Raw genomic sequence first — 52,214 nt, 5'->3', positions numbered from 1 at the left:
GCCGCAAATCGATCGCTGGGTGATTCGCCGCGTGCTCACCCACATGGCGAACCCCGGAAGCGGGTTCAAGGGCCGCTACTCCGTCAACCTGTCCGGGCAGTCGCTATGCGACATCGAGATGCTCGACTTCATTACCAAGATCTTCCGCCACACACGCGTCGACCCCTCCCGGATCTGCTTCGAGATCACCGAGACCGCGGCCATTGCCAACCTGGACCAGGCCAGCCGCTTTATGAAGGAGCTGCGAGGGCTGGGCTGCCGGTTCGCGCTGGATGATTTCGGCGTAGGCATGTCCTCGTTTGGCTACCTGCGCGATCTCAAGGTCGACTACATCAAGATTGACGGGAGCTTCGTTCGCGATATGGCCGAGGACCCGATTCACCATGCAATGGTGGAGAGCATCCACCATATCGGGCATGTGATGGGCCTGGAGACGGTTGCCGAGTTCGTCTCCGACCCGCGCCTTCTGGTGTCACTGCGCGAGATCGGCATCGACTACGGACAGGGCTTTGGCCTGCATCGACCGGAACCGCTGGAACCGTCCCCGATGGAGGCCAAGCCGCCGGTCTGGGAACGCCCGGCCGCACTGTATGCCTCTTGAGGTCGATTTGAACGACCAACCCTCACGGCGGCACGCTGAGGATGTGCCGCCCTAGCGCTTACTGCGCACGGCACTCCAAGGACTGGAACCCAACGAGAAAGGATGCTCTCTGCTATGGCTCAACCCTGCTTTTTTGTCATCGACACCAACGTGCTGATGCACGACCCGACTGCCCTGTTTCGCTTCCACGAGCATGATCTGTTCATCCCGATGGCCGTACTGGAGGAGTTGGATCGCCACAAGAAGGGGCAAAATGAGGTGGCCCGCAATGCGCGCCAGGCCAGTCGCTTCCTCGATGATCTAATCCAGGCCGCCGGCCACCAGAACCTGCTCAATGGTATTGCGCTGTCCATGGGGGAGTCGGCCCTGTGCGACGAGCAACGCCCTACGGGGCACCTGTACTTCCAGTCGCGTGGCGACGAGTCGAATGTTCCAGACGGACTCGGAGTGGATGTCGCGGACAACACCATCCTGGGTTGTGCGATGGCGCTGTGTGAACGGAACCCTGAGCGCAAGGTGGCCCTGGTCACCAAGGACATCAACCTTCGAATCAAGGCCGCGGCGGCCGGGATCGAGGCGCAGGACTACCGGAACGATCACGCCGTGGACGACCTGGACCTCCTGCCGCGCGGGTCGGATGCCCTGGCGGCGGATTTCTGGGAGTCGCTGGAGTCCACGGTGGAGTCCTGGACGCACAACGGCAAGGACTATTACCGCGTGCATGGGGAGATTACCCGTGAGTTTTGCCCCAACCAGTTCGTGTATCTCGAAGGCGATCTGCCGCTAGACGCGATGGTGCTCGAGGTCGACCGCGACGCCCCCAGCGCCGTCCTCGAGGCCCTAAACCTGAATGCCATGGGGTCTTGGGGCGTGAAGCCACGAAATCGGGAGCAGGCTTATGCCTTGCGTCTCCTCATGGACCCCGAGATCGATTTCGTTTCCCTGGTCGGGGGTGCCGGCACCGGTAAGACCCTTCTGGCACTGGCGGCCGGACTCTCCCAGGTCCTCGATCGCAAGACCTATCGCGAGGTGCTGATGACCCGTGCGACGATCCCGGTAGGCGAGGACATCGGCTTCCTGCCTGGCACTGAAGAAGAAAAGATGATGCCCTGGATGGGGGCACTGATGGACAACCTGGAAGCGTTGGTAGACATCGATGACTCCAGCGGCGACTGGAGCCGTCAGGCAACCCACGACCTGATCGAGAAGCGCGTCAAGGTCCGCTCGATGAACTTCATGCGCGGCCGGACCTTCTTCAACCGCTACATCATTCTCGACGAGGCCCAGAATCTCACGGTCAAGCAGATGAAAACCCTGATCACCCGCGCCGGGCCCGACACGAAGATCGTGGCCCTCGGCAATCTGGACCAAATCGACACCCCTTATCTGACCGAGACCTCCTCCGGCCTGACCTACGTCGTTGATCGCTTCCGCGAGTTCGACCATGGCGGGCATCTGGCGCTGATCCAGGGCGAGCGTTCGCGATTGTCGGCTTTCGCGTCGGAACACCTCTAGCCCGCCACCCCACAAAAAACCCCCGACCCGCTTTCGCGGGGCCGGGGGGGGTGGGTTTGGCGGTCAGGCTGCCGATTCGTTGCAGTCGATCTTCTCGATGGCGTCCTCATCGCCCAGGTAATACTGATTGGGCATGTTGTCGTCATCAAGATCGAAGGAAACATTCTGAAGCGTCTGACTATCGGACATCATCTCACGGGCCTCTTCGGTTGAGTTCGCGTACACGCGAATCACGGCCGAGCAGGAGGCATCGTGCGTCACGATAGCCTCGTACAGACTGGCTCCGTCCTCCGGCTCGTTCAGCACCACTGGTTTCTTCGGGGGCTGAACGGGTGTTGCCGTCAGACCCCCATCGAAGTCGATGGAGCCACCCTTGCGCATGAACTCCAGGACATGATCGATGCCAATGACATCGATGTCGTCCCGGGTGATGCGCGTGACATGCCCGCCGAACTCATGCGGGCCGTGGCTTCTCGCACCAGTAGGCCGCCTTGATCTCGATGGCGTCGAGGCGGTCGGGCCCGGTGTTCTCGGGCTTTTCCAGGAGCGATTGCAGCACGTCGTGCCAATCGACCCCGACTTCATTGAAATCGATCTCCAGGGTTTGTGGATCGCCCGGATGAAGTTCATCGATCTTTTGTATCCGCCGCACCTCTTCCAGCAGGCGCTCCACCCACTTCGGGGCCTTCTCCGGTTCCGGATAGCAGTCCTGGAACAGGCCGATGATCTCCGGCAGCCTCTCAGGTTCGATGAACCAGAAGTCTACCGAGTAATCCTCCATGCACAGATAGTGCGACCCGTCGTGTGTCTTCTCGATGGTTGCACCCATCTCGCGGAGCACTCGATGATCCAGGTCGTTCAGAAGGCGATCCGGGATCGTCTGGAGGATGGTGGACGTTTCGTAGTTGTTCGCCATTGTGTTTCTCCTTGCTCTGGTCAAAAGCCGGCGGGATGGCCGGCGTAGGGTAGACCCGCCCCCCGGATGGGGGACGGGTGAAGGTCGGGTGCCTGGCTAGGCGACCGACGAAGGCGTTGCATCGCGTTCCCGCAGGACCGGCCACACCACCCGATCGAACTCAGCCGCTAGGGCCTCCAACGAAGCGGCGTTGTTGTCCAGCTCCACATCCACGAGGGCATCCTCAATGCCCGCCTCGGACGCATGAGAACGGATTTGCTCGCGGTCTTCACGATGAAGACGCACGACCAGGCCGCCCCGGTTGCGAACGAACTCGGCTTCGTTGTCGAAACGAACGTCCGAGATCACCACACCGGGCTTTCCTGCGGCAAAGGCCGCTTCGATCGCTCGATCGGCCAGGATCAGCCACAGGTTCGGATGAACCATGTGGCGTCCCCATTCCGTCCCGAGCGTTTGCTGCAACTCGCGCGAGCTTTTGCCAATCTCCGGGATCACCCGTTCCTTGTCCTCGTAATGATCGACGTCCGGGAAAAGGGCCCCGACCGCCGCCTTCACGGGGTCGGCAAAGGCGATCCGTTCGAACCCGCGCGCCACCAGGATCGACGCTGTGGCGTCTTTCCCGGAACGAGCCGGTCCGCTGATACCAATCAAAGGTATGGATGGTTCCATGGTGCTCTCCTAAAGGGCTCCTGTCGGAGCGTTGGGTGTGTCACGTTCGAGGTTCCGAACGCGCTTCTTCGGCACCGGGTGAGGATGCCTGCATGAAGACGGTGGGAGGGCGACCGGCGGGATCGCATGGCGCCTCAAGGGGCTGATTCCGCTGCTGGGTCCAGGCCCAGGTACTCGCGCCAGTAGACCTTCCCCGATTCGGTATAGAACCCCCACTTCTGCGTGCGGGGGCCGAACACGAACAGGCTGACCGGCGTGACGCCGGGCTCGAGCTCCAGGCGATGCCGGGTACCAGCGCGGCGCACCACGACGGTGCCCGGCCCGCGCCATACGCGGCGGTAGTGAACGGCATCCTCAGACGGGTGCTGGTCCTGACGCTTCGGGAAGATCTCCCAGTAGCCGCCCTCCAGGATGAGGCTTGCGGATGAACACGGGTGATCGTGCAGGTGCCGATCGTGATCGGAACTGAGAATGCGGTGGATCCGGACGCAGACCAGGCGGCCGACCCAGCGGTCCAGGATGCTGCCCACCCAGGCTCGTTGTATGACCGGCCGCGGATCCCGGGCGGTTCCGCCCAGCAGCCAGTAGCGCTCCATGTAGCCTTTGAGGTGGAAGTAGGGGGTGCGCTCGGCGCGACGGATCAGGTAGTTCTTGATGCGCTGAAGCATGATCGCTGACTCCTTTCAGCTGCTAGGGGATTCCTTTTCCCCATGAAAACGCACGCCCCGGCCTCGTTCAAATTCTTCCCGGCATGACGGGCGCCGGATTACACGGCCGATTCCGATTCGCGCGATTCCAGGGCCATGCGTCGGGTCTGGCGCCGGTTGGCGATAAAGAGGGCCGCAAAGAAGCTCACGAAGACATAAACGAGTGCCGGCACCCAGGGCCACTTGCTGAGATCCGTCGGCCCCTCCAGCCCATGCAGAACCGCCAGGTTCATTTTTCCAATGGCGGTCACCGTGAAGACTGTTACCCCCAGCGGAAGCCGGACCCAGGGGGTAATGACCCGGGACTGCCCCAGTGGCAGGACCGCCATCAGAGATACCAGCAACCAGGCGCGCAGAATGAATTCGCCGAAGTCGCCCGGCGCCATCAGCGCCCAGGGGGCGATCATGGCCACCAGCACGCCCAGAAACAGGCTGTACTCACTCAAACGCATGGATCGGGGGTTGTACAGCAGGGAGCGTCCGGGCGGCGCTTGCATAGCTTCTCCTTGGCCCTGGCATGCTCCCTATGCCCTTTGGCGGTTCGTGCAGTTTGGACATCGCGGATCTACAGCGTAGCGCATCCCCCCGGCGCGATGCCCGAAGGCCCATGGGAGGAGCGCAGACCCGCGCCGATTCGGCAGGGGTCCAGAAGAAGGGTAAGGCGGGCGTGCGCACAAGGCGCACATCCCGCTGTGGGTTTTAGTCGAACGCTGGGCAGTTGTGGCTGCCGTCGAATGACGACACCCGCCCCATCCAGGCCTGAGCCACGTTGTCGATGACCTGACGTCCTGCATCGGGCATGTAGTCACGCGCGACCCATTGACAGGCCTCGTCGTGGCTCCTCGGCTGTCGTGCATCGACGCGGACGATCGTGCGAGCGATCTCATCGGCTTCCGACATGACCGACCTCTCAAAGAGCCGCCTGGAACTGGGCCTCGAGATCACGCAGCAGAATATCCTGCGACTCGAATTCCAGGTCCATGTGCTTGGGGCGGGCACTGAAGCGGATACTGTCCTCTGTCACCCAGAGAAGATCCATCTCTGTCGTGTCATCCCAGTCCCACTCCGGCGAGAAGTCGAAGCGTTGCAGTGCGTTCAGCCCATGTTGCCGGCAGACCTGCGCCAACGTCTTCACTTCCTCCAGCATGCCCTCGCTGATCTCGACACGCCCGGTCAGGGGCATGTCGATCTCGTGCTTGGACTCGGGGTACAGCTCAATCGTAATGCTCTTCATGGTGCTTCTCCATTCAAAAGGCCCTTTGCCGCACCAAAGTGCAGCGCGGGGCGTTGGGGTCGAGGTTGGTTCGGATTACGCCGCCAGTGCGGCGGGTTCCGGTTCTTCCTGCGCACGGGGGAGCATGTCCGCAAGCCCGTCGCGGGCCCAGGCATCTCCGATGAATCCGCCACAGGTGTGCTGTTGATCCTCCAGGACATGCCAGACACCTTCGACCGGGTCGTACTCGAGGATATCGATGATGCTGACGAACACATTGCCGTTCATCGCATCCTCGATTTCATCAACGATGATCGAGGCGAGGGTTTCAGCGGCCTCGATAAAACCGCGTTCACGCGCGGAGGGCAGGACGCAGAAGGCGCCCGAACCGGACCTCCAGGCCTGATCCATCCACTCGCGGATCGTGGATTCAGCCTTTCTCAGATCACTGAACTGGATATAGCGGCCGACGCCCAGGGCCTCGGCAAACGCCGGGTCGAGCTCGACGTCGGCCGTACCCCAGGTCCTGTCGTGACGAAACCGTGTGAAGGCGTACAGGTCCGCGTCTTTGCGGCACATCTCTACCTGGTCGGATTCCAGCAGGCAGACACCCCCCAACCGTTCCCCGAAATCGGGCCACGTTCCGGTGACCGACAGCGATATCGGACCGGCCGAGGAGTGGTACGCATGTTTAAACGGAACGGCATACTTGTCACCGAATCCGCCTTCCGTCACGAGATCCGCCCACCACTGATCCACCGCGCCTTCGACCACGTTGACTTCATCGAGGTCTTCAGGGGCGTCGTTGAGCAGGGTTTTCGCCTGCTCTTTCGCAAGATCGGCGGTGTTGCAGTGACGCTTCACACAGTCCAGATCCGCCAGGCTTTCATCCCGGTTGCGAATACCCCGCCGAATGCGCGACCGGATCCATCCATCGGATATCGTCACGCTCGACGGGGCGTTCCGAATGGCCCAGTCCCGCAGGTCCGGGTCATTCATCTCCTGGGACAGCAACATATCCTGATCCACTGCCTTGAGACGTTGCACCTGGTCTTCGTCCTGAAGAAACACGGGGTCCAGCGTGCGTTTTGCTAGGTCCTGAACCCAGGACTCGAGCAAGGCCCGTCCGTGGCGGTTGGTTTGATCCAGCATCTCGGAGAACACAGGTTCATCGAGCACGCCGTTGTGGACGGTGGTCCCCAGTGCTGCGTGCAATCTTTCCAGTTCGGCGGTCGATGCGTTTTCTGCAATGACGACGTTCGCCATATTGTCGTCTTCCAACATTTGGAAGATCGCGGGATCATCGTCCCGGACGAGTTGACCGACTGCGATCCGGTTTTCCGACAACCGGCGAATCACAGGCCCGTCATAACCCATCGGGCCACAATCCGGGTCGCACAACTCCAGGCCTTCGACCTCATTGAGGTCGATATCCACTGAATCAGACTTCATCAGCTTTTTCATGGTGTATCTCCTGTAAGAACCGCCGGTGGCGGTGGTGGGTGTTTCACGCCCGAGGTTCCAAGCGTGCTTCTTCGGCACCGGGTGAGGGTGCCTGCATGAAGACGGGAGTGGATCGCGCATCGACCAGAAACGGGCGCGCGGCTCCGGAAATAGGGGCCCGCCAAAGGCGGGCGATACAGATTGGGAAGAGGCCAGCTATGCAGTGCATCGGCTGGCGTGGATTTACGACTTCAGAACAGGGATCGTCGCTCGACACCATCCGGTACGCCCAGCCAGGCGCCCAACGGGGCCCGGGCGGACCGAAGTTCACTTCGGACTCGTCGGTCCGTCAGGTTGGCGGCGGCCAGTTCGAACCAGATGGCTCGGGTCAGCTTTCGAGGGCTGCCGACCTCGATGAGGATGTCAGCGACGCGCTCGCGCCCCGGGCGGGTCAGCATGATGTAACCGCGGCTGTCATCGTGACCGCCCTTGACCGGCCAGGCGGGCCAGGTCCAAAGGGCGCCCTGGTCCCGAAGTTGGGGTTCCAGGGCTTCACAGACCCAGTCCGAGAAACGGCGGTACTCACCGCCTTCGCAGGGCTCGATACCGAACCGCATCACGTTTTCGAGAACGGCGGATCGGATCCCTTCGTGCCGGGGCACGAAAATCAGGTGCCCCCGACCCGAATCCCCGCGATCATGGGCGTCCAGGCAGTCCTGAAGGGCGTAGCGGCCGACTCCGGCCACCGAGACGGCGTTATCCTGATGCCAGACCAGTGACACGGCCCCGGCCAGGGCCCAGTCCGTTTGCCAGTCCTTCTCCATCAGCTCGTCAATCGCTTCCCGATCCCGCTTGGGGTCGAGCAGGCGACCGACGGCCTCCGGCGACTCCCCCGTCAGGCGGGAGTGCGGTAAGTGCTCCATGGTGGTTCTCCTGAAAAGAACGGGGCAGGGGTTGCCCCGGTGTGGGTACTAAAACAGTGCCCGCGAAGGACACGCCTGACGATCGCGTTCGATCCACTGGGCCTCCATCGGCACCACCGTTTCAGTGGATTCCGAGGCGTCCTGGGTGTCTGAATGGAACACGGAGGCCTCGATGGCAAACGCGCGAACGAGACGCCACAGACGCTGATCCTGCCCCGACTGAGGCTCCAGATTGCTGAAGTTTTCCTTCATGTACTCGAGGGCGTCCATCACATGGCTGGGCGTTGGAGCCCGGATCGGCCCCGTCACTCCGGACGGATCCACCGCGGGCGATACCATCCAGGCATCCTGATCGGGGAACCGGCTGATCTGCCCGTAGTGCAGCAGCGACCGGATCCGTTCCAATTGATGCGCCTGTTCCGGATCCACGAGCCAGATAAGCCCGTCGAAGTCTTCGTCCCCGTCGACAATCGGCGTGATCTTTTCGACGTCGAGCGGATTCTTGGCCGCGTGGAGAATCTGCCCTTTCGACACTTCTTCTCGCGTGACCAAGGTGGGCCGATGAACAAAAGCGAGAGTGGGTATCGCATCGAGTGATCGATGAATGCGGGAGTCCCACGTATTCGGGGGCATATCCACATCGAGCAGGACCCCATAAGGGCCTTTCGTGTAGTGCATGGTGCTTCTCCTGAAAGAACCGCCGATGGCGGTGTTGGGTGTTTCACGCCCGAGGTTCCGAGCGTGCTTCTTCGGCACCGGGTGAGGGTGCCTGCATGAAGACGGGAGCGGATCGTGGCGTCACGATCCAGCGGTGCATACCGGAACCCACGCGCCATGGATTCGGGTATGCACCCCCGAAGGGATGCATGAAAGGTCGCCTGTGTCCGAACGGACCAGGGCGGGGTGGGTTTTGGGTTTAGCCGTGCAAGGCCATTTCAGTGACCGGTTCGGCGACCGGATGATTCCAGGCCATCATCTGGTGACGACGCTGAAGATCCTCCAGGGCCATTTCCAGGGTAGCGGCCGGCTTGCCCGCGGCCAGGCGTTCGGGGGTCACCTCGATGGTGTCCTCCTCGGCCATGTCCGCCAGCCATTCCAGCGCTTCCTCCCGCGTGCCAAACACGGGGCTGGTCACCGATACCGGACTGCGACCCCATACACTGATCAGCGTGTTGCGCACTTCGGGGATCAGCTCGGCGAAATATCCGGCCGCACCGGCGGCGTCATAGGCTGCCTGAACGGCCCCGATGGCGAATGCCCAGACCATGCGCTCGTACTGCCAGTCCGAGTCGGACCGCAGCTTCCAGACCGCATGGATCGGGCTGACCCCGTTGGCGTCGAAGGCTTCCAGGATCGCTTCCGCCCCGATGGCGTGGATTTCCAGCTCACCGGATGCATTCATACGAAGGCTGGCGACCGGCATCTCTTCGGCCGGCTCCTGGAACTTCTCGGCCATCCGCAAGGCGGATTCCAGTTGCAGCAGGGCTTCACGCTCCTGCTTCAGATCGAAGGGAATAATGCGGCCGAAGCCGCCGAAGATCGATTCATGTGCAATGGCGGTGTTTTGCATGGTTCTCTCCTAGAAATGCCTGCATCCGTGCGCCCCCATTGGAGCACGCGGATACAGGGTTGGGTAAACGCCCGTTTTCGGGCATGTGTCGAGGCCGGCTTACAGCGCGACCTTGCGGGGAGGGCTGTTCAGGCGATCCCGGAACACCTCCCGCAAAAGGGCGCGTTCCGCCAGCACCTGAACCTGACGGGTCTGCATCCGGGTCTGCTGAGGCGAGAGCCCGGAATCCCGGTACATCCGACCCAGCCAGTCCTCGGCATCGGAGCGACTGACGAAGGCTTTCGTGAACGGCAGTCGTACGCCGCCCGACTGGGCCTTGCGACGGACATCCGGCCAGATTTCGGCAATCACGCCGCCGCTTTTTTCATGGATGTGGACCGTTCCCATTCCATACGCGGTGGCGAGCTCGTCACGACGGGTCAACCCTTCCTGGGAATGAACCCAGATGGCTTCCCATGGGTCATCCAGCAGGAAGCAGCGACCGCCATGATCCAATCCTTCGGTGGATCCGCATTCCGGATCTTCGAGGATCTCGGTGTCGAACAAGAACACGACCTCAAGGTCGTCGAGATTCGATTCCTGCTCCGCCAGCTGGCGCCAGTACGCCAGGGTTTTGCGGTCATAAGGGCTGGCGCTGTCCATTGGGATCAGCGTCCCGTAGGGGTGGCGAAAGTTTTCCATTGGTGATCTCCAAACGCACACCCCCGGCCCGGGGTGTGTCGTGGTATCAACACACCCCGGAGCCGCGGGGTTTTCAGCTACCCTCAAGCCACACAGGCCCGGGCGTAATCGAAGGCCGCCTTGCGACGGCGGCGACTGACCCGGCCAACCTCGTTCTGGCTGTTCAGGTCGAAGACGATGATCTGGTAGTCATGGACGCGCTTGATGACGCGGATCCAGACCCCTTCATCCTCATCCCGGATTTCGAGCACTGAGCGCCGCTCTCCGGTGGAATCGTTCATCTTCAGTTCCATGGGTGATCTCCTTCGGCGCATACCCCCCGTTCGGGCATGCGGTGGGTCTTGCAAGCCCGGAACGGCGGGTATGGGAAGGCGCCTCGCTTACGAGGCCAGCGCCATGTCGTACAGAAGGCGACGGGTGTAGTTGCGATCCATCATGAGGAAATCGTCGACGTCGTAGGCATCGCTTTCGAATCGCGCTTCAGGCGTGTTCGAGGGGGCGATGAAACGCACGCAACGTTCGTGATAGCGCATTACCAGCAACGATCCCTCCATCGTTCCCACGATCCATTCCGCGGGCCGGTTCGGCTCGAGGAAGTGATGCACGGTGAACGAAAACAAGACCTGATACGGAATCTCGACGAGAGGTGTATCGGTACCCCCGTAGGAGGGAGCGATCATGGGGATGCGAAGCAGGCGGTTTTCCTGGGGCGGCGCCCCATAGGGAATGGCCCGCAGAGGGGCTGGATATTTCAGCATGGTGACCTCCAAAAAAAGGGGTCACCGCCCGCTCGGGGTACGGTAGACCCCGGGTGGGTGTTATTCCTGTCCAGAAGAAACAGGGTGGCCGTGGCGGCCGGAAGGAGATCGAAACCTCCCAATTATCAACCGAAGCCGATCGCCGTTACCCTGGCGCGGGGTCTAATGAGCCTTGATCGTATCGTGCAGCCTTTTCAGGCGGCAAAGGTCGTTTTTCGCGCGACACTGGATGTGCGCTGGGCGCACGGTGATTCTCGGGCGCGAAACACCCCCGCTAGTGAGCGCAATTTCGCTGATTCTGGTGCAGCATGCCCGGGTGAGCCCGAATGCAGGAGCGAACCCCTTCCCACCAGACACTGGAAAGCTGGCGGATAACATCCGAGGCCATCGATTTGCGAAACTCCGCACTCTCCGCCCGCTCCGGATCGATCTCCTCCATGGCGGACAGGTCCACGAATTCCACCTGGCGGCTGCTGATGCGCAGGACGATCGGGGCACCTGCATCACCCTCGGTGTTCTCTTCGATCCGCCAAGGTACGCGGAGCACGATGCCGCCGTGCTGGTCGCTGACGCCCTCGATTAGGCTCGCGCCTTCGCAATAGAACACACCTACTTCTGGATCAATTCCGAGCTCGCGCTGTTCCCAGCGCCGGCATTCCCACTCAAGCGCTGCAAAGGGTCCTTCCAGGGGTTCGCTGGGGAATGGGGAGGGGGCATCCGGTGCTTTCTGTTTCAATGGTTTCTCCTGTTAGCCGGGCGGGATGCCCCACCCCAGGTCTGGGTGGCCGTTCACTGAACCCTAGAACTCACCATCGGATCGCCCCGCGTCGATGTCCGAGGCCTCGGCCTCGAGCGCCTCTTCAAGCGTGGCTCCCATCATGTTCGCGTAGCCTTCGAAATCCTCGAGCTCGGAGTCGCTCATGCTGTCCTTGAGCTCCTGCGCTTCCGGAGAAAGATTGCTTTCTTCCCCGGCGCATGCGCCCAGCAGAAGGGTCAGGGTCACTGTGGATAGAAGGGTCGTCATCTTCTTCATCGCTTTTTACCTCGGTCGTTGGTTGGCGGCTTTCTTTTGTAGCCGGCATTCAAGGTACCCTTCGGCGCCAGGCTGTCGATTTCTTCTCGGAGGGCGACGCTAGAACTGATCCGACAGATTGCCGAAGCGTTGCTCCATCTCGGCGTAGTCCTCTGCCATTTGCTCCAGCGCTTCCTCGCGGGTTAGCCCGCGACGATCGGCCGAGCGTTCCAGAAGCTCGAGTTGGCGCTCCGTCAAGGAGCCCTCGACCTCCTGCGCCTCTGGCGACAGGCTGGGCCCGCAGGCGGACAGCGTCAGGGTGATTGCGGTCGCGGCGACGACCTTCCAGGTGCTTCGTTGCATGATCTGAAAATCCTTTTCCGTTTCCATCCTGCCCTGGATGATTCGGGCATTGCGCCCGGCATGCTTGCTCGGAGTTCATGGTGGCCGGGCCGGTGAGCGCTGTCAAAGCGTCGTTTGCACCCATAAAAAACGCCGGCCTGATCGTCCTGATCGGTGCCGGCGTCGGTACGGGGTCGCTGATGTCCATGAGCAACCGCTGCATTGTGCGTTGTCACCTGCAACGCGCGGCGCCGTGAGGTGGCGTTTCCCCTTGGCCCTGCCGAGGAGATGGGCGCGATGGCCCGGCGGCAGTCCTTGGTGCAGGGGTTTTCGGGGCCATATCCCTCGGGCACTCGCCTGCAAATCCCACCCCTGTTCCAGTTGGCCGGGGCCGCCGGTGTTTCGCCTCAGCCGCCACAGGCGACCGGTGTTGGTTTCGATGGGTCCAGATTGCCAGAACGTTTCGGCTTGTCGATTTCTTGGCAAATGGATTTGACGGGTTGCCGTCCGCGCCTCAGAACAGCGCCCGCCGCGGGGCATCACCCCGGTTTTTCAGCCATTCGCGCTCGATCGATTTTTGCGCCTTTCGCTCCGCCGCCGCTTCCGCCGCGGCTTCGGCGGCCGCCTGGGACGGGGGGCGGTCGATTACCTTGCCCGTCTCCAGGTTGATCCAGAACCCCGGGACCCGGCGGTAGCCTTTGCGCTCCTTCTCCCACGCCCTGTCATCCGCGCTGGCGGCGCTCATCACCGTCGCCTTGCGGCCCGTCAGACGCTTCCGTTCGTCCCAGGTGCCGTAGAAGGCGATGAACTGCTCCGGGTGATCGACATCCCGCGTGATCGCCCAGGCCTTCTCTTTTTTGGCACCATCCGCAATGTACAGGTCAATCTCGGCCCAGCTGTTGTTCGCCATCGCTTAGATCCTCTTGAATGTCGGTTCGATCCTATTGAAGCGGATCCCGCGCTTTTGTCGATTTCTCGCGCGGGTGCGCGCCGGGAAAATCGACAGCCGGGTCGAGGCGTGGATAGTGGGGCCATCACCCCATTCAAAGGCGTTTCCATGCCCCAGATCGTTCGCATCGTGGTCGCATTCGAGATCCCCGAGTCCACCTTCGACCGGTTGCGTGATGCCCTCGAGGACTCGATGTTCATCCTCGACTATCCGGAGCTGTACAACGCCTCCATCACCGTGGAGCGAGGCCCCGATACGGAGGTCCTTGGCCTGGGATCGCTCTCGCTGGATGGTCGACGGCTGGCCGAGTGGGTCGAGGCACGCGTACAGGACCCCATCTGACCTCGCGGCCGGCAGCGGCCGGTGGAACGACCGCTCGATGGACGGCATCATGCGCGTTGCAAACGAACACCAGGGAGGGTGAGTGGATGTCGCAATGGATTGCGCAGGCGCGCTGGAACGACCCGGATCAGGGTTCCGATCAATGGCGGGATGTGGGGCCTGAGCGGGATTGCGCCCTCCGGGCCCAGCAGGACGGTCAGCGGGCGATTACCCACCAGGATGCCAGTCAGCTTCACCTGGAGCTACGCGTGGTGCGGCGCCGCGACCAGCAGGATCTCCCGTGCTTCGTGGCCTTTCCGCCGCATCGTCATCTTCTTGTCTGGAATGTCTTGGGGGAGCGTAAAGCCGCTTCCCGGGACGACAGCCCGGCGCTCGATCTTCAGGCACGCTGAAACCAGCGGTCTGAACCTCCCTTCAAGGCTCGATGCAGGCCTCCCCTCTCGCCTTTATCTCCTCCAGACGCCCAGCCCCGATCCCGCGAATCTCTTTCAGGTCTCGCACGGCATTCCACGGCCGCCCGTCCTTGATCGCCTCCGCTCGTGCCTCGCCAATATGGGGCAGGGCGGTGAGTTCGCTCACCGAGGCGCGATTGAGATCGATGCAGCCCGCTTCTTGATCGGCGATCTCCGCGACCACCGCGTCGTGCAGCGTGTTTCCTTCGAACAGTACATACACCGGGGCATGGTCGGAGACCCGGTCGCGGGCCTTTTCGTGATCCCAGTACACCCCGGTTACCTCACTCAGAACGACGGGGAAGGGCAGGATGCCGGCATCCCCCAGGGGTAGCGTGTGATCCTTCGGCACCCAGAGATTGTCGTACAGATTCGCGTAGCGACGGTCATGCGTGGATAGGGTGGTGGCGCCCTCGGTCACCAGGGGTTCGGCCACCGCCCGCATCGAGGCCCAACCGTCGTGGTGCGGCGGCAGATTGAAGTCGCCGAACAGGATGCGTTCGCCGGCGTACTCCGGCATCACGTCCGCCAGCCAGTCCCAGTACCGCCGCAGTGCCTCGATCTCCTCGACACGATCCGCCACACGGTCGCCGTAGGTGATGTGAACCGTGGCGGCAAGGAAATGCTGATCCGTGCCCCGGGACCGAAACACCGCGGAGAACGGCTCACGGGCAAACCGGTCGGCCTCGTCGATGTAGGTGAGCGCTCCACCGACATACTCCACTGCGGCCTCCCGCCACAGGAACGCGTACTTTTCCCGATAGGTGTTGCGGCCCAGCGCGTCGGAGTACAACACGGACCACTCGGCACCGGTCGCGTCTTCCAGGGTGTCACGCAGGCGGTAAATCCCCTCGGCGTTCATCACCTCCTGGATCGCCAGAAAGTCGAACTGCGCCGCGATGCGTGCGACGGCCGGGTAGTCCTTCCCGACGTTCCAGCCGAGGTGCTGGATGTTCCAGCTTGCCAGGCGCAGGTCTGCTAGCGCGGCGGACGGAAGTAGGACTATCAGCAGGATCGCGAAGGCACCGCGTCGCAGAAGGTGCATCATCGGCTCGCTCCGTCGTCACCCCAGTTCCAGTGCGACACGGCTGTCGCCACCATCGCCAGGCCGACAAGGGCGATAAGCATTGTGGTGTAAAGCCCGCCGGCCGTGGCGAAAAAGGCGATCCAGCCAGCGGTTTCGACAGATCCCATGATCTGAACACCCACCCAAAGCGCCACGGCAGCGAATCCCACGGCGGCGGCTAATGCCAGTATCGCCGCCAGTGCCTGCTTCAGGGTGAGCATGACGCTGTGAATCAATGACACCCCACATCCTCCCGGGTCGCGTAGCAGGTCCGTGCGTAACAGGGCCCGGGACCGGTGGAGTAACCACAGGAATGCTGGGTGGCATTCTCGGAGAAGGGGGTCCCGCTTGCTGAGCACGGATTTTGGCAGGTCGGCGAGCTTTCGCAGTAATTCGCACTGTACGAGCGCCAGCCGTTCTTGAGTGACCATCCCGACGGGCATGAGGCGCGGTTGAAGCGGCACATCACCTGGCCGTCATCGCTCTCAAAGACCTCGCCGCCTGCCTCCTCGCACTCGACATTCGTCCGCTCCCCGCGATCCCCCAACTTGAAGGTATCTCGGGTTTCCACGACGTCGTTCGTGTTGAGGATGATTCGATACTCCTCCGAGGCGACGGCGTGACCCGAAGCCAGCAAGAGCATCATTACCGTGGCGGCTATGACTGATACCCAATACAGGCGCGAATGTTTCATGGTGCCATCCTCCTTGATGGCGTTGTGTTAGTCCGCAACCGGTGACACGGGCATCAATACCTCCCGCCCCGAGGCGGGATGCTCGATCCGGATTCCGGTTACCTCGCTGCGATCTCTCGGGTATTCGTGAAACCCGGCGCGCAGCCCGTTCATGGTTTCGCCGGGGCCGAGCAGCCCAGTGAGGGCACGGTGGAGCAGCGAAGCGGGCACCGCGAGCCGGACATCCCACTGCGGCTGTGCGCTGGGCGGCAATGCCCACCCACGCACATAACGGCCGGCGGCGATGGCGACACGGGTATTGGCCGGCCAGGGCGTGAGTTCACGAAAGAATCGATCGGGCGCGGGCGTACGTTCCAGCGCGTCCCGGCGCTCAAAGATCCACATCATGGCCCTATCGAAGCTCCATTCCTCGTTACTTGGATCCAGCGGCGTATGCGTGGACTCCCGGTACCACCCGCAAGCGGCGGTCGTGGCCTCCATGTGCAGTGTCAATCCGTCCGTGGACATTGCCATCCCCTGCACGACATGCACGACGCCCTGGTTTGGTCCCTGTGCCGGCGCAGCGGCCGTCAGCCAGTCGTCCCAGGTGATCGTCGGATGCGCGTCATAGCGGGTCTCCATGCGGACTCCTTTCCATGTTCTTGGGGTGTGAGTGTCAGGATCGCACAGCTCCATGACCAGCTCGGTGTCCGGTGGATATCAAGTACGCACCAGCGGCGCTCCGGCCAGGGCCTTATTCAGCATGTCCTCGATGTCCCGCAAGGGATCGGTTCCCAGCGGCCCCCATTCCATCAGGTTGACGTCGTCGTACGCCCCCTCGATACGGGCCTTGATCATCTTCAGGGCGCGGCGGAGGGGGTCCGGTTCCGGCAGGGAATCCATATACTCTTTCGTCGTCTCTTTGACCTCCTCGACGTATCCTTCGCCGAACCATTGATCCTCCACGGTGGCGAATAGCATCAGCTCGCCTTCTTGATCAATCAGCTTCTCCTTGGCTTCCTCCGCCGTGTCTGCGTACACCGCTGCATAGAAGTCGGCGCGGGTGTCCCAGAATACATAACCGGCGTACAGCGGCTGATCGGGGTGCTCGGGGTTGTTGATGATCTTTTCCACGGTTTCTCCTGCCCCGCTGCGGACGGGTTACGTTGGGTGGACTTGCAGTATGCCGACTGCCGAATGTCTGTCGATTTGTTGGGCCGAACCTACTGACCCCGGAGGATGTGGTATGCCGCAAGAATCGCATCGCGGCCCAGTTCGGCGATTGCGCGCGAGTCCCCGGGTGACTCCGGGGGGCGGTAGCGCCGATTCCATGCCAGGCCACTCGTATGCGGCATTGGGACCACAGGCACCTGGCGATAGTGCGGGAGATGACGGATAAAGCCGGCGTCCGGGTTCAACCCCGATAGCAGTTGGTGGACCTGACCAAGGTAGGCGGTGCCCTTCCGGATCCTTGCATTCGCGAGCTTCCGCCCGGCGGACTCCCCGACGGCCAGAATGACGCGGGGCGCCATCCCATCAATCGCTGCGTCCAGCCAGCCGGCGCAGGCGCTCACTTCATCGGTCCGGGGTTTCCGGTTATCCGGTGGGCGGCAACGTACGATGTTCGCCCGCGCCCACTGCTGGCGGCCGAGCCCTGCGACCGCACGGATCTCGCGCTCAAGGGTTTGGCCGGCTGTTCCGACAAAACCCACACCATAGTCATCCTCGATGGCGCCGGGGCCTTCCCCGACCGCGAGGATCGAGTGCCGAGCCCCGTCCGGATTCACCACCTGCTCGGCTGTTTCGTGCAGACGGCATCGCTGGCAGTCGAACGTGATCATGCCTGGGCCTCTTCGCGGGCCACCGCCGACATCAGCTTCTTCTTGAGGTTTTGATCGCGCTGGCGGGCCGCGGCTTCAATCGCCGCATAGGCGCGCTGTTCCCCCATCTGCTCGATGAGCCACTGCACCTGACCGGACGGTCCGCGGTTGTTGATGTCGGCTGCTTCGCGCGAGAAGGACGCCAGGGCACCTTCGGCGTCGTCCCCTTCGTCCATCTCGTTGAGATGCTGGACTGCGGCGCGGTCCTGTAGGTCATGCACCAGGTCATCGAGGAGGTCTTCGCCGTGCTGGCGGGACTGCATATCGGCCAGTGCCGCGATGGTTCCGGGGGTTGGTGCCGGGTCGCTCATGGGTGGGGGCTCCGTTTCGGCTCTGGGCCGTTTCCATTGATCGAGGTACCACGCTACCAGACCCCTGTGACCCGTCGATTTCTGAATCATCGGGCTTGTGGTTTGAACGACCCTTGGAGCCCCCTGTAGTCTCCGATGCGCGTTATCAGTTTTATCGATCTCTTCAAGGATGAATGACATGAACCGCCCTCGGGCGCGCTTTTTCGGAGGAAGGCTTCGGTCTTTCTCGAAACCTTCGGTCAACCGAAACCGAGCTGCCATTGCGTTACAGCTCTCCCTGGTGGCCTTGATGGGGGCTTCGCACTCCCTGTCTGCTGAAAACGCGGGCCACCGCGTTGTGATTTCCGCCGCCTCACAGCAGGTGGCCTCGTCCTCTAATCCCTCTCTTCCTTCTGGTTGCGATGAACCTGGGGACACCTGCGATGACGGCAGTTTCTTTGCAGGAACGCACTCGGACGGGCGGGCGATCTATGTCGCGTCTACCATGACCTTCGGAGCATGGGGGACGGAAGGCGTAATCTCGAGCTTTCCGAGGCTTCCTTCAGTGGCAAACGGGGATGGCGAGCTTCGGCACAAGATAATGGGTATGAGCTGGCGCACCCAAAAAACGCCGGTTCATTTCTGCGAAGACATGGACGAACATGGGCATACCGACTGGTTTCTACCTTCCTCTTCGGAGATCGATAGCTTTGAAATTTCGGCCGCCGAATTCCGAGAGCTCATGGATACTGTTACGCACATGCGAGCCTGGATCTCCGAACCAATGGAGACGACATACGGCCGCATTTGGAGCACCGCGAATAATGGCGAGGTAGATTCACACCGTAAAGGCTCTAATGCCCGGACCTTCTGTGTGCGCCACGCCGAGCCGTACGGGGCACATGATGATCGACTGGACCCCGAAAACGCCTCTGTTGGAGACCGTGGTGTTTTCCGAGGTCTCGAGAAATATCGAGAACTGATGTACGCCGGATCAGTCGATGGCCGCCGGATCTTCTACGCGGCTCGGGGTGGTCCTGTTCTCCACTACCACCTTAGCAGGAGTGGCGCGAGCTTCCCGAGTACGTCAAACACAAGCGCTATACCCGGCATTCACATTACGGGCAATGAATGCAGACTTAAGTTTGGCGGCGGGTGGCACCACCCCAACCTTCCCGAGCTTCAGCTTCTGTGGGAAAACCGTGACCAGCTTCCGGTTGATTTTGGTGCCTCTTCGGTTTCTCACTACTGGAGCACCACAGAGGTTCCGGGCGGTCATCGATTCGATGGTGAGGACGCCCTATACGCGTTGGATCTGGAGGATGGGAGCGTTCTGGAAAGCCGGATCGATCCTCCGAATGATTGGGGTGAGCGGCATCGGATCCGCTGCGCCTTCAGCCCGGACCGGTAAGGGTTTTCGGTCTTTATCGCCCCTGTCCGCATGTACACTGTCGTGCGGCCAGGGCTTTTCAGATGGATCTATTTCGGCCGCCATCATTATACCCCCCGATGAACGGAACCCTGGATCACCGGGACTTCATGGGATCCAGTACACCTCGGGCCCTTCCGGGCGCAGCAGCGCGGCCCGGATGCGCAGCCCGATCTCTGCGGCATACTCATGGCTCACACCGTCGATTATCGATGAGGGCCCCAGGGTGATATGAGGCGGTAACGGGAATGGGTGAGGGCACTGAAACACTCGCATCAGGTCGTTACGGATGAGCGAACCGCGGCCGCCGGAGATGCGATCCAAGTCGCCGTCATTCAAGGCGAGCGCCAGTAGCCGTTTCTTCTGGAAGGCATCCACGACGTAGGCGCCAATACAGATGCAGCGTTCGCCGACACCTTCCATCCAGCCCCAAAAGATCGGTGTAAAGTTCAGGCTCGGCGCATAACCGAAGCAGGGTGGATCGCGTTCTTCATCGTCGGTCTGGTTCAGCACTGCGACTTCGTCTTCAACGATCTCCAACGCTGCTCCTTTATGCGCACATAGCCCGATGTCTGCGTCGAACACGGACAGCCTCGCGGCGGGTAATCTCGATCGCGCCATGCAGCACCGCCAGTTCCCGACGGGCGAGGGCGACATCGTAGTGGCTTCGCCAGGTGCCAGGGGATTGGTGCCAGCGTCGGTGGAGCCCGATACGCTCCGCCATCGCATGAAGCTCTTCCTCGGTGTCGGCCAGCATGTGGCAAACCACCATCCGACCGAATGGGATCTGTGCGTCATCGACGTACACGGCCATCCTTGACCTCCTTCGCATCCTTGCTTGAGGGGCCCGGCCCCAATCACCGGGTTCTGTCCCGACTGTAACGCCACTGCGCCCCCGATGGGGAGGGGGTGGGTCGGATTAAATCGACAGATTGCGGCCCCCGTGCGATCTTTCCCCAACAAAACCCTCTGACGCGCGATCTCGGGCACCCGGATTGGGCTTTTACGGACCTGGAGCAAGGACAGCAGAATGGCTTACCACTACGGCGGGCGTGCTCTATCGAGTGAACAGCGCCGGGCCCTCGAACATATCGAGGACTTCAAGCGGCTGCGCCGGCGTATCGGCCCGCCGTTTGTGGACGAGGTTCTGGATACGCTGTTCCGGCTCTCCGAGGAACAGCTGGATGCGCTGTTCGACAATTATCGACGCGCGTTTGGATCGAGCGCGCACGACTACGCCATCGAGACGCTTCCCCGCTGGCGCTCCGGCCGAGTGAAGATGTCCGGGAAGACGGCAACGCGCTTTCTCAACCTGGTACCCCGACAACTTCCCGAAGTGGATCAGCTCGAACTCCTCCTGGAGCTGTGCGAATACCATACGGGGAAGCGGCGTGAATCGGTGGAGATCGACCGCGACAACCCCGAGGCAGCGCGTCGCCCGATGCATGCCGCCATCGTCCGCATCGCCAACGCGTCTGCGGTCCAGAACCTGCCTGAGCATGTGACGCATACCGTGAACTGGCTGAAGAGCCGGGAGGGCCGGGTGCTCCGAGCCATGCTGGCGGACATCGAGCGTCAGGATCATCAGACCGAGCAGGAGAGGGTGGAAGAGCGCTGGGCCGCGATTGCGGCATACATCCAGGAGCGAACGGCACGAGGCTCCTCCGACACCTTCAGCTTCCCGTCAGGCTCTCTACGGGTGTTCACCCGTCGTATGCCCGCGTTCTTGGTGTTTTCGACGGCGGTCTACCAGACCCTCAATCACTCAGACGTCATGGCTCTTCGTGCGTGGCGGGACGGGCCTTTGCGCGCCCAGTGGTATGGTGCCCCTCTGGTCGGGCTTTATCGTCTCCTGAGTCCGCTCGGTGCGGCGCTCGTGCATGTCACGCCTTTTCTGCGGCCGCTCGTTCGCAGGATCCTTGGCGGGATGGCCCGCAAAGCCAAACGCGCCTGCGGATAAACCGCGCCCCACGGAGCAGGTGCGGGCACGCGCCCCGATGCGTTTGGTTAGCAACTTCCAGCTTTCTTGTTCATACCCACCAGTACCTGCAACGCCTCCCGGATCTGGTCGAGATCGAGGTCTTTGAAATAGGCATCGGCCTTGTCGTTGCCTTCGGGTGTGAGATCGAATAACACCCCGACCGAGGCCACCTCATAGCCCGGTGGCTGGGCGTAGATCAGCACACGGGGCTGACCTTTCCCGGTCTGGTTGCGAATGGCGATCACCTGACCCCATTCCTCCAGTTCGAACTCGCGGGCGAAACGCTTCACGCCCGGGTTTCCTGTCCAGTGGGGTATTCGTCCGCATGCTCGGGGTCGCCGTACAAGACCCAGCCGATCACGGCATCCCAATCGCGTACCGTCTTGCGGCCGGATCCGTCTGCGTCGAGGCGCAGGGTGGCCTTGCCGCCGCGCTGGCGGTCCATGACACGGTAGAAGGTCCCTTTAGGGCTTTCCCATACCTGGCCGACGTGGAAGGAGTTCACGCGTTTATCTGGAATCATCCCGGTTCCTTTTTAATGGGTTCGCGGTCAGTATCCGCCGCGCCCACTTTCTGTCGATTTTTCGTGGGTGGGGCTTAGGCGGCTCCACGCAGAGTCGGGGGGTGCCTTTCAGACGATCAATCGTCATCACCGTCTTCCTCCGGTGGATGCGTCAGCCCCCGAGCCACGACTTCGTGAGCGGCCGTCGCATAATCATCGCCTGTCTCGATAAGACGGCGCCCCAGAGCGCAACCCTCCGGGGTTGGGTCACCCATTCCGTGCGCGGCGATGTGATCGTGGAGGGTGTTCTGGCTGAATACTTGATCCATGTGGAGCTCCTGCCGGCTCCGGGCCGGTATCCGTGAGTTGGGGGCCAGTCTATCGGGGCGGCGGGATCTGTCGATTTTTCGGGCCTGTCTGAGCAGGTGTAGCCGGTGACTCCGTTTGTTAGACCCCATCTCCGGGTTCCTGCACCAGGCGCCAATAGTGGCACTGCTCCTTGCGCATCCCCGGGTGCGCATGCACGCAGTCCTCCGGCTTTCCCTCATCGAGGACGCAGCCGTCAGGCTGCTCCCCCGGGGTGAGGTCGCAGTGGCATCCGTGTGGCGCAGCGGGTAGCGTGTTCGCGTCGAACATCGACCGGATGGCATCGGCGGCGTCGTACATGCCCAGCCGATTCGCGACAGCGAGCAGGTCGCGCAACTGTTCGGAGCGGGAATCCTGGCGCTGAGGCAGGGTGGGTATTCTTTTTAGAATGTCGGGTTGCATGCGGGCTTTCCTCCTTGGCTACGGGCCAGGTTCCGTGGGGTGATGCGCAAAAGGCCTAATGAGCCCTTTTGCGGGTACTGTGGAGTCCGATCATCTGGTTGGCGGCAAGGGCGGCGGTCATCGCGCATTCGCTTGGCAGCACCCGCATCAGGCGCGTCAGCCGATCGCGATACCCAGCGTCACGCTCCAGGACCTCAAGGCAGTTGGTCGCGATGTGCTGCGCCTCGTCCTCTTCCATCGGCCAGCTACCTTTGAGCAAGCTGGTGATCCGCTCCAGTTGGTCTTGATCCATATTCACGCCTCGCTGTGCCTCACTGGACGCGTTCGTACCGCAGCTGATCCGGATCCCAGATCGCATCGCGTGCGAGCCGGTTCAGGTCTTCCACGGCGTCGGGATGGTCGCGGCCACAGCGCACGTCGCCTTGCCCCTCGATGGGCCGGACGTACCACCCGAACGCGCGACATTCCAGGGTGCCTTGCCAGTATCCCGTCCATCGGACCCGAGGGGTTCCGTCATCCAGGCACTGGCAGGATCGGAATACGTTTCCGCAGGCCGGGCACGGATCGAGGCTGCACCCCGGCTGATGCAGTTGCCCGGGGTGCGCCTGACAGTCCGGGCAGGGGATTCTCACGAGGGTTGGGCCTCGAACCCGATTTCCAGGGCTTTCCGGGCTTCCTCGTGCGACTCGAGACTCATGTACTCGAGGCCGCCGAGTTCCTCCGGTGGCGCGGGCTGATGCCACCAGCGGGGTTTTCCGTTGATCTCCAACCTGGAGGATCGATAGATCAACCCGTCCCGGCGGACCCCGCCAATACGGCGACCGTTGCGCAGGAACAGCAGCAGACCGCCGCGCGTCTTGCGGAAGAATCCGAACGATTCCGGAACATCCTTCAGGGCGTTCTTCCCCTGAACGAATCGCTTTTCGTTGAGGGTGAACGAGCAGAGGGTCTGCATGAAGCCTCCTGTCCGGCTTTGGGCCGGCTCCAGGTTGTCAGGAGATGTCATCGTATCGAATCGGTTCTTCTTGTCGATTTTCTTTTCAGGTCAGCTACTACCCCTCAACGCTCTCGCATACCTCGGCCTGCTGGGCGTAGTCATCGTTGAACGCATCGGCGTTGTGGTCCTGGCACAGGGCGCCGCCCTGGATCGGCACGAAGCCCGCGCGCTCATGGATTCCGGCGTCGATGCGGACCCGACCGCCGAATGAGCTCTGGAAGACCACATCGTCTTCGATGTTCGACAGCGGCGACAGATCGGCCAGGCGGGGGTTGTCGTACAGATGGAAGCGGTTGCCAGTGCGACGCAGCCCGCTCAGGGCCGAAATATCCGTCAGGTCGTTCCCGTACAGGTAAATTCTGCCCGTCGCCTCCAGGTTCTCCAGGCCGTCCAGCGTCTGGAGGTCGTTTCGGTCCAGGAAGACCGCACCGCCCACCGTGTGCAGGCTGCCCAGTCCCCGCAGGTCGGTCAGGTCGTTGCCCCGCAGGTTCAGTGTCCCGCCCACTTCACGCAGCCCCGAAAGCCCATCCACGTCGGTCAGATCATTAAAACTGAGGTTCAGTTCACCCCCCACCGTCTCGATGGTCTCCAACCCGGCCGTGCTCACCAGGTCGTTGCTGTTGAACAGCAGGTCACCCGCGGGGTTCGGCTCGGGGAAGTGGTCATTGAAGTCTTCGCAGCCCGGACCCATCGGCAGGCAGGTGGCCGATTCACTATTGAAAGCCACATCATTCGTGGCGTAGTCGCCGACCGTCGAAAAGCCTTCGGAGTGGGCGTAGGAGTTCCAGGTGGCCGAGGCCTCCATCGTATCATCCGCGCACACCTCGGCCTGCTGGGCGTAGCTATCGTTGAACGCATCGGCGTTGTGGTCCTGGCACAGGGCGCCGCCCTGGATCGGCACGAAGCCCGCGCGCTCATGGATTCCGGCGTCGATGCGGACCCGACCGCCGAATGAGCTCTGGAAGACCACATCGTCTTCGATGTTCGACAGCGGCGACAGATCGGCCAGGCGGGGGTTGTCGTACAGATGGAAGCGGTTGCCAGTGCGACGCAGCCCGCTCAGGGCCGAAATATCCGTCAGGTCGTTCCCGTACAGGTAAATTCTGCCCGTCGCCTCCAGGTTCTCCAGGCCGTCCAGCGTCTGGAGGTCGTTTCGGTCCAGGAAGACCGCACCGCCCACCGTGTGCAGGCTGCCCAGTCCCCGCAGGTCGGTCAGGTCGTTGCCCCGCAGGTTCAGTGTCCCGCCCACTTCACGCAGCCCCGAAAGCCCATCCACGTCGGTCAGATCATTAAAACTGAGGTTCAGTTCACCCCCCACCGTCTCGATGGTCTCCAACCCGGCCGTGCTCACCAGGTCGTTGCTGTTGAACAGCAGGTCACCCGCGGGGTTCGGCTCGGGGAAGTGGTCATTGAAGTCTTCGCAGCCCGGACCCATCGGCAGGCAGGTGGCCGATTCACTATTGAAAGCCACATCATTCGTGGCGTAGTCGCCGACCGTCGAAAAGCCTTCGGAGTGGGCGTAGGAGTTCCAGGTGGCCGAGGCCTCCATCGTATCATCCGCGCACACCTCGGCCTGCTGGGCGTAGCTATCGTTGAACGCATCGGCGTTGTGGTCCTGGCACAGGGCGCCGCCCTGGATCGGCACGAAGCCCGCGCGCTCATGGATGCCGGCGTCGATGCGGACCTGACCGCCGAATGAGCCCTGGAAGGCCACATCGTCTTCGATGTTCGACAGCGGCGACAGGTCAGCCAGGCGGGGGTTGTCGTACAGATGGAAGATGCCACCCGCGCGACGGAGCCCGCTCAGGGCCGAGATATCCGTCAGGTCGTTCCCGTACAGGTAAATGCTGCCCGTCTCCTCCAGGTTCTCCAGACCGTCCAGCGTCTGGAGGTCGTTTCGGTCCAGGAAGACCGCACCGCCCACCGTGTGCAGGCTGCCCAGTCCCCGCAGGTCGGTCAGGTCGTTGCCCCGCAGGTTCAGTGTCCCGCCCACTTCACGCAGCCCCGAAAGCCCATCCACGTCGGTCAGATCATTAAAACTGAGGTTCAGTTCACCCCCCACCGTCTCGATGGTCTCCAACCCGGCCGTGCTCACCAGGTCGTTGCTGTTGAACAGCAGGTCACCCGCGGGGTTCGGCTCGGGGAAGTGGTCATTGAAGTCTTCGCAGCCCGGACCCATCGGCAGGCAGGTGGCCGATTCACTATTGAAAGCCACATCATTCGTGGCGTAGTCGCCGACCGTCGAAAAGCCTTCGGAGTGGGCGTAGGAGTTCCAGGTGGCCGAGGCCTCCATCGTATCATCCGCGCACACCTCGGCCTGCTGGGCGTAGCTATCGTTGAACGCATCGGCGTTGTGGTCCTGGCACAGGGCGCCGCCCTGGATCGGCACGAAGCCCGCGCGCTCATGGATGCCGGCGTCGATGCGGACCTGACCGCCGAATGAGCCCTGGAAGGCCACATCGTCTTCGATGTTCGACAGCGGCGACAGGTCAGCCAGGCGGGGGTTGTCGTACAGATGGAAGATGCCACCCGCGCGACGGAGCCCGCTCAGGGCCGAGATATCCGTCAGGTCGTTCCCGTACAGGTAAATGCTGCCCGTCTCCTCCAGGTTCTCCAGACCGTCCAGCGTCTGGAGGTCGTTTCGGTCCAGGAAGACCGCACCGCCCACCGTGTGCAGGCTGCCCAGTCCCCGCAGGTCGGTCAGGTCGTTGCCCCGCAGGTTCAGTGTCCCGCCCACTTCACGCAGCCCCGAAAGCCCATCCACGTCGGTCAGATCATTAAAACTGAGGTTCAGTTCACCCCCCACCGTCTCGATGGTCTCCAACCCGGCCGTGCTCACCAGGTCGTTGCTGTTGAACAGCAGGTCACCCGCGGGGTTCGGCTCGGGGAAGTGGTCATTGAAGTCTTCGCAGCCCGGACCCATCGGCAGGCAGGTGGCCGATTCACTATTGAAAGCCACATCATTCGTGGCGTAGTCGCCGACCGTCGAAAAGCCTTCGGAGTGGGCGTAGGAGTTCCAGGTGGCCGAGGCCTCCATCGTATCATCCGCGCACACCTCGGCCTGCTGGGCGTAGCTATCGTTGAACGCATCGGCGTTGTGGTCCTGGCACAGGGCGCCGCCCTGGATCGGCACGAAGCCCGCGCGCTCATGGATGCCGGCGTCGATGCGGACCTGACCGCCGAATGAGCCCTGGAAGGCCACATCGTCTTCGATGTTCGACAGCGGCGACAGGTCAGCCAGGCGGGGGTTGTCGTACAGATGGAAGATGCCACCCGCGCGACGGAGCCCGCTCAGGGCCGAGATATCCGTCAGGTCGTTCCCGTACAGGTAAATGCTGCCCGTCTCCTCCAGGTTCTCCAGACCGTCCAGCGTCTGGAGGTCGTTTCGGTCCAGGAAGACCGCACCGCCCACCGTGTGCAGGCTGCCCAGTCCCCGCAGGTCGGTCAGGTCGTTGCCCCGCAGGTTCAGTGTCCCGCCCACTTCACGCAGCCCCGAAAGCCCATCCACGTCGGTCAGATCATTAAAACTGAGGTTCAGTTCACCCCCCACCGTCTCGATGGTCTCCAGCCCGGTCGTACTCACCAGGTCGTTGCTGTTGAACCGCAGGTCACCCGCGGGGTTCGGCTCGGGGAAGTAGTCATTGAAGTCTTCGCAGCCCGGACCCATCGGCAGGCAGGTGGCCGATTCACTATTGAAAGCCACATCATCCGTGGCGTAGTCGCCGACCGTCGAAAAGCCTTCGGAGTGGGCGTAGGAGTTCCAGACCTCCGGATCCCCCGGGGTCGGGGTCATTCCGGCGGTATCCACCTTGTCGCTGGTGTCGGGTAGCACCACCCGGATACCGGATTCCCCGGCCGATACAGAGGTGAGGTAGGCGCTCGCCAGCACCACGCCGATCGCCAACGCGAGCGGTTTTTTCAGCAGCTGGGGGGATTGGGCCTTCTGATGCATGCGGACGCTCCTTGTCCTTCGTATTCCTCGGATTCCTGTATTACGCGGCCACCCGAGCGCGCCTGTCAAAGGTCGTTTTGCGTGGATGTAGTGGGCGCCGCGTTACCGGCCTGAGCAAGCCAAGCCCTGTATCTATACCCAAAACGCGGCGAGCGGGCAGGGCAGGGGCGGCGGTGTTTCCGCAATCCCGCGGACGTTGTAGTCCGGATCCCGTGTGTCCCGCACCAGGGGGCCACCGGAATAGGGCGCCCCATTTCGGTCGGCATAGGCCGCCACCCGTGGTGCGGTGGATTTCGATGCCCCCCGTTTCACCACGATGGCATATTCGCCGCTGGCAAGCCGGACCCGGGTGCCGGGCGGATATACCCCCAGCAGCTTGATCAGGGCAGCCAGGACCTCACGGTCATACGGGCACTGCGCCGTTTCGTTGTGGTCCGCAAACATCTCGCGCAGCGCTTCCTGTGAACTCATCTGCGGCCTGTACTGCCGAGGCGAAATGCTCGCGCTGTAACGATCCGCCACCGCCACCAGGCGTGCGCCCGGATGGATGGCCGTCTCTCCGATGCCGCGTGGATACCCGCTCCCATCGCAGCGTTCGTGATGTTCTCGCACGACGCGAAGCCAGGCGGAATCTACCACGCCGGCATCTTCCAGCATCTGCGCCGAGGTCTCGGGATGGGACTGGATCTCGCGGCGTTGCTCGGCGGTGACCGGATCGGACTGTAGCAGGAGGACGTTTTGCAGATCCGCCATGCCGATATTGCCGGTAAGGGCGGCCGCCGCGCTGGCCTTCAGCGTCGACGGCTCGAACCCCATAGAACGCCCAAGCAGCAGCACGAGTCCCGCCACATTCAAGGCATGGGTGTGCCCGTAGGGTGCTTCCCGTTCCTGGTGGATATAACCGATCAAGGCATCGGGGCACGCTGCGCTCAGATCCGTCAGTTCCGGCACGACCCGGTGCGTCATGGTCTCGGGGTTTCCGTCGCCGGCGACCAGCTGATCGAGTACGCGACCCACCTGCCACTGGAGATCCTCCAGCCGCTCAATCGGCCGTCCTCTCGCCTGACGGACATTCTTTCGATCCCGGTTCGCCGTGGCTTCCCGTGCGGGATCGGGGTCCTGAAACATCCCGAGCTCCAGGAGCCGGTCCAGCTGGGCTTCGCGCGTCAGCACGTACCCGGCTCGCATGACCAGATGACCGCGGTGGTCATAGACGGAAAAGGGGAGGGGCTTGCCGACCTGAACGGCCGACCGATCAACTCGAACCCGTCCCTGGTTCGCTGTGGTCATCTTCACAATCCTTGTGAATCGTGTTCTGTTCGTTCATGGCCGGGCGTGGGGCGCGATACCTTGCGGTCGCGCCTCATGTCCGATCTATCAGCACGGCGGAGACTCACCCCACCGAGGCCTGTCGTCCACACCGACGCCAAAGACCGTTGGCACCTCCTCGATGTGCTCCACATCCCAGCACGAGAGATTCTGGTCGAATGCGTCGGTATTCTCAAACATGCGCGCGAAGTCCGAATCATCGCGCGCGCTCGAGACATCCCACCCGCCAATATCTTGATTGAATGCGTTGTTGCGCTGGAACATATGATTGAAGGCTTCGACGTTCGAAGTGTCCCATCCGCCGATGTCCTGATTGAACACGCTACCGGAGTAACGGAACATCGAGGACAGCACCCGGACATTGGACATATCCCAGCCACCAATATCCTGATTGAATGCTTCTGCGCTATCAAACATCCGTTCCATGGTGATGACACTGGTCACGTTCCAGCTCCCGATGTCCTGATTGAACATCGTAGTACCCCGGAACATGTGGCTCATACTCTCAACGCGGGAGGTGTCCCAGTAGCCAATATCCAGATCCATGTCAGAATCACGGAATAGACTGGACATATTGACAACCTGACCGGTGAAGACATCCCGGCCGTCCTGCTCGAACGTAAAGGTCTCCGTCAGGTTCTCCGGCGCATAGGCATCGCCTGGGGCGACATTGAAGGAGTCGTCTCCCCTGATCCCGATCGCGTTACTGGCGGCTTCGCGCAGCATGTGGTCATCCACGATAAGCATGCCCTCACAACCCGACCATTCCCCGACCTGGCCGATATTGTCGGGGTCGTAGCAATCCTCTGCGGCGGCTTCCGGAGCCCCATTCGCCCCCGACCCTGCGCTGGTGTAGCCGGCGGTTTCGGGTAGCACGATCCTGAATTCCCCAGCGGATACCTTCCCTATACCCACCATAAGGAACGCTGCGGTGACGGTGACCGCCAGCGGGTTAGTTATGACGCGGTGCTTCGGCGCGGAGTGGAACGTTTGGGCCTGACTTTCCTGGTGATCGAGTTTTATACGGACGTCCTCTGTCCATTGATTGTCTCGCCAATCTGCACACCATGGGCCATTTGGTCAAAGTCGTTTTTCAGCTCGTCCGTTTCTTCTGTTCCCGGTTCTATAACGGCGCGAGGCATTAAGCGTGGCATGCTGTCTATCCGCTTCTGCGGACCCGGCCACGTCAGATCTCGAGTGACAACAGCCTTTCTGTGAGTGACCATTCCAGTGGGGCGTTTTCTGCTCCACTGGGGTGCAGCCGTTCTTGCAGCACACCCAAGAGCGCGGTTCATACGAGTCAGTGTTCGATCCGCTCTTGAGGTGTAGTGCCGGAGGGCACCCCGAAATCGCCGAGGGACTCGCGATCCACGGCGTTTCGCTGAAACGGCCAGTCGTACACCGTCTGACCGCTGGAGGTCTCATGCCCGTGCAAAATCCAGGTGCCCGCGAGCAGCAGCAGGGCCGGTAGCAGGAAATGCGCCTTCCACTGATCCCGCTCCAGCTCCCGGCGCCACCACAGAAGGACCGTGACCACCACCAGGACGCCGCCGATAAGCAGTGCTATCGACCCAATCGAAATGGTGTCCGAGTAACTCAATCGACTCCCCTCTAACGCTCCATGTCTTCGCACAACTCGGGACGGAGTTCCCACAGCATCTTCTCCGCCTGGCGTTCGTTTTGCCAGTGTCGGGTGGCGCGCTCGAAGGCGGCCGCCGCGCCCTGTTCCGCCGCTTCGGCGTCCTCGAACGAAATCTCGCGTGGGGGTATATAGACCGCCACCCGCACCACCTGCGGGTGCAGCAGGCGTCCCAGTTGAATCAGGAACAGGGCCAGGCGTTCACGCACGGTCCTTGCCTCGCGCTGGCACGCTGTCTTGAACGGTCTCCTGCATCGTCTGGATCTTCTCGCTGAAGCGTCGCTGCCGATCCCGGATTTCCGCCAGGTCACAGCGGGCCTCTAGGGCCAGATCGCGGCTGATCCCGCGTCGAACCAGCTCGTCAATGATGCAGTCGGTGCAAGGGGTCAGCCCGCGCGTCTTCTGTCCGCGCCCACAGGGGCAGTCTTCATCCCATGTGGCGGCACTCTGCTCAAAGTGTTTGCGAAGCTCCCAGATCAGGGCCGGGAATGTGGGTCGTTTTAGGTCGATCATCAGGTGCCCTCCGCCATCCGTTCTGCGCGGTGCTCCGGGCTCACAAACACGTACTCGATCGCGCTATGGACGATGTAATAGCAGGGCCGCCCCTTGAAGTGACTCTTGTGGAAGCTGACCGCGAAATCGGTATCCAGTCGCAATCCTGGCGGGCACTGATCATAGCCGAGCATCTCGCTGGCCTGCGTCCAGTCACAGCGGCGCCGGAACGTGCGTGCGGACACCTCAGTCGACCCATTAACCATCGCATCGATCGCTTCAGCGTCATCGTCCACGCAGCAGGTCAGGTACTCGAATCGGGGGTGTCATGGGTTCTCCTGCCGGCTTCGGGCCGGTTCCGTTAAATGAGGCTTCAGCGTAGCGAACCGGCCGGATCTGTCGAGTTTACGGCTCCGCGTTTCCCGATCCCTCTCGGCTCGCGAGATGATTCCGGATTTCGGTCGCAATCAACAGGACGACCAGAGTGGCCGCAACCGCTACCAAGGGGGCGATCATGGATGCCTGCACATCGGGCAAATGCGATTGTTGCGCATCGTGGAGGATCCACATCACCCCAGCGGCGCCGATCAACGACAAATTGATCAGGAACAAGCCGTCGAGGAGTTTTACCGCCATCTCGTGCGCGCTGCCCTGGGCCTTGTTCCATGTCAGGCCCGCCAAGCCATACCCCGCGAAAATCAGTCCGCCGGTTCCGTTGACCGCCACCACCGCAAGCCAGGACTTGAGGGCGCTTGAGACGTCCTCGTCGCCAAGATGGATCTCAAAGCCCCGAAGCGCCACCAGAAGCACGAGTGAGACCAACAGCAGAACGTGTCCACCAATCTTCCATTTCATCACTGTATGCTCCTTGTGCTGGCGAAATCTTTCGGCTCGAGGCCGTTGACTGTTTGCTCGAGTTGCGACAGTGCCTGAAGGAGACACTGCTTCTGCGAGTCTTCGCATTTGTCTCCGTGATGCGGCATTGGCGCGACCAATCCGCGGAAGCGTTCTATGAGGCCCTCCATCTCGGCAAGGGTGGATTCATAGTGTGATTGGGCTTTCTCGCACATAACGTTCTCCTGGCCGGCTTCGGGCCGGTTCCGTTGATTGAGGCTCCAGCGTAGCGAATCGCGTGGTCTTGTCGATTTTTCGCACCGTGTGATCGCCGTTTCTGACGGGTGTTTCCCGTGTCGCACTCCGACTGGGAGGGCCCGGCATCCCGATGGCGGTTGCCTGCGCCACCTTGCACCAGATGGCATCGCCGCCGGGTGCGGTGAAGCGCCTCCAGTGCCCACCGGTACGCATCCTCGTCCGGCAGGGCACCGAGAATGTTGCGGACCCGGTACGATCCGGGACCTGAACGGTCGCCTGGCTCGATGATGTCGCCGTAGGCGGTTCCCCTGACTATTCGATAACCACATCCAGGTCTCGCGCCAGACGGTCACCGGGCGTTTGGCCGGTCAGGATCTCGTAGCGGCGCTCGATTCCCCGGAAGTTCGAAACGGTAAGGCATGGCGCATGGCGGCGGCCGACCCCGCAACCCTCTTCCATCAGACGGGAGACCGTGCCGCGCAACTCAGGGTGAGCCTCGACCATCTGGGTGACCTTTTCATATCGCTCGTCGCTGATCTCACTGGGATACACCGTTGTCATGATTACGATAATCGCTACTATCAAACCGATGGCCATTGCGAAGAGTCGAACCCACTCCCAGGCTGTCATCTTGTTGATGTTGTTGTTGTCTAGTTCGTCGGTACTCACTTTTCACCTCCGTTGTGATGTTCTCGGTCAGGCCTTCCAGGCTCCGTTTGCTGTTGTCGTGCCAGTTCAACCTCGCGGTCGAGCCAGCCTTGTGCTTCCTTCTCGCTGGAAAAACCCATCCCTATAACCAACCCATCGTCGCGCTCCACAAACCACCCGGATGGTTTTGCCCGGACGGTGAAGGTGCGGGCTCCCAGCTGTTTTGACGTCATCTCGATGCCCCCCAATCATCGGCCGCAGCGAACACTATTCGCCCCGGTTCTCGCGGGACACCCAGCGTATCCGGGCGGTACCCGGCTCGGGCGTGGCTTCCAGCAGGGTCTTCCGGGATAGGACTTGAACCGCTCCGTCCTTCTTGCCCACCTCAACCGCCTGGATCTCGTAGCGGTACCGCGCGTTGTGGGCGAGGTAATGACTCCGAGCCGAGCGCTTGATCGGTTCGATCCGCGCATAAGGGGTCGATTCCCAGTCGGGGGACGCCGCGGGTAGTACCGGATATCGGTAGGCGCGGACGATGTAGCCGGTCTCAGCCATTGCCATGCGCCTCGCTCGTCGCTTGTTCGGCGGCCTCGATTGCGGCATCCACCGCGTCCTCACGGGTGGCGACCGTCGAGAGATCGGTCTTGAACGGGACACGGACCGCCAGCGCCGCACTCCGGTCTTCCTCCGATTCCTGATCCACGCCGAAACGCAACCAGGCGCCGTGCTTCACCAGGAAACGACCGCGTCGCGCATCCTGCGCCTGATTCGCATCTTCGTGACCCACTTCGGACACCGAGGGCAGGGCTGCCATCAGATCCGCCACCTCATGCAACCAGTCCTGCACGTCGCTGACGTCCCACATATAAGCCTCGGGGTCTTCCTCCGCACCGAGGACCTCCGCCAGCTCAATCAGGATCTCGTGCAGGCGCACACCTGATTCCTTTGGCCGTGGGGTCGAGGGCGTCTGTTCCATGCGGGGCTCCTTGATCTGTTAGTTCGCTTCCATGCTATCGCCCGGCCGTGGCCTGTCGATTTCTTCCGCCATCCCCAAACGAAAAACCCGGGCCGCCGAAGCGACGCGGGTAAGAGGCGTTTTCCTTTCTCGGGGTCGCTATGCGGCCACCGCCTCCGGACCGCGGGGCTTGAAGTAGCCGGGCCCCAACAGATCTTCCTCTCGCGGGCGCCCGAAACCTTCCTCTCGTTCCTCGATCATCACGCCGTACGCCAGCTTGATGGCCCGACGCCAGAATCGCGGCGCATCGCTGATCGCGCCGCCGTCGTCCTCGTCAATCGCCACGTAGGCGAGGTGACCCACCTCACCGTGAATCGATCCATCGCTCATGCGCACGCCACCCTGTTCCCAGATCGCCTCGAACGCCTCCGAGAGCGAGGGTTGCTTCTCCGCCTCTTGCAGCGCGACGAGCCCGTCCAGATGACCGCAGGCCTGTACGCGACTGGCGGCCACGAAAAGCGCCTGCATTTCCGGCGGCGCGACGTCGACCCGCAGACCCCCACGGACAAACGCATCCATCATCTGATCCGGTTTGCGCATCACCAGCGCCACCTCCGCCGCGGTGTGCATGTCCTTTGCGCCGCGAATACAGGATACCTCGAACTGCACCTCGTCCCGGACGGAGTCGGTGACCGCCAGCAGGGCGAACCGTGTCGCATCGGTGGTGCGCTGAACCTTGCGCCCGGTTTCCTCGACACCGCTCGACAGCTCCGATTGGTGATCTCGGTCAAAAGCCACCATCGGCTCCTGATAGCCTGCCTTCAGGGCGGCATTGCGGGCCCGTTCGATATGCACCCCCTTTGCGCGTTCGGCTGCCTCGACCGCAGTTGAGTAGGTGTAGACGCTCGGGTCTCCAGACGCCGTGTGGCAGGCGAGGGTGACGACTTCGTTGATCTTCGACATTGGATATTTCCTTAGCGGCTCTGCGCCGCTTGCGTTGATGGAGGCTTCATCGTAACGAGTCCTTCAGATCTGTCGATTTTCAGGCTGCGCCCCACTTGTGCCCCACTCGTTCCCTTACTTATCCAGGATCGTCTCCTCGGGAGGTCTGTGGTTCGCCCTCTCTTGTGCAATCCTGATCGACTGAAGCAGATCCGCCACGGGTGGCGCATTGACGGTTCGCTCATACCTCGCTTCAATGCTTGAAAGCTCCGCCTCCTGGATGCACATCGGCTTTACGTTGCCGCCGTATTTGCAGCCGCTCTCCAGCTTCTCCAAAACGATCGCATGCAGATCCGGCCGCTCCTCGACGATCTGCCCCAGTCGTTCGTATTCCTCGGTACTGATTTCGCCCCCCAAGTCTGGGTTGAACGCACTAGGTGTGCTGAACGCACTAGATCCCAAGACAACCTCCAAAACCAGTGTGGTGCCTATGACTATGATTATGATTAAGGCGTACGGCATTTTGTATTCCGTTTTCCTCAGTGAATAGAACACGAATTGTTTTTCTACGTCCTGGGGCCATCCTGAACTCCAACTTCCTTTTGTCGATTTTCCATGGCCTCTTCGTGTTCGCGCGGCGCGCGAATCCATCCCCTTGTCACGGCGAAACGGAAGGGCTTCTCGGATTCGCCCCGGCGCATTCCGGAACGCCACACGGGTGAGGCAGGGGCTCACCGCGCCCGGTTCGCGCTGAACATAGGGGTTCGGCGTGGTCGCTTCTGCTGACGCGCGCCCTCGACCCGCTCAGCAATAATCTTCGTACGGTGTTCCCTCCAGCCCGTCCTTCGGCACGCGCTCACCGCGGTTATGTCGCCGCAGCGCCCGCGCTTTCTCCCAAATCGCCTCTCCCGGGTAGCGGTCGATCAACGGCTCGGGGTCGATGCCCTCGATGACCGCCAGATGCTTGCAGGCCGCGATCCAGGCGCCGCGCTCACCATGGTCCTGTATCCAGAAGCACTTCTGGTGAAAATCGCCGTTGACCATCTTACGGACCATGAAGGCGCGGTACTCGTGCTCGCGCCCCCAGGCATAGTCGACTAGATAGGGCTGAATCCCGCCGACCGGCGACATCCCTTTGCTGGGTCGTTCTCGTTTTTTGCGTTCTCGCGCGGCCTGCTGTCCATCCAGAAGCTCTTGATCAAAGGCCTCGGCTGCGGCTCGGGCCCTCTCGATTTCCGCGGGCGTATCCCGTCCCACCTTCGCCGGGAATGACCGGTGGAAGATCCGTCCATCAACGCTTCGGCGAACGATGAATCCGTAGTTCCCCCACGGGGAGGGCGTTGTCGTGAAGTCTCGCATCGTGTTCTCGTTCGACGGGGCTAGTCCGCGCCCTCGATCACCGCTTGGAGGTGCCGGTAGGTCCGAAGGGCGAACGTTTCACCCTCCGGGGCACGCCACTGTGGGCATTCGTGATCCATCCGGGCGCACAGGGCGCCCCACCCGCGCGCCAGGGCGTCCCATTGCGGGCTGGCGGCGCGCAGCAGACGCAGGCTCTCGGGGGCCGCTTCCGGCACCTGATCGATCAGCAGGCGGCACCGGCGCAGATCCGAGGGGTCGTGCGGGTAATGGATGGCCTCGGGCAGATCCGCCCCGTTGAGATCGGCTTTCAGTGCGCCCGCCAGCGTGTTGGCGGACAGGCCGGGCTCGCCATGGGCGCCCCAGTGTCGCAGGCGCTCCATGACCGGGGCATCCGGCCCCGGGGCGCTGGCCTTGGCGTCCTCGTCCAGTGCCCGGGTGCGGGCCGCCAGCGCATCCGGCGGGCCGATGAAGAAGGTCCACCCGGTCCGTGCGGCCAGGTCCATACTCAAATGGAGGTTTTCTTCCTCCTCTGACAGGCCGCGCATCAGGGCGTTGAGCAGGCGCATCGATACCCCGTTGGGGCCTTCGACACCAATGCAGCCATCGGGCAGCTCATGGACGGTGAACCGATTGGTCGTGCGTCCCTCGTTGGCGTGAACCGTCATGTAATCCGACATAATACTTACCCCTCCCTGGATGATTTCATTCGCGCCGAGGCATCGAGTCGCTCGACGATGCGCTGCCCGGGACTGGTGTGCCGCACGTATTCCAGCAGATCCGGGTTCTCGGCCTCCATTTCTTCGAGACTGGCGACCAGCTCCCGGGCCCGCTGAACCGCGGGGCTCTCGTCCAGGGCTCGCACGAACGTCCGGGACGCGCCCTCCAGCAGAGCGACCGTGTCACGGTCGACCGGGGCGGAATACCAGTCCTCGCCATTGGTGGTGAGATGCAGGTTGATCCCGGCCGCTGTGCGTTCCAGTCGAACTTCATGCGGCCCCTGCTTGCGGGTCACTTCCTTGTTCATGGTCGAATCTCCGCTGTGGATCGATGGGGTTCCAAGGTCTTAGCTGTTGGCCGTTCCGGCATCACCTCAATCCTTGTGCAGACCCTCGTGTTCGGCATACGGATACTCTGCGTCCGCCTTGGCGCGTTCCCCCTTGCGGGTCGCCATCTCGAGATCGCGCCCCGGGGCCAGGATAAACGTCCCTGTGCGACCGGTGTGGTGGCGATCGACGGACAGGCGCTCGATCTTGCCCTGCGCCTCCAGCCACGCGGCGAACCCGATATTCGGGGTCATGCCAGGGGCCGGGGCTTCTCCGGCTGCCACGGCGTTCACGTAGGCCTCGCCCAGCGCGAACAGGTCCAAATCCTCCAGCGCGCGGGCGAACACGTCCACACCAAAGTCGTCGAACTCCCCCGAGTCGAGGGTGAAGATGCGGTCCTTATCGACTGAATGACTCATGGTATTCTCCTGCCGGCTTCGGGCCGGTATCCGTGATGGGTATGGTTCCAGAATAGCCGAGGAGGGCGGGTTGTCGATTTCTTCTCCCGCCCTCCGTCGATCCGCCTTGCGGTGGGCTCTCGCTCGGATGTTTCTCGAGAACTCGGGGGTTATTCGCCCCGATGGAACGGCTCGAACGGGCAGCGCGCCGCCGGGGTCGGCGTGATTCCGGTTGCTACCGCATTGTCCCAACTCAGGCCGCAGGACAGGCAGGTCACCTTGTCGCGGGCCTCGTCGCCCGGTTGCAGCGGCCGCACCTCGAAGTCGTCCGGGATATCCTCGGAGGTGAGGCGCGTCTGGAATGTGAGGACCGTTTCCTCGGCATCCTCGATTTCGGGTGCGGCCAGGGTGACCACCCACCAGTCCTCATCCAGGCCGTCGCCGTATTCGTTGGCCTCCTCGGCATCCGCGAACGGGCCGATATGACTCATACCATCGACAGGGTTGCCGACGATGAGGATGGCCGGGCTGATGTCATTGATCGTTTCCATGGGGATTCTCCTACCGGCTTCGGGCCGGTTCCGTTGAATGAGGCTCCAGCGTAGCGAATCGCGTGGTCTTGTCGATTTTTTGGAGCGTGTGATCGCCGTTTCTGACGGGCATTCCCCGTGTCTCACCCCAACTCGAAGCGTGCTACATCCTGGTAACTGGTTGCTGTGCCACCTTGCGACAGGTGGCGTCCCCGCCGGGCGCCGCCCCAACCCCTGCCGGCAGGATGCGCCCCGTCCCGGTGTCCACGACACTCAGATCAAAGTCCTCCAGTCGTTCAACCGCGACGGTGCGGTGAAAGGCCTCCAGCGCCCACAGGTACGCATCCTCGTCGGGCAGCGCACGGGGAATGTCGCTGATCCGGTACGCGCCAGGTACTGAGCGGTCGTCCGGTTCGGTGATGTCTCCGTGCGCAGTCGCCAGGATCAGGAGTGATCGGTTGGACTGCTCAGAGGTATCGGGCATCAACAGGAACGCTCCTCGCGCCCGACCCCGGGGCGCGGTGACTGTGTGGGATGGGGCCGCTGGCGTTCGTTCAGCCCAGCGGGTCCAGTTCGCGGAGCAGGAGGGTCACGAGCCACGGCGGAAGGTCAGTCCCGGTTTTCTCGCACGACACACCGCCGATCGACTCGCACTCGGTCGGTTCTTCATCCTCGCTCAGCAGCCGACCGGCCTTCGTGTCGAGCACGAAGATCGCGAGGTCTTCAACGAAGGCGATCCCATGACTCTCATGGAACGTCTCCAGCGCGTAGTATGCGGCCTCATCGTCGGTCACACGAGCCGGGATGCCGTCTACGCTGTAGACGCCCGGGATGGCGCTATCATCCCCTTTGAATTCGTCCCCATCCGGCGGCAGCATGTGGCGCTCGGGCAGCACAACAACAAGGACGTTGCGGTAGGGGCTTTCAGTGTTCGTTTGAGACACGGTGGTAATCCTCTTTGCCGGCTTCGGGCCGAGTCCGCCGCCCGGACGATGCCGGGCGGATTTCGGTCGTGTGGAGTGAGGGCGTCGTGGATCGCAGACCTATCGGCTCACGGCGGAATCGGCGTGGGACTGCTCGGCCCCGATGTAGCCTCGGACCTTGTCGCGGCGCACGTTGGCGGCCATATTTGCCCAGTCCATACCCGAAAAGAACTGAGCCGCCAGGTCTCCGGAATTCACACCGATAATGGCCTGCAAGCGGCCAAGGGCCTCATCGAACTCGGGGGTCTCTATGTCGCAGCGCGCCAGGGCGACGATGCACTCCTCGACCTCGGGGTTCTCGTTAATCAGTTCGGGGTCCGGGAGATCCATGAAGAATCTGGGCTCGGAGCCCGCGCGGATCAGACCGTAGGCGGCCTCCAATGGCGAAATCGTCTCGGTCTTCTGGTCGCCTGCATCCGCGACGATCTCCCCCGTAACCGCTTCTTGAGCCAGACCTTCGACCGATTGCTCCAGTACCTCCGGGTTCTCGGCGTAGAAGGTCACGGTGACGGTCTTGCGATAGTAGTTCTGTTGCGACATTGAAAAGCTCCTGCCGGCTCCGGGCCGGTATCCGTTGATGGAGACTCCAGCGTATCGAAGACGCCGGATCTGTCGATTATTGGCAGTGGACCGCGGGGCGTGCATCCGTGCCGATGGGGCGAGGAGTGCCGTACAGGGGCGGCCGGGCTAGTCGATGGACACCCCTACGTCCCGCGCCAGACGATCGCTGATCTTTTTGCCGGTCAGGATGTCGTAACGTTTTTCGATCTCCTGGGCGTCCCAATAGGTCAGACACGTCCCATGTCGAACCGGCAGGCCGCATCCTCCTTCCATCAGGCGGGCGACCGTCCCCTTCAGCTCAGGTTGAGCCTCGACCATCTGGGTGATTTCCTCATATCGCTCGTCACTGATCTCGGCGCCGATCACAAGCAGAACGCTGATTAACCAACTAACCGCTAACACAACAAACACAGCAGGCCCAATGAGCACCACCCGATCAAAGAGCGACCTATTGGTTTCGTCGTTGTCGCAGGATTCGTGGCTATGCATACGTCACCTCCGCTGCAATCGGGTCATTCGAGGGCGAGAGTCGACGTTCAACTTCATCCTCTGATGACCTCCAGCGGGATGATGCAGACCGACTCGAGCTCGTCCGTCTTCAGGTAGGATTCGCGCTTTTCATGCAGCCAGGACGGATTGACGTCGTGCTCGTACTCGCTCATGCAGGCCAGCGCCTCGGGGCCGTACTGCCTGGGGTAGTCGCACTTGCGCTGCGCCATGAGGACAAAGATTTTCACGAGGCTTCTCCTTTTTCTTGTTCGGCCAGCGCCAGCTCGCGGTCAAGCCAGTCTTGCGCTTTCTTCTCGGTGGGGAATCCCACCCCCATCAAGAAACCGTCGTCGCGCACCACAGCCCACCCGGACGTTTTCTCCCGGACGGTGAATGTGTGATCCCCCAGTTGTCTTGACGTCATCCCGATGCTCCCCATCAGCGCCCGCGGGCGTTCTTCGTGTTCCGCACCCGCGCTTCGCAAATCCTCACGGCACAATCACGCCGGTGGTGGTGCCCCGTCTGAGGGTCGAGGTAATAGACGCCCGAACCAACCCTGCCGCCTTGATCTTCAGGATTTTTCAGGCGCTTCCACCGGAACGACCACAGCGTTAGTGAATCCAGGACCGGAACGACCAAGGGCCGAACAAGGAAGCGGCCAATGGCCCGCTTGTATGCTGGTCGGTTATGGCTATTGCTGTACATTGCGACACCCCTCCTATTCGTCCGGGACGTTCTCGATTTGGTCAGGGTTGAGGGCGATCTCTTTGCCATCCTCGGTGACCCAGATCACCTTGCCATCTTCCAGGACGGTCCGTTGGGAATTCCAGTGGACCTGGGTTTCCCCTACATAGATCGGCGTACCGTCTTCCTCGATGCCTTGCACCAGGGCGACGCCTTCGATCACTTCCTTGGTGCCATTGAGCAGGGTATCCGTGCCTTTGATTCGCAGTTCCATGATGATTCTCCTGCCGGCTCCGGGCCGGTTCCGTTGAATGAGGCTTCAGCGTAGCGAACGCCGCGGATCTGTCGAGTTTATAGGGCGCTCGTCATAGGCCAGGGCCTGTGGCAGGCTATCCCTGTTCGGGTCCAATGGATCTCACGTCCCGATGGGGCCGTGGTTGCAAACGTCAGATGGATGGACCCATGTCCGGTTCCGACCGGTATTCACTGGCCTTCGGGCCGGTGGCTGTCAGCTCTCCAGGTCCACTACCGGCCTCGGGCTGCCTCGATGCGTTCCATCACCGAGCGCTTGAGGCGGACCGGGTTGGAGATCCGGACCATGCGAAAATCACCCTCACCGCCGGCGCCACTGGACGACACCTCCAGCGACCCCACCATGAGCAGCCGGTCGATGATGCCGCGGCGGATGGTTGGAATCCGAGCATTGTCGTAATACAGCGCCCGTTGCTTGTTGGCGACGAGTCCGACCGAGGCGTGCAGGTACTCCGGGTGCATCTGCCAGGTGTAGTAGTACCGGGACAGCATGATCCAGGCGGCCATGCCCAGGGCCCCGGCTATTCCCAGGAGCATCCCCAGGGTGCCAATCCCTGTTTCACCCAGACCGGGGAGGTTGAAGCTGGCCCCGGCAAGATCCCGCAGCAGCTGCGACTCCTGCCGCGCCAGGCCGGCGGCGGCGGTCGGGGCATACAGACCGCCCGCCAGCAGGGCGGCGCCGATCAGCAGGCGTCCGTAGAAAGCCCGGATGGCCGGGCGGATGACGATAGGGGGTTCCGTGTTCATGCGCGCGTGCCCTGATGTTCCCGTTCGACGACCTTCACCATTTCCAGGTAGTCCTGCCACCGGTATTGGTGATTGTCCGACTCGCCGGGGGCGTCCGGGTCGTCATCTTGCTGGCGGCACAAGGCCCGCGCGGCACGCTCGCGCCAGTCCGCCTCCGGGAGCACCGGTCGTTTGATCGCATGGTACGCCCGCCAGACGCACCCGTAGATGTGGTCCGGATCGGGATAGAAGTCGAGTCCGCCTTCGTCGCGGTTTTTCCCGTCCCGCAACAACGGCCCGTGGACGGCGTCGGTCAGCTCCTTGCGGACCTCTCCCAGGGCTTTTCGGCTGCGCTCGAGCAAGCCGAGTACCTGGTGCCGGGCCACTTCCACCTCACGGCTGTCGCGATCACCCGCCTGCCGGCTGGCGCGGACCAGGTTCTCCACCCATTCCTCTACGTGTTCTTTCGTCACTCGCTCCATGTTCCTTTCGCTCCCGTTCCTGTCCTAGCGCCCATTCCAGGGCCTTTTCCCATGCCTTCCCGGCGTTTCCGGCGCTGGCGATCGCGCGCCCATCGGGCAGTTCGACCACATACCCTCGAATCCCGAGCGCCTCGCGCTGGCGGCACCGAGCCCCAGGAAGCCTTCCCAGGGCGTCTGCCTTGGGGGTCGCGCCCGGCATTGGGCCGCGGGCGAACACTATGCGCCCCCGTTCTCGCAGGACACCCAGCGTAGCCGGGCGGCACCCGGCTCGGGCGCAGCTTCCAGTAGGGGCGCCCGAGACAGGACTTGTACCGCTCCGTCGTTCTTTCCCACCTCAACCGCCTGGATCTCGTAGCGGTACCGCGCGTTGTGGGCGAGGTAATGACTCCGAGCCGAGCGCTTGATCGGTTCGATCCGCGCATAAGGGGTCGATTCCCAGTCGGGGGACGCCGCGGGTAGTACCGGATATCGGTAGGCGCGGACGATGTAGCCGGTCTCAGCCATTGCCATGCGCCTCGCTCGTCGCTTGTTCGGCGGCCTCGATTGCGGCATCCACCGCGTCCTCACGGGTGGCGACCGTCGAGAGATCGGTCTTGAACGGGACACGGACCGCCAGCGCCGCACTCCGGTCTTCCTCCGATTCCTGATCCACGCCGAAACGCAACCAGGCGCCGTTCTCCACCAGGAAGCGCCCGCGTCGAGCATCCGCACTGTCAGCGTCGGATCCGGGGGGTGTCGGTGTGGTCTGTTCCATGCGTTCTTCCTTGTTCTGACTGTTCGCTTCCATGCTATCGCTCGGCTTGGGTCTGTCGATTTCTTCGGGCGTCAGCGCCCACCACGCCAGGGGAACGGCTTCAGACCCGCCGGGCAGGTAGGGTGTGCCTCTATCCGACAAGCGGGCCGAACGCCTGAACCCGCCGGGCCCAAGCCTGAAATCCCTCGTCTGCACCTACCATCGAATGAATCAGCTCGCCTCGGGATCGGGCGATCTCCACGACCTTGCCGCGTACACCGTGTTGCACGAGAACCCAGCCCCGCCAGCCGTTCTCCTGAAACAGTGCCAGGCGCAGGGCTGTGCTGAAATCATCGGCGCGGTCGGCCGGGTGCTGGCGGCGGATATAGGGGCGGTACTTCTTGTGATGACTGCTCATGGCTTCCGTCCGTGGATGTCTTCCACGTTCCTAGCGTAGCCAAGACCCGGACAGCGGTCGATTTCTCGGTTGGCACCCCGGACACAAAAAACCCGCGCCGCCGAGGCGACACGGGTGGGGTAGGGGTGGCACCCCCGTTATGCCGAACGCGGGCTAGCCCGATGTGCACGTGTCACTGGTCTGGCGGATCTTGCGGACGGTGTTGTCAAGACTCCCGGAGTACACATTCCCGGCGCCGTCGACGGCGACGCCGTAGACCCGATCGGAATGCCCGGTAAAGCTCCAGACCTCGCTCCCGTCCGGGTCGATCTTGCGGACGGTGTTGTCACGGCTCCCGGAGTACACATTCCCGGCGCCGTCGACGGCGACGCCGTAGACGCTGCTGGAATGCCCCTCGAACTTCCAGACCTCCTCGACGCTCGTCCCATCACAGAGATCTTCTTTACCACCCCCACCGGTCGCCACGAAACTCGCGGTGTCGGGAAGGATGACGCGGTAGTTGGCACTTTCGGCGAAGGCGGCCCCGCCCAGGGTCAGCGCCATGCCGGCGGCCGCCAGGGCGTTCAGGGGAGTACGGTAATTGATCGTCATCAGGACGCTCCTTGTCCAGGGGGTTCTTCCAGGGTCTCTTGAGATTAGAGCCCGCGACGCCTTTGGTGTTGTCAAAGGTCGTTCCCCGGACAAAAAAAAGCCCCGCCAAAGCGGGGCTGGTGGGCTAAAGCTCCTCAGTGAGCCGCTCACGCAGCTCATAGAGGAGGGAAGGATCCTTCCGGCAATCCCGAAGGATGTGCAGAAGGGTGAGAATGTCCTTTTCGGACAGGGCAGAGAAGTCGACATCGTCGAACATCGCAGCCTCCTGGGCTGATGGGTGAATTTCCGCTTGGATCTACAAGCATTGATTTCACCCGCCAGAGGCTGGCTGTTCAGGTGATGGCTATCTCCTTCATTGCGTCCCGAATGTCCTCCGCCGACCAGGCATCGGTCGGGGCGTTGGTCGTTCCGCACGAGGGGCAATCCTCATCCACCTCGCCGTCCCAGGCGGTCCAGTATTCATGGCCGCAGGAACAGGTGTAGGTGAGGACAAAGCCCTCGTCGAGCGCCCAGACATGGGCCTCTAGCATATCGCTCGCAAATGACATAGTGGTTCTCCTCAAGAAAAAGGCACCCCGAAGGGTGCCCGTTGGGTTACGCGACCAGGTCCGCACGCTCAGCGGGGGTGATCGTGTCTTTCAGGCGGAAACGAAGTTCGATCGCCGCCTGCTTGCTGGTATCCGACTCCGAACCGTCTTCCAGGATCGGGGCCACCTGTTGCTTGAAGCGATGACCCTCGGACCACTGGCCCCACATCATCAGGGCAAAGTAGAGGGTACCGCGCTCGGTGGCGTCCAGGTCGAACCCGGACTCGGGGCGGATGTTGATCTTCTCGCACAGCGCTTCGATCTCATCCTCGTCCAGCAGCTTCCACTCACAGATCGACCGGATATCCGGCGAATCCGTGAACAGCAACTGCGTGGCCCGCAGAGCCGCCAGCACCAGGGTGATGTCGCCCGCACGAAGCGGGACGTTTTTCGTATCGCTCATGGTGTTTCTCCTCAAGAAGCCCTCAACGGGCGTTGGTAGTAGTTACCGGGGCTGCGTCTGGATTCGACCCGTGGCGCCCATCGGATCCCGAATGCTGGCGTCGTGAAAGACGTCGGCCTGATCCTCGGACACCCAGCCCTGGTCGTTACTCCAGTAGAGCTGTTCGCCATCCTCTTTGTGACCGGCGATTAAAAACGCGCCCGGGGCGTCGGGATCCACATGGCTCCAGTACATCCCCAGGGCTGTCTCCAGCCCTTCGAGGTACGCCGGATCTTCCACATCGATTCCTGCGCAGGCATGCGCCAGCACAAGACTCCCCACGATGTCGGGCAGGTCGGGATCGTGCGTGACGGTCCCCGATGTCCCATGCTCGTTTTCCGAGAGGGTGATTTCGATGCCGTCGACCGGCAGCTTGATGTTGCGTTCAGACATGGTGTTTCTCCTTGAATGCGCCCCCGTAGGGGCGGGTAGGGGTGTTGCCGTTCAGGCGGTCAGGATGGCGGGGTTCTCTCGGAGATCGGCCCGCAGGCGCTCCTCGTAGTCTTCGACCAGCCGAAAGGCTTCCGCTCGCAAGAGACGGTCGCCTTCCTGCATGACCTCCAGCAGTTGCCGCTTCTCGCGCAGGTACACTCGCGCAAAGTTCGGGTCGTGCCGAAAGATCGAACGGGAGTTGTCGATCAGATCCGCCAGCTTCACGGTCTGGGCCGGCATTGGAGACTGGGCAAGATGCGCCCGGTCCAATGCCTTCCGCTCGGCTCGATTGCCGTCCTCGGGCCGACTCACATCGGTGAGCCAGTAGACGAGGGAGGCGACCTTGCCACCGAATTCCCGCTCGATGTCCGACAGCTCGACGTCAGTATCCTCCACCGTGTCGTGCAGCCAGGCAGCGGCCAACATCGACTCGGTGTGATCCACCGAACGCACGAGCGCCACGACAGCGGCCGGATGCACGATGTAAGGCTCGCCGGTGTACTTGCGTACCTGACCCACACGCGCGTGGGCTGCGGTCGCAAACCGACGCGCCCGGTCCTCCAGCTTCGTTTCGCGATCAGACATGATCATCTCCCAGACCCATGCGGATCCTGGTGAGTTGATGCTCCTTGATGCGGTTGTACTCCGCCACTTCAGACTGACCAATGAACAATGGGCGATGCAGATCCGGCGGGAGTGGATTCCCGTCCAGGTCCAACGCCTTTTCGCCGACTCGGGCGGTCTTCAGGTGGCTCAGGTACTCCGGCACCCCAAGACCTCCGTGATACGCGTAGGCGTTGCCCACATAGACTTCGTCGTCTCGCTTTCCGATGCAATGCATGGTGGTTCTCCTCAAATGCGCCCAGAGGGCGGTTGGGTTCAGTGGATCAGTCCCGCTTCACGGGCTTCCTGTCGACAGCTCTCCCGAAATGCTCGGGCTTCTTCAAGCGCCGCTTGCTTCTGGTCGAACTTAAAACGATTACGGTCCAGGCAGACGATCTTCCCGCGCAGCTTGGGTACCCAGTAACTGCGGAAGTCGCCGTCCTCGATCACGCTGATGGTCCCTGCGTAGGCACGCGGAGCCATTGCGTAATAGACCAGCTTCGACTCTCGTTCCGTCATGGTGTTTCTCCTGAAAAACCTCCCGCTCAAGGGGAGGGTGGGTGTATCACGCTCGGGAATGCCCGATGCGCGCCTTATCCAACACCGGGTGAGGGTGCTGGCTTAAAGACGGTGGAGCGGGGCAGGGCCCCTGGATCTGGATGGATCCGGGTGCATTCCCCGACGAACCCTTATTCGCCCGGGAATGCACCCCGAAGGGTGCTCAAAAACCCCGCGTCCGAAATGAACGCGGGGGTGTGGGTTTGCGGTGTAATCAAAGGCTTATAAGCACTTCGAATACCCGCAGTCGAGGCAGGTCGGACAGCCATCCATCATCTGGGTGGCACCGCCGCACTGGGGACAATCGCCCTGCTGCGGAACGCCCGATTCTTCACCCGGAGGCGGGGTCTGGACCGCCGCCGGACGGACCGGCGAGATTTGACCCTGATAGGCCTCCACCAAATCCCACAAGGGGAGCTGGTTGCCATCCAGGTCCAGGAACCCTCGACGATAGAGGATCATCTGGATGGAATAGGCAATCGCGGCGGCTTCGGAGTTGTGATACACCGGCTTGCGGTATTCATTCAATCCGCACCGCACTGGCCCCTTGTCCCACGTCACCTGACGCAGGTCCATTAGCGCCTGTGCGGCATAGCCACCGCGGGCGGCTAGGGAAAGGCTCCGCATGGTCGCGGAGATCCACTGGTACGAATCGGACTGCTGCCCGGTCGGCAGGAAGAACTCGATCGGCCGTTCAATCACGACCTTCTCGCCATCCACCATACCCTCGACCGGCATGAAGCTGACCAGCAGGTAGACCGTCTGTTTGCCGTCTTGGGTGTAGTAGCAGATCTTCTGTGAAACTGCCGGTAACTCCCCTTCCGGCCGCGACGAAATGCGCCGCTCCAGGGGGTCAATGTCCGCCGGCTTGTTTTCCGCCGGGGCCTGGGGCCCGCCGCCGCGATGGACGGCGATAATGGGCTTCTTGATTTCCTTCATGTCCATTTGGATCTCTCCTGAAAAAGGGGTACACGCCCCCAGCCGGGGAACGTGTCCCCGGTGGGGTTGAAAGCAGGGCCTACAGCATTCCGTAGTACCCCTCCTCAATCGCGGCGAACAGGTTGGCGGCCGTGTGTTCCTGGCCGTTGTGCCAAACCTTTTCGTTGCCACGCAGCGTGACCTCCTCGCCGTTGTCCTGAACGAACGTGAAGGTTTCCTTCTCGAGCTGCTTCGGGTCCATGAGGACGCCCATCGCGGACTTCGGGTTGTACCGGTAGGTGGTACAACCTTTCAGGCCACTCTCAAACGCCTCCAGGTACACGTTCTCGAAATCACCGAAGTCGATCTCAGTGGGAACGTTGACGGTCTTGGAGATGGACGAATCCACCCACTTTTGCGCCGCCGCCTGGACCTGCACATGCTCGGATACCGAGACGTCATTCGCGCTTCGCGCCGTGGCCGGCAGTTCCTCCGGACCCGCTTCCGGGTTGACGAAGTACCGATAGGCCAACAGCTCGAACGAATAGACGTCCTGGGACTCCTTCGACTGCTTGCCGGGCACGATGACGTTCCGGGTGTAGTGATGCATGAAGGAGGGTTCAATGCCATTGCTGGCATTGTTCCCGATGGACAGGGAAATCGTCCCGGTGGGGGCGATCGAGGTGGCGTGCGTAAACCGGGCGCCATGCTCGGCCAACTCCTCCACCAACTTCGGCTCCACCTCAGCGATGCGCTGCATGTACCGGCTGTACCGGGCATGCAGAACACGACCCTTGATGACATCGCCTACGGAATACCCGTCGCGAGCCATCTCCGGACGCTGCCGCATCATCTTCGGCGTGATCTCGAAGTCCTCGTCCAGGACCGGAGCCGGTCCCTTTTCCTTCGACAGCTCCAGACCCATCTTCCAGGACTCGACTGCCATCACCTGGGCCACCTCTTCCGTAAAGGCCAGAGAGCCCGCTTCCCCGTAGGGAAGCCCCATCATTGCCATCGTCGATCCGAGACCGAGAAACCCCATGCCGTGACGACGCTTGCGCATGATCTCCTCGCGCTGCGCCTCAAGAGGCAAGCCCGAGCGATCCACGACGTTGTCCAGCATCCGCGTGAAGATCCGCACCACCTTCTTGAACCGGGCCCAGTCGAACTCGGCCTTCTCCGTAAAGGGGTCCTTCACAAACCGCGTCAGATTGACGCTGCCCAACAGGCAGGCGCCATCCGGAGGTAAGGGCTGTTCACCACCGCACTGTTACTTTCACCGGCTACCCGGCTACTGACCCGGCCCGAAGGCAGGGCGGGGAGGCGCTTCGGCGCTCCCTCTCCCGTTTCTGGGTTCGACGCGAACATCGAACGGCGTTATCCGGGAGTCCAGACTGTCGCTCCATCTCCTGCTCCCAGGAGAGCCCAATCACTCAGTCGTTCAGGCTGCACGGGATCGCTCCCTGCTTGCCCCCTGTCATCCCCGCCGGGATTTCCAAGTCGATCAGATCGGGTGTTTCCATGCTGCGTCACCGCAGCAGGCCGCATGGTTACTTACGGGTTGGTGGCCCTGATGGTCTCGCAGAACCAGTTGTTGTTCATCTCGTTGATACGATCCACGAGAATGAACCCCGGCTCCGCGTGGTCAAAGGTCGACTGCATGACCTTGTCCCACAGCTCCCGAGCACGCACCGTGCGATACACACGGCATGCCACTCGGCCGTCATCGTCCAACGTGTACCCATCCTCGATCACCGGCCAGTCGCGGTAGATGATCTCGTGGTCTTCCTCCGACTCGCTGGGGAGCAAGGGGAAGGCCAGCTTCCAGTCCGCGTCAGCCTTGACGGCTTCCACGAACTCGTCGCGAATGAGCAGAGACAGGTTGAACTTGGTCAGGCGCCCCTTGGCGCGCTTCGCAGCAATGAATTGCTCCACGTCCGGGTGCCCGATATCGAAGGTGCCCATCTGCGCCCCGCGACGCCCTCCAGCGGAGGACACGGTGGCGCATGTGGCATCGAAGATGTCCATGAAAGTGAGCGGACCACTCGTTTCGGCACCAGCGCCGGATACGGTGGCCCCCTTCGGACGGAGGGTGCTGAAGTCGTAACCGATACCGGCTCCAGACTTCAGGGTCATCCCGGCCGCCACGGTGGCTTCCAGGATATCCCGCATCGAATCCCGAACCGTTCGGGATACCGTGCAGTTGATCAGGGTGGTCGCGGGCTTGAAGGCCTGCGCCCCTGCGTTGGACAGGATACGCCCCGCAGGGATCGCCCCATTCTCCAAGGCCCAACGGAAGTCCGCTTCGTGCTTCTCGCGAACTTCTTCCGGTTCCTCGGAGGCGAGGTCTGCGGCCACCCGGCTGAACATGCCATCGAGGTCACCGTCAACCGGCGCCCCATTCATATCCTTGAGGTGGTACTTGCTATCCCAGATACCCAGCGAGGCCGCCTGGTAGGGAACGTCCTGGGTGTTACGGGCAACATCGCCCGAGATTACTTCCGACATGGTTTTCTCCTTGCCTCCAACCTTGGAGGTCTTGAATGAACCAGCAAGGCTGGCGGAGGCCATGATCCCCGGTTCAACCGGGAGACTCAAGGTGCCGCCAACCCGACCGGGGTGAAGTTTACGCGGGACAGGCCCGCGATCAAGCTCCTACTGGGTGACCCGGTAGGTGTTTCCGTGACGAATCAACCGGACCGGCTGACCTACACCGAAGGATTGGTCGACGCCCTGGGTGACAACCACCTGGCGACCGTCTTCAAGCTCTACCTGGAGCTCCAATCCTTGCTGCTGCGCCATCCGCTGATCAGCTCGAGAGCCAATCGCCGATCCCGCCGCTGCTGCCGCGGTCTGCGCGATCCGTCGCGTCGCACCATCGCTTACCTGGTTGCCTACCGCAGCTCCCGCCGCAGCACCGGCAATGGCGCCAATGGTTCCACGCTGACCCGCACGCGAGTCCTCCTGGACCCGAACACTACGGATATCAGTCACGGTTCCGTTCACAACGGTACCCGGAGTCCGGGCCTGATTGACGGAGTAGTCCCCGCTGCCGATCGGCGTATTCGCACAACCGACCATCACCAGGGATGCCAGAACAACAATCACGAGCTTCATCTTTCGCATGGTGTTTCTCCTGAACATGCGACCCCGCTCCACCGGGACCGCTGAATAAGCACAAAACCCGAGGAGGGGCTAAAGAAGCGCGGAATGCGCTATTCCCACCGAAAACCCAGCGGCGGCTCCTGCTGCTTGGCAGGGGCCGGACGGGGGGGCTTTCCCAGGGAAGGTTTCGACCGCTCTTGCGGCTCATGGGTGGTTTCTCCTGAACGCTCGAGTTCCTGCATACGCTCCTCAGCCGTAACCACGCGTGGCTGAAACCGCGGTGAACGCGATTCCTCCGACGTGCGGTAGACCGGCTCTTTGCGCTCTACAGAGGTTGAGGGCTCAGGGGAGGGTGGTGAACGCCGTTCCCGGCGCGGTGAGCTTGACGCAAAACCTGAGTCAGAACCCTGACCAAAATTGAAGCTCATCCCGACACCGGTCACCGGGGGCGCTTGCTGCGCCACCGCAACCGGATCCGGTTTGGGCTTCGTTTCTGGGGTGGGCTCCGTGTTGCCTTCAGACCCGGAATCCTCCAAGCCCTGGATAACGCCGTCATCAGGATCGACAGCCGCCCGTACGACGCGAATGTGCTCCCCAATCAGGGTAACGGTCGTAAGGGTGGTGCCATGAACCTCGATACGCTTGGGCTCCATGTGTCCCTTCACAGAGACAAGAGCACCTTTCCTGGCGTACGAGAGCGCAGCCTCAGCCGCCTTGCCGAAAGCGATGACCTTGATCCAGCCACGGTCACCTCCCGGCTTATCCTGAGCGATGGACAACCGCACTGCGGTACCGCTCCGGATATTCAGGGGTTCGGGGTGAACCCCGAGCTCCCCCAGCAACGTGAAGTTACTGTCTGTCGTCATCATGGAAAACGTCTCCTATCTCTGGTTGAGAAGGGGAGACGCATCCTTCCCACTCGGGGAATGATGAATCTCCCCGGTGGGAAAAGGCCGAAAGGCCCGGTCGCTTGTTACCCCAGCGTCGGGCTTCTATCAGCTTCCATCCTACGCGCGCGAGACTGACACCCGCAAAGGTCGTTTCCCAGGTCGCAAACCGCTACTTCGAGCAGAAGCGATCCGCCACCATCATCAGCGCCACCATCGGCACCAGGGCGGACGCTACAACCATGCCCGCAACCACCTGCGTCAACCCAAGACCGATCACGCAGGCGCTCACGAAAACCGGCAAGGCCGTCGCCGCACATCCACCATGCTCGACAACACCATCGGCCTGACGACCCAGCGCTGCCACGAGACTCAGCAGGACGTAGCAGACTAAACCGACCCCCACCAGCGCAAGCTGCTCGAAACGCACACTGCCTTCCACGAGCGCTGTGATAGCAAGCGCGACCATCGCCCCCACCAGGGCCGCCATCGTGTGAAGACCAGGGCGCCCACGGGTCATCTGATCCTGAAGCCAACCCCAACCGTCCCGGTCGGTCGAGAACTCTGCTCGAATGTTTTCTTTCGACATCGAATCGCCTCCTTGCGACATCGCACCGCCGGCCGCGGTGCTGGCGGATCTACCGT

At 62.2% G+C, this 52,214-nt stretch carries 82 protein-coding genes and 2 pseudogenes (1 of these 84 running past the window's edge); 7 read left to right on the top strand and 77 right to left on the bottom strand.

Annotation, left to right across the window (positions count from 1 at the left end; translation table 11 throughout):
- Both TK90_RS13510 and TK90_RS13505 read left to right on the top strand, forming a co-directional pair.
- Positions 1-601: the 3' portion of an EAL domain-containing protein gene (locus TK90_RS13510; RefSeq protein ID WP_371190826.1), read on the top strand. Its footprint begins 1,670 nt before the window's first position; only the last 601 of its 2,271 coding nucleotides appear in the window; its start codon lies off the left edge, out of view; it ends in the stop codon at positions 599-601.
- 114 nt (positions 602-715) lie between these two features.
- The gene (locus tag TK90_RS13505; protein ID WP_018940626.1) at positions 716-2,116 is read left to right on the top strand and encodes a PhoH family protein; all 1,401 of its coding nucleotides are present in this window, start codon (positions 716-718) and stop codon (positions 2,114-2,116) included.
- Positions 2,117-2,179: 63 nt separating this feature from the next.
- On the opposite strand, the gene TK90_RS15410 is transcribed toward TK90_RS13505, so the two are convergent.
- From TK90_RS15410 to TK90_RS13420, 18 genes are all read right to left on the bottom strand, one after another.
- Positions 2,180-2,497: a hypothetical protein gene (locus tag TK90_RS15410; RefSeq protein ID WP_013006537.1), complete on the bottom strand. Its 318-nt coding sequence runs from the start codon at positions 2,495-2,497 to the stop codon at positions 2,180-2,182.
- Between the two features lie 73 nt (positions 2,498-2,570).
- On the bottom strand, positions 2,571-3,032 hold the full coding sequence (locus tag TK90_RS15405; RefSeq protein WP_013006536.1) for a hypothetical protein: 462 nt from the start codon (positions 3,030-3,032) through the stop codon (positions 2,571-2,573).
- Positions 3,033-3,128: 96 nt separating this feature from the next.
- Complete coding sequence (locus TK90_RS13495; protein ID WP_013006535.1) at positions 3,129-3,701, bottom strand: hypothetical protein; 573 nt, start codon at positions 3,699-3,701, stop codon at positions 3,129-3,131.
- A 134-nt stretch (positions 3,702-3,835) separates the two neighbouring features.
- Positions 3,836-4,369: a hypothetical protein gene (locus TK90_RS13490; protein ID WP_013006534.1), complete on the bottom strand. Its 534-nt coding sequence runs from the start codon at positions 4,367-4,369 to the stop codon at positions 3,836-3,838.
- A 98-nt stretch (positions 4,370-4,467) separates the two neighbouring features.
- Complete coding sequence (locus TK90_RS13485) at positions 4,468-4,905, bottom strand: hypothetical protein (RefSeq protein ID WP_013006533.1); 438 nt, start codon at positions 4,903-4,905, stop codon at positions 4,468-4,470.
- A 202-nt stretch (positions 4,906-5,107) separates the two neighbouring features.
- Positions 5,108-5,308 (bottom strand): hypothetical protein, encoded by a 201-nt coding sequence (locus tag TK90_RS13480; protein WP_013006532.1) that lies wholly within the window; start codon positions 5,306-5,308, stop codon positions 5,108-5,110.
- 10 nt (positions 5,309-5,318) lie between these two features.
- A complete protein-coding gene (locus TK90_RS13475) occupies positions 5,319-5,642 on the bottom strand; it encodes a hypothetical protein (protein WP_013006531.1) in 324 nt (107 codons plus the stop codon).
- A gap of 75 nt (positions 5,643-5,717) precedes the next feature.
- Entirely contained in the window at positions 5,718-7,085 is a 1,368-nt protein-coding gene (locus tag TK90_RS13470) for a hypothetical protein (protein ID WP_013006530.1), read from the bottom strand.
- A 230-nt stretch (positions 7,086-7,315) separates the two neighbouring features.
- On the bottom strand, positions 7,316-7,987 hold the full coding sequence (locus TK90_RS13465; protein ID WP_013006529.1) for a hypothetical protein: 672 nt from the start codon (positions 7,985-7,987) through the stop codon (positions 7,316-7,318).
- 48 nt (positions 7,988-8,035) lie between these two features.
- Entirely contained in the window at positions 8,036-8,743 is a 708-nt protein-coding gene (locus TK90_RS13460; protein WP_148216267.1) for a hypothetical protein, read from the bottom strand.
- A gap of 160 nt (positions 8,744-8,903) precedes the next feature.
- Positions 8,904-9,557 carry a hypothetical protein gene (locus TK90_RS13455; RefSeq protein ID WP_013006527.1) on the bottom strand — a complete coding sequence of 218 codons (654 nt, stop codon included), beginning with the start codon at positions 9,555-9,557 and terminating at the stop codon, positions 8,904-8,906.
- 99 nt (positions 9,558-9,656) lie between these two features.
- Positions 9,657-10,238 (bottom strand): hypothetical protein, encoded by a 582-nt coding sequence (locus TK90_RS13450; protein ID WP_013006526.1) that lies wholly within the window; start codon positions 10,236-10,238, stop codon positions 9,657-9,659.
- Positions 10,239-10,321: 83 nt separating this feature from the next.
- Positions 10,322-10,531: a hypothetical protein gene (locus TK90_RS13445; protein WP_013006525.1), complete on the bottom strand. Its 210-nt coding sequence runs from the start codon at positions 10,529-10,531 to the stop codon at positions 10,322-10,324.
- Positions 10,532-10,618: 87 nt separating this feature from the next.
- Positions 10,619-10,996, bottom strand: a complete 378-nt coding sequence (locus TK90_RS13440; protein ID WP_013006524.1) for a hypothetical protein — start codon at positions 10,994-10,996, stop codon at positions 10,619-10,621.
- A 274-nt stretch (positions 10,997-11,270) separates the two neighbouring features.
- Complete coding sequence (locus TK90_RS13435) at positions 11,271-11,732, bottom strand: hypothetical protein (protein WP_013006523.1); 462 nt, start codon at positions 11,730-11,732, stop codon at positions 11,271-11,273.
- A gap of 63 nt (positions 11,733-11,795) precedes the next feature.
- Complete coding sequence (locus tag TK90_RS13430) at positions 11,796-12,029, bottom strand: hypothetical protein (protein ID WP_013006522.1); 234 nt, start codon at positions 12,027-12,029, stop codon at positions 11,796-11,798.
- Between the two features lie 99 nt (positions 12,030-12,128).
- A complete protein-coding gene (locus tag TK90_RS13425) occupies positions 12,129-12,371 on the bottom strand; it encodes a hypothetical protein (protein WP_244406402.1) in 243 nt (80 codons plus the stop codon).
- A gap of 493 nt (positions 12,372-12,864) precedes the next feature.
- A complete protein-coding gene (locus tag TK90_RS13420; protein WP_013006520.1) occupies positions 12,865-13,260 on the bottom strand; it encodes a hypothetical protein in 396 nt (131 codons plus the stop codon).
- A gap of 147 nt (positions 13,261-13,407) precedes the next feature.
- Between TK90_RS13420 and TK90_RS13415 the strand changes: the two genes are divergently transcribed.
- Entirely contained in the window at positions 13,408-13,641 is a 234-nt protein-coding gene (locus TK90_RS13415; protein WP_013006519.1) for a hypothetical protein, read from the top strand.
- An 86-nt stretch (positions 13,642-13,727) separates the two neighbouring features.
- Complete coding sequence (locus TK90_RS13410; protein WP_013006518.1) at positions 13,728-14,033, top strand: hypothetical protein; 306 nt, start codon at positions 13,728-13,730, stop codon at positions 14,031-14,033.
- Positions 14,034-14,055: 22 nt separating this feature from the next.
- Here TK90_RS13410 and TK90_RS13405 read toward each other — a convergent pair whose 3' ends face one another.
- The 7 genes from TK90_RS13405 to TK90_RS13375 all read right to left on the bottom strand — a co-directional run bounded on the left by TK90_RS13405 (position 14,056) and on the right by TK90_RS13375 (position 18,023).
- Positions 14,056-15,141 (bottom strand): deoxyribonuclease, encoded by a 1,086-nt coding sequence (locus TK90_RS13405; RefSeq protein ID WP_013006517.1) that lies wholly within the window; start codon positions 15,139-15,141, stop codon positions 14,056-14,058.
- Entirely contained in the window at positions 15,138-15,380 is a 243-nt protein-coding gene (locus TK90_RS13400) for a hypothetical protein (protein ID WP_018940630.1), read from the bottom strand. The genes TK90_RS13405 and TK90_RS13400 overlap by 4 nt, the downstream gene beginning before the upstream one ends.
- Positions 15,381-15,391: 11 nt before the next feature.
- Positions 15,392-15,853 (bottom strand): hypothetical protein, encoded by a 462-nt coding sequence (locus TK90_RS13395; RefSeq protein WP_013006515.1) that lies wholly within the window; start codon positions 15,851-15,853, stop codon positions 15,392-15,394.
- 27 nt (positions 15,854-15,880) lie between these two features.
- Positions 15,881-16,474 carry a hypothetical protein gene (locus TK90_RS13390; RefSeq protein ID WP_013006514.1) on the bottom strand — a complete coding sequence of 198 codons (594 nt, stop codon included), beginning with the start codon at positions 16,472-16,474 and terminating at the stop codon, positions 15,881-15,883.
- 78 nt (positions 16,475-16,552) lie between these two features.
- The gene (locus TK90_RS13385; protein WP_013006513.1) at positions 16,553-16,966 is read right to left on the bottom strand and encodes a hypothetical protein; all 414 of its coding nucleotides are present in this window, start codon (positions 16,964-16,966) and stop codon (positions 16,553-16,555) included.
- An 89-nt stretch (positions 16,967-17,055) separates the two neighbouring features.
- On the bottom strand, positions 17,056-17,673 hold the full coding sequence (locus TK90_RS13380; RefSeq protein WP_013006512.1) for a uracil-DNA glycosylase: 618 nt from the start codon (positions 17,671-17,673) through the stop codon (positions 17,056-17,058).
- On the bottom strand, positions 17,670-18,023 hold the full coding sequence (locus TK90_RS13375) for a hypothetical protein (RefSeq protein WP_013006511.1): 354 nt from the start codon (positions 18,021-18,023) through the stop codon (positions 17,670-17,672). The genes TK90_RS13380 and TK90_RS13375 overlap by 4 nt, the downstream gene beginning before the upstream one ends.
- Before the next feature lie 169 nt (positions 18,024-18,192).
- Between TK90_RS13375 and TK90_RS14925 the strand changes: the two genes are divergently transcribed.
- Positions 18,193-19,413, top strand: a complete 1,221-nt coding sequence (locus TK90_RS14925; protein ID WP_148216266.1) for a hypothetical protein — start codon at positions 18,193-18,195, stop codon at positions 19,411-19,413.
- A 126-nt stretch (positions 19,414-19,539) separates the two neighbouring features.
- Here the strand turns inward: TK90_RS14925 and TK90_RS13370 are convergent, their stop codons facing one another.
- Positions 19,540-19,971, bottom strand: a complete 432-nt coding sequence (locus tag TK90_RS13370; protein WP_013006509.1) for a hypothetical protein — start codon at positions 19,969-19,971, stop codon at positions 19,540-19,542.
- Positions 19,972-19,981: 10 nt separating this feature from the next.
- Positions 19,982-20,188, bottom strand: coding sequence for a DUF4031 domain-containing protein (locus tag TK90_RS13365; protein ID WP_371190827.1), 207 nt, complete (start codon positions 20,186-20,188; stop codon positions 19,982-19,984).
- A 273-nt stretch (positions 20,189-20,461) separates the two neighbouring features.
- Here TK90_RS13365 and TK90_RS13360 point away from each other — a divergent pair, with 273 nt between their 5' ends.
- Entirely contained in the window at positions 20,462-21,391 is a 930-nt protein-coding gene (locus TK90_RS13360) for a hypothetical protein (protein WP_013006507.1), read from the top strand.
- Positions 21,392-21,438: 47 nt separating this feature from the next.
- Here the strand turns inward: TK90_RS13360 and TK90_RS13355 are convergent, their stop codons facing one another.
- The 38 genes from TK90_RS13355 to TK90_RS13170 form a co-directional block, all read right to left on the bottom strand.
- On the bottom strand, positions 21,439-21,702 hold the full coding sequence (locus TK90_RS13355) for a hypothetical protein (protein ID WP_013006506.1): 264 nt from the start codon (positions 21,700-21,702) through the stop codon (positions 21,439-21,441).
- Complete coding sequence (locus tag TK90_RS13350) at positions 21,699-21,935, bottom strand: hypothetical protein (protein ID WP_013006505.1); 237 nt, start codon at positions 21,933-21,935, stop codon at positions 21,699-21,701. Before TK90_RS13350 ends, TK90_RS13355 begins: the two co-directional genes overlap by 4 nt.
- 116 nt (positions 21,936-22,051) lie before the next feature.
- Positions 22,052-22,243, bottom strand: coding sequence for a hypothetical protein (locus tag TK90_RS13345; protein ID WP_013006504.1), 192 nt, complete (start codon positions 22,241-22,243; stop codon positions 22,052-22,054).
- 118 nt (positions 22,244-22,361) lie between these two features.
- A complete protein-coding gene (locus TK90_RS13340) occupies positions 22,362-22,682 on the bottom strand; it encodes a hypothetical protein (protein WP_013006503.1) in 321 nt (106 codons plus the stop codon).
- Between the two features lie 55 nt (positions 22,683-22,737).
- Complete coding sequence (locus TK90_RS13335; protein ID WP_013006502.1) at positions 22,738-22,974, bottom strand: hypothetical protein; 237 nt, start codon at positions 22,972-22,974, stop codon at positions 22,738-22,740.
- A 336-nt stretch (positions 22,975-23,310) separates the two neighbouring features.
- Positions 23,311-23,637, bottom strand: a complete 327-nt coding sequence (locus TK90_RS13330; protein WP_013006501.1) for a hypothetical protein — start codon at positions 23,635-23,637, stop codon at positions 23,311-23,313.
- Positions 23,638-23,734: 97 nt separating this feature from the next.
- Positions 23,735-27,631, bottom strand: coding sequence for a hypothetical protein (locus tag TK90_RS13325; protein ID WP_013006500.1), 3,897 nt, complete (start codon positions 27,629-27,631; stop codon positions 23,735-23,737).
- 132 nt (positions 27,632-27,763) lie between these two features.
- On the bottom strand, positions 27,764-28,921 hold the full coding sequence (locus TK90_RS13320) for an HD-GYP domain-containing protein (RefSeq protein ID WP_013006499.1): 1,158 nt from the start codon (positions 28,919-28,921) through the stop codon (positions 27,764-27,766).
- Between the two features lie 87 nt (positions 28,922-29,008).
- Positions 29,009-29,836: a BspA family leucine-rich repeat surface protein gene (locus tag TK90_RS13315; protein WP_013006498.1), complete on the bottom strand. Its 828-nt coding sequence runs from the start codon at positions 29,834-29,836 to the stop codon at positions 29,009-29,011.
- 424 nt (positions 29,837-30,260) lie between these two features.
- A complete protein-coding gene (locus tag TK90_RS13310; RefSeq protein ID WP_013006497.1) occupies positions 30,261-30,560 on the bottom strand; it encodes a hypothetical protein in 300 nt (99 codons plus the stop codon).
- 11 nt (positions 30,561-30,571) lie between these two features.
- Positions 30,572-30,808 carry a hypothetical protein gene (locus tag TK90_RS13305; RefSeq protein ID WP_013006496.1) on the bottom strand — a complete coding sequence of 79 codons (237 nt, stop codon included), beginning with the start codon at positions 30,806-30,808 and terminating at the stop codon, positions 30,572-30,574.
- Positions 30,801-31,112 carry a hypothetical protein gene (locus tag TK90_RS13300; protein ID WP_013006495.1) on the bottom strand — a complete coding sequence of 104 codons (312 nt, stop codon included), beginning with the start codon at positions 31,110-31,112 and terminating at the stop codon, positions 30,801-30,803. Before TK90_RS13300 ends, TK90_RS13305 begins: the two co-directional genes overlap by 8 nt.
- A complete protein-coding gene (locus TK90_RS13295; RefSeq protein WP_244406401.1) occupies positions 31,112-31,336 on the bottom strand; it encodes a hypothetical protein in 225 nt (74 codons plus the stop codon). The genes TK90_RS13300 and TK90_RS13295 overlap by 1 nt, the downstream gene beginning before the upstream one ends.
- 160 nt (positions 31,337-31,496) lie before the next feature.
- Entirely contained in the window at positions 31,497-31,946 is a 450-nt protein-coding gene (locus TK90_RS13290) for a hypothetical protein (RefSeq protein ID WP_013006493.1), read from the bottom strand.
- Positions 31,947-32,495: 549 nt separating this feature from the next.
- A complete protein-coding gene (locus TK90_RS13280; protein ID WP_013006491.1) occupies positions 32,496-32,852 on the bottom strand; it encodes a hypothetical protein in 357 nt (118 codons plus the stop codon).
- Positions 32,849-33,064, bottom strand: a complete 216-nt coding sequence (locus tag TK90_RS14920) for a hypothetical protein (protein WP_083767915.1) — start codon at positions 33,062-33,064, stop codon at positions 32,849-32,851. The genes TK90_RS13280 and TK90_RS14920 overlap by 4 nt, the downstream gene beginning before the upstream one ends.
- 34 nt (positions 33,065-33,098) lie before the next feature.
- On the bottom strand, positions 33,099-33,386 hold the full coding sequence (locus TK90_RS13275; protein ID WP_013006490.1) for a hypothetical protein: 288 nt from the start codon (positions 33,384-33,386) through the stop codon (positions 33,099-33,101).
- The gene (locus TK90_RS15185) at positions 33,379-33,807 is read right to left on the bottom strand and encodes a hypothetical protein (protein WP_013006489.1); all 429 of its coding nucleotides are present in this window, start codon (positions 33,805-33,807) and stop codon (positions 33,379-33,381) included. Before TK90_RS15185 ends, TK90_RS13275 begins: the two co-directional genes overlap by 8 nt.
- 138 nt (positions 33,808-33,945) lie before the next feature.
- Positions 33,946-34,749: a hypothetical protein gene (locus tag TK90_RS13265; protein WP_013006488.1), complete on the bottom strand. Its 804-nt coding sequence runs from the start codon at positions 34,747-34,749 to the stop codon at positions 33,946-33,948.
- Between the two features lie 114 nt (positions 34,750-34,863).
- Positions 34,864-35,283 (bottom strand): hypothetical protein, encoded by a 420-nt coding sequence (locus TK90_RS13260; protein ID WP_244406400.1) that lies wholly within the window; start codon positions 35,281-35,283, stop codon positions 34,864-34,866.
- A 249-nt stretch (positions 35,284-35,532) separates the two neighbouring features.
- Positions 35,533-36,087, bottom strand: a complete 555-nt coding sequence (locus TK90_RS15400; RefSeq protein ID WP_026288350.1) for a hypothetical protein — start codon at positions 36,085-36,087, stop codon at positions 35,533-35,535.
- A gap of 20 nt (positions 36,088-36,107) precedes the next feature.
- The gene (locus TK90_RS13250) at positions 36,108-36,764 is read right to left on the bottom strand and encodes a hypothetical protein (protein WP_013006485.1); all 657 of its coding nucleotides are present in this window, start codon (positions 36,762-36,764) and stop codon (positions 36,108-36,110) included.
- A 5-nt stretch (positions 36,765-36,769) separates the two neighbouring features.
- A complete protein-coding gene (locus TK90_RS13245) occupies positions 36,770-37,111 on the bottom strand; it encodes a hypothetical protein (RefSeq protein WP_013006484.1) in 342 nt (113 codons plus the stop codon).
- Between the two features lie 66 nt (positions 37,112-37,177).
- Complete coding sequence (locus TK90_RS13240; protein ID WP_013006483.1) at positions 37,178-37,549, bottom strand: hypothetical protein; 372 nt, start codon at positions 37,547-37,549, stop codon at positions 37,178-37,180.
- 149 nt (positions 37,550-37,698) lie between these two features.
- The gene (locus TK90_RS13235) at positions 37,699-38,079 is read right to left on the bottom strand and encodes a hypothetical protein (RefSeq protein ID WP_013006482.1); all 381 of its coding nucleotides are present in this window, start codon (positions 38,077-38,079) and stop codon (positions 37,699-37,701) included.
- A 142-nt stretch (positions 38,080-38,221) separates the two neighbouring features.
- Positions 38,222-38,542: a hypothetical protein gene (locus TK90_RS13230; protein ID WP_013006481.1), complete on the bottom strand. Its 321-nt coding sequence runs from the start codon at positions 38,540-38,542 to the stop codon at positions 38,222-38,224.
- 70 nt (positions 38,543-38,612) lie between these two features.
- The gene (locus tag TK90_RS13225) at positions 38,613-39,002 is read right to left on the bottom strand and encodes a hypothetical protein (protein WP_013006480.1); all 390 of its coding nucleotides are present in this window, start codon (positions 39,000-39,002) and stop codon (positions 38,613-38,615) included.
- 99 nt (positions 39,003-39,101) lie between these two features.
- Entirely contained in the window at positions 39,102-39,581 is a 480-nt protein-coding gene (locus TK90_RS13220) for a hypothetical protein (protein ID WP_013006479.1), read from the bottom strand.
- A 147-nt stretch (positions 39,582-39,728) separates the two neighbouring features.
- Positions 39,729-40,091: a hypothetical protein gene (locus TK90_RS13215; RefSeq protein ID WP_013006478.1), complete on the bottom strand. Its 363-nt coding sequence runs from the start codon at positions 40,089-40,091 to the stop codon at positions 39,729-39,731.
- A 53-nt stretch (positions 40,092-40,144) separates the two neighbouring features.
- Positions 40,145-40,339, bottom strand: coding sequence for a hypothetical protein (locus tag TK90_RS13210; RefSeq protein ID WP_013006477.1), 195 nt, complete (start codon positions 40,337-40,339; stop codon positions 40,145-40,147).
- Complete coding sequence (locus tag TK90_RS13205) at positions 40,336-40,515, bottom strand: hypothetical protein (RefSeq protein ID WP_013006476.1); 180 nt, start codon at positions 40,513-40,515, stop codon at positions 40,336-40,338. The genes TK90_RS13210 and TK90_RS13205 overlap by 4 nt, the downstream gene beginning before the upstream one ends.
- A 294-nt stretch (positions 40,516-40,809) precedes the next feature.
- Positions 40,810-41,049: a hypothetical protein gene (locus TK90_RS13200; protein WP_013006474.1), complete on the bottom strand. Its 240-nt coding sequence runs from the start codon at positions 41,047-41,049 to the stop codon at positions 40,810-40,812.
- A 251-nt stretch (positions 41,050-41,300) separates the two neighbouring features.
- A complete protein-coding gene (locus TK90_RS13195) occupies positions 41,301-41,834 on the bottom strand; it encodes a hypothetical protein (RefSeq protein WP_013006473.1) in 534 nt (177 codons plus the stop codon).
- Positions 41,831-42,295, bottom strand: coding sequence for a hypothetical protein (locus TK90_RS13190; protein ID WP_013006472.1), 465 nt, complete (start codon positions 42,293-42,295; stop codon positions 41,831-41,833). The genes TK90_RS13195 and TK90_RS13190 overlap by 4 nt, the downstream gene beginning before the upstream one ends.
- A 216-nt stretch (positions 42,296-42,511) precedes the next feature.
- Positions 42,512-42,799 (bottom strand): hypothetical protein, encoded by a 288-nt coding sequence (locus TK90_RS13185; protein ID WP_013006471.1) that lies wholly within the window; start codon positions 42,797-42,799, stop codon positions 42,512-42,514.
- The gene (locus TK90_RS13180) at positions 42,792-43,082 is read right to left on the bottom strand and encodes a hypothetical protein (RefSeq protein ID WP_013006470.1); all 291 of its coding nucleotides are present in this window, start codon (positions 43,080-43,082) and stop codon (positions 42,792-42,794) included. The genes TK90_RS13185 and TK90_RS13180 overlap by 8 nt, the downstream gene beginning before the upstream one ends.
- Before the next feature lie 97 nt (positions 43,083-43,179).
- Entirely contained in the window at positions 43,180-43,446 is a 267-nt protein-coding gene (locus TK90_RS13175; protein WP_013006469.1) for a hypothetical protein, read from the bottom strand.
- A 153-nt stretch (positions 43,447-43,599) separates the two neighbouring features.
- Positions 43,600-44,037 carry a PQQ-binding-like beta-propeller repeat protein gene (locus tag TK90_RS13170; protein WP_013006468.1) on the bottom strand — a complete coding sequence of 146 codons (438 nt, stop codon included), beginning with the start codon at positions 44,035-44,037 and terminating at the stop codon, positions 43,600-43,602.
- Here TK90_RS13170 and TK90_RS15285 point away from each other — a divergent pair.
- Positions 44,027-44,311 (top strand): hypothetical protein, encoded by a 285-nt coding sequence (locus TK90_RS15285; RefSeq protein ID WP_168021588.1) that lies wholly within the window; start codon positions 44,027-44,029, stop codon positions 44,309-44,311. The two genes, TK90_RS13170 and TK90_RS15285, sit on opposite strands and share 11 nt — an antisense overlap.
- Before the next feature lie 58 nt (positions 44,312-44,369).
- On the opposite strand, the gene TK90_RS13165 is transcribed toward TK90_RS15285, so the two are convergent.
- The 12 genes and pseudogenes from TK90_RS13165 to TK90_RS13110 all read right to left on the bottom strand — a co-directional run.
- Positions 44,370-44,585 (bottom strand): hypothetical protein, encoded by a 216-nt coding sequence (locus TK90_RS13165; protein WP_013006466.1) that lies wholly within the window; start codon positions 44,583-44,585, stop codon positions 44,370-44,372.
- 46 nt (positions 44,586-44,631) lie between these two features.
- On the bottom strand, positions 44,632-45,027 hold the full coding sequence (locus TK90_RS13160) for a hypothetical protein (protein WP_013006465.1): 396 nt from the start codon (positions 45,025-45,027) through the stop codon (positions 44,632-44,634).
- Positions 45,028-45,069: 42 nt separating this feature from the next.
- Positions 45,070-45,459, bottom strand: coding sequence for a hypothetical protein (locus tag TK90_RS13155; protein ID WP_013006464.1), 390 nt, complete (start codon positions 45,457-45,459; stop codon positions 45,070-45,072).
- A gap of 51 nt (positions 45,460-45,510) precedes the next feature.
- Complete coding sequence (locus TK90_RS13150) at positions 45,511-46,083, bottom strand: HD domain-containing protein (protein ID WP_013006463.1); 573 nt, start codon at positions 46,081-46,083, stop codon at positions 45,511-45,513.
- Positions 46,076-46,339, bottom strand: coding sequence for a hypothetical protein (locus TK90_RS13145; protein WP_013006462.1), 264 nt, complete (start codon positions 46,337-46,339; stop codon positions 46,076-46,078). Before TK90_RS13145 ends, TK90_RS13150 begins: the two co-directional genes overlap by 8 nt.
- Before the next feature lie 38 nt (positions 46,340-46,377).
- Complete coding sequence (locus tag TK90_RS13140) at positions 46,378-46,620, bottom strand: hypothetical protein (RefSeq protein WP_013006461.1); 243 nt, start codon at positions 46,618-46,620, stop codon at positions 46,378-46,380.
- A gap of 261 nt (positions 46,621-46,881) precedes the next feature.
- Positions 46,882-47,598 (bottom strand): hypothetical protein, encoded by a 717-nt coding sequence (locus TK90_RS13135; RefSeq protein WP_026288197.1) that lies wholly within the window; start codon positions 47,596-47,598, stop codon positions 46,882-46,884.
- Positions 47,599-47,677: 79 nt separating this feature from the next.
- A pseudogene (locus TK90_RS13130) lies at positions 47,678-48,838 on the bottom strand (ribonucleoside-diphosphate reductase); the annotation flags it as partial.
- Positions 48,839-49,134: 296 nt separating this feature from the next.
- Positions 49,135-50,085, bottom strand: a pseudogene (locus tag TK90_RS13125) (ribonucleotide reductase N-terminal alpha domain-containing protein); the annotation flags it as partial.
- Positions 50,086-50,232: 147 nt separating this feature from the next.
- Positions 50,233-50,703, bottom strand: a complete 471-nt coding sequence (locus TK90_RS13120) for a hypothetical protein (RefSeq protein WP_013006460.1) — start codon at positions 50,701-50,703, stop codon at positions 50,233-50,235.
- 89 nt (positions 50,704-50,792) lie between these two features.
- Complete coding sequence (locus TK90_RS13115) at positions 50,793-51,551, bottom strand: single-stranded DNA-binding protein (protein WP_013006459.1); 759 nt, start codon at positions 51,549-51,551, stop codon at positions 50,793-50,795.
- Between the two features lie 190 nt (positions 51,552-51,741).
- Positions 51,742-52,214 (bottom strand): hypothetical protein (locus TK90_RS13110; protein WP_244406399.1); only part of this gene is annotated, 473 nt, incomplete at its 5' end.

The organism is Thioalkalivibrio sp. K90mix (assembly GCF_000025545.1).
Taxonomy (GTDB): domain Bacteria; phylum Pseudomonadota; class Gammaproteobacteria; order Ectothiorhodospirales; family Ectothiorhodospiraceae; genus Thioalkalivibrio.
This window is presented reverse-complemented; position numbering and strand designations above follow the sequence as displayed.

Coding starts and splice junctions, on each gene's coding strand:
- TK90_RS13485 (WP_013006533.1), bottom strand. CDS start 4,905: ATGCAAGCGCCGCCCGGACGCTCCCTGCTGTACAACCCCCGATCCATG.
- TK90_RS13455 (WP_013006527.1), bottom strand. CDS start 9,557: ATGCAAAACACCGCCATTGCACATGAATCGATCTTCGGCGGCTTCGGC.
- TK90_RS13470 (WP_013006530.1), bottom strand. CDS start 7,085: ATGAAAAAGCTGATGAAGTCTGATTCAGTGGATATCGACCTCAATGAG.
- TK90_RS13160 (WP_013006465.1), bottom strand. CDS start 45,027: ATGAGCGATACGAAAAACGTCCCGCTTCGTGCGGGCGACATCACCCTG.
- TK90_RS13215 (WP_013006478.1), bottom strand. CDS start 40,091: ATGCATAGCCACGAATCCTGCGACAACGACGAAACCAATAGGTCGCTC.
- TK90_RS13200 (WP_013006474.1), bottom strand. CDS start 41,049: ATGGAACTGCGAATCAAAGGCACGGATACCCTGCTCAATGGCACCAAG.
- TK90_RS13505 (WP_018940626.1), top strand. CDS start 716: ATGGCTCAACCCTGCTTTTTTGTCATCGACACCAACGTGCTGATGCAC.
- TK90_RS13135 (WP_026288197.1), bottom strand. CDS start 47,598: ATGAAGGAAATCAAGAAGCCCATTATCGCCGTCCATCGCGGCGGCGGG.
- TK90_RS13250 (WP_013006485.1), bottom strand. CDS start 36,764: ATGTCGGATTACATGACGGTTCACGCCAACGAGGGACGCACGACCAAT.
- TK90_RS13265 (WP_013006488.1), bottom strand. CDS start 34,749: ATGTCGAAGATCAACGAAGTCGTCACCCTCGCCTGCCACACGGCGTCT.
- TK90_RS13490 (WP_013006534.1), bottom strand. CDS start 4,369: ATGCTTCAGCGCATCAAGAACTACCTGATCCGTCGCGCCGAGCGCACC.
- TK90_RS15185 (WP_013006489.1), bottom strand. CDS start 33,807: ATGGAACAGACGCCCTCGACCCCACGGCCAAAGGAATCAGGTGTGCGC.
- TK90_RS13170 (WP_013006468.1), bottom strand. CDS start 44,037: ATGACGATCAATTACCGTACTCCCCTGAACGCCCTGGCGGCCGCCGGC.
- TK90_RS13145 (WP_013006462.1), bottom strand. CDS start 46,339: ATGCATTGCATCGGAAAGCGAGACGACGAAGTCTATGTGGGCAACGCC.
- TK90_RS13290 (WP_013006493.1), bottom strand. CDS start 31,946: ATGAAATGGAAGATTGGTGGACACGTTCTGCTGTTGGTCTCACTCGTG.
- TK90_RS13115 (WP_013006459.1), bottom strand. CDS start 51,551: ATGATGACGACAGACAGTAACTTCACGTTGCTGGGGGAGCTCGGGGTT.
- TK90_RS13165 (WP_013006466.1), bottom strand. CDS start 44,585: ATGTCATTTGCGAGCGATATGCTAGAGGCCCATGTCTGGGCGCTCGAC.
- TK90_RS13155 (WP_013006464.1), bottom strand. CDS start 45,459: ATGTCTGAACGCAACATCAAGCTGCCGGTCGACGGCATCGAAATCACC.
- TK90_RS13275 (WP_013006490.1), bottom strand. CDS start 33,386: ATGGCTGAGACCGGCTACATCGTCCGCGCCTACCGATATCCGGTACTA.
- TK90_RS13350 (WP_013006505.1), bottom strand. CDS start 21,935: ATGATTCCAGATAAACGCGTGAACTCCTTCCACGTCGGCCAGGTATGG.
- TK90_RS13450 (WP_013006526.1), bottom strand. CDS start 10,238: ATGGAAAACTTTCGCCACCCCTACGGGACGCTGATCCCAATGGACAGC.
- TK90_RS13150 (WP_013006463.1), bottom strand. CDS start 46,083: ATGTCTGATCGCGAAACGAAGCTGGAGGACCGGGCGCGTCGGTTTGCG.
- TK90_RS13330 (WP_013006501.1), bottom strand. CDS start 23,637: ATGCAGACCCTCTGCTCGTTCACCCTCAACGAAAAGCGATTCGTTCAG.
- TK90_RS13185 (WP_013006471.1), bottom strand. CDS start 42,799: ATGGCTGAGACCGGCTACATCGTCCGCGCCTACCGATATCCGGTACTA.
- TK90_RS13475 (WP_013006531.1), bottom strand. CDS start 5,642: ATGAAGAGCATTACGATTGAGCTGTACCCCGAGTCCAAGCACGAGATC.
- TK90_RS13195 (WP_013006473.1), bottom strand. CDS start 41,834: ATGAACACGGAACCCCCTATCGTCATCCGCCCGGCCATCCGGGCTTTC.
- TK90_RS13120 (WP_013006460.1), bottom strand. CDS start 50,703: ATGCGAAAGATGAAGCTCGTGATTGTTGTTCTGGCATCCCTGGTGATG.
- TK90_RS13175 (WP_013006469.1), bottom strand. CDS start 43,446: ATGAGCAGTCATCACAAGAAGTACCGCCCCTATATCCGCCGCCAGCAC.
- TK90_RS13365 (WP_371190827.1), bottom strand. CDS start 20,188: ATGCTGGCCGACACCGAGGAAGAGCTTCATGCGATGGCGGAGCGTATC.
- TK90_RS13395 (WP_013006515.1), bottom strand. CDS start 15,853: ATGAAACATTCGCGCCTGTATTGGGTATCAGTCATAGCCGCCACGGTA.
- TK90_RS13380 (WP_013006512.1), bottom strand. CDS start 17,673: ATGATCACGTTCGACTGCCAGCGATGCCGTCTGCACGAAACAGCCGAG.
- TK90_RS13480 (WP_013006532.1), bottom strand. CDS start 5,308: ATGTCGGAAGCCGATGAGATCGCTCGCACGATCGTCCGCGTCGATGCA.
- TK90_RS14920 (WP_083767915.1), bottom strand. CDS start 33,064: ATGACGTCAAAACAGCTGGGAGCCCGCACCTTCACCGTCCGGGCAAAA.
- TK90_RS13245 (WP_013006484.1), bottom strand. CDS start 37,111: ATGAACAAGGAAGTGACCCGCAAGCAGGGGCCGCATGAAGTTCGACTG.
- TK90_RS13300 (WP_013006495.1), bottom strand. CDS start 31,112: ATGATCGACCTAAAACGACCCACATTCCCGGCCCTGATCTGGGAGCTT.
- TK90_RS14925 (WP_148216266.1), top strand. CDS start 18,193: ATGAATGACATGAACCGCCCTCGGGCGCGCTTTTTCGGAGGAAGGCTT.
- TK90_RS13180 (WP_013006470.1), bottom strand. CDS start 43,082: ATGGAAGCGAACAGTCAGAACAAGGAAGAACGCATGGAACAGACCACA.
- TK90_RS13190 (WP_013006472.1), bottom strand. CDS start 42,295: ATGGAGCGAGTGACGAAAGAACACGTAGAGGAATGGGTGGAGAACCTG.
- TK90_RS13360 (WP_013006507.1), top strand. CDS start 20,462: ATGGCTTACCACTACGGCGGGCGTGCTCTATCGAGTGAACAGCGCCGG.
- TK90_RS13320 (WP_013006499.1), bottom strand. CDS start 28,921: ATGACCACAGCGAACCAGGGACGGGTTCGAGTTGATCGGTCGGCCGTT.
- TK90_RS13240 (WP_013006483.1), bottom strand. CDS start 37,549: ATGAGTCATTCAGTCGATAAGGACCGCATCTTCACCCTCGACTCGGGG.
- TK90_RS13205 (WP_013006476.1), bottom strand. CDS start 40,515: ATGACGTCAAGACAACTGGGGGATCACACATTCACCGTCCGGGAGAAA.
- TK90_RS13140 (WP_013006461.1), bottom strand. CDS start 46,620: ATGACGGAACGAGAGTCGAAGCTGGTCTATTACGCAATGGCTCCGCGT.
- TK90_RS13440 (WP_013006524.1), bottom strand. CDS start 10,996: ATGCTGAAATATCCAGCCCCTCTGCGGGCCATTCCCTATGGGGCGCCG.
- TK90_RS13235 (WP_013006482.1), bottom strand. CDS start 38,079: ATGGAAACGATCAATGACATCAGCCCGGCCATCCTCATCGTCGGCAAC.
- TK90_RS13445 (WP_013006525.1), bottom strand. CDS start 10,531: ATGGAACTGAAGATGAACGATTCCACCGGAGAGCGGCGCTCAGTGCTC.
- TK90_RS13340 (WP_013006503.1), bottom strand. CDS start 22,682: ATGCAACCCGACATTCTAAAAAGAATACCCACCCTGCCTCAGCGCCAG.
- TK90_RS13230 (WP_013006481.1), bottom strand. CDS start 38,542: ATGCCCGATACCTCTGAGCAGTCCAACCGATCACTCCTGATCCTGGCG.
- TK90_RS15400 (WP_026288350.1), bottom strand. CDS start 36,087: ATGCGAGACTTCACGACAACGCCCTCCCCGTGGGGGAACTACGGATTC.
- TK90_RS13345 (WP_013006504.1), bottom strand. CDS start 22,243: ATGGATCAAGTATTCAGCCAGAACACCCTCCACGATCACATCGCCGCG.
- TK90_RS15405 (WP_013006536.1), bottom strand. CDS start 3,032: ATGGCGAACAACTACGAAACGTCCACCATCCTCCAGACGATCCCGGAT.
- TK90_RS13495 (WP_013006535.1), bottom strand. CDS start 3,701: ATGGAACCATCCATACCTTTGATTGGTATCAGCGGACCGGCTCGTTCC.
- TK90_RS13425 (WP_244406402.1), bottom strand. CDS start 12,371: ATGCAACGAAGCACCTGGAAGGTCGTCGCCGCGACCGCAATCACCCTG.
- TK90_RS13420 (WP_013006520.1), bottom strand. CDS start 13,260: ATGGCGAACAACAGCTGGGCCGAGATTGACCTGTACATTGCGGATGGT.
- TK90_RS13220 (WP_013006479.1), bottom strand. CDS start 39,581: ATGTCGCAACAGAACTACTATCGCAAGACCGTCACCGTGACCTTCTAC.
- TK90_RS15410 (WP_013006537.1), bottom strand. CDS start 2,497: ATGCGCAAGGGTGGCTCCATCGACTTCGATGGGGGTCTGACGGCAACA.
- TK90_RS13400 (WP_018940630.1), bottom strand. CDS start 15,380: ATGCTCACCCTGAAGCAGGCACTGGCGGCGATACTGGCATTAGCCGCC.
- TK90_RS13465 (WP_013006529.1), bottom strand. CDS start 7,987: ATGGAGCACTTACCGCACTCCCGCCTGACGGGGGAGTCGCCGGAGGCC.
- TK90_RS13335 (WP_013006502.1), bottom strand. CDS start 22,974: ATGGATCAAGACCAACTGGAGCGGATCACCAGCTTGCTCAAAGGTAGC.
- TK90_RS13415 (WP_013006519.1), top strand. CDS start 13,408: ATGCCCCAGATCGTTCGCATCGTGGTCGCATTCGAGATCCCCGAGTCC.
- TK90_RS13390 (WP_013006514.1), bottom strand. CDS start 16,474: ATGGAGACCCGCTATGACGCGCATCCGACGATCACCTGGGACGACTGG.
- TK90_RS13405 (WP_013006517.1), bottom strand. CDS start 15,141: ATGATGCACCTTCTGCGACGCGGTGCCTTCGCGATCCTGCTGATAGTC.
- TK90_RS13375 (WP_013006511.1), bottom strand. CDS start 18,023: ATGAGCGACCCGGCACCAACCCCCGGAACCATCGCGGCACTGGCCGAT.
- TK90_RS13410 (WP_013006518.1), top strand. CDS start 13,728: ATGTCGCAATGGATTGCGCAGGCGCGCTGGAACGACCCGGATCAGGGT.
- TK90_RS13325 (WP_013006500.1), bottom strand. CDS start 27,631: ATGCATCAGAAGGCCCAATCCCCCCAGCTGCTGAAAAAACCGCTCGCG.
- TK90_RS13430 (WP_013006522.1), bottom strand. CDS start 12,029: ATGAAGAAGATGACGACCCTTCTATCCACAGTGACCCTGACCCTTCTG.